At 74.4% G+C, this 54,310-nt stretch carries 55 protein-coding genes (1 of these 55 cut by a window edge); 26 read left to right on the top strand and 29 right to left on the bottom strand.

Annotated elements, in window-relative coordinates:
* The 3 genes from ACQZ2A_RS17255 to ACQZ2A_RS17245 form a co-directional block, all read left to right on the top strand.
* On the top strand, positions 1-492 hold the end of the coding sequence (locus ACQZ2A_RS17255) for an HpcH/HpaI aldolase/citrate lyase family protein (protein WP_430213593.1). Its footprint begins 582 nt before the window's first position; only the last 492 of its 1,074 coding nucleotides appear in the window; its start codon lies beyond the left edge, outside the window; its stop codon occupies positions 490-492.
* Complete coding sequence (locus tag ACQZ2A_RS17250) at positions 489-1,355, top strand: HpcH/HpaI aldolase/citrate lyase family protein (RefSeq protein WP_430213592.1); 867 nt, start codon at positions 489-491, stop codon at positions 1,353-1,355. The genes ACQZ2A_RS17255 and ACQZ2A_RS17250 overlap by 4 nt, the downstream gene beginning before the upstream one ends.
* A gap of 104 nt (positions 1,356-1,459) precedes the next feature.
* On the top strand, positions 1,460-2,341 hold the full coding sequence (locus ACQZ2A_RS17245) for a L,D-transpeptidase family protein (protein WP_430213590.1): 882 nt from the start codon (positions 1,460-1,462) through the stop codon (positions 2,339-2,341).
* Between the two features lie 50 nt (positions 2,342-2,391).
* On the opposite strand, the gene ACQZ2A_RS17240 is transcribed toward ACQZ2A_RS17245, so the two are convergent.
* From ACQZ2A_RS17240 to ACQZ2A_RS17210, 7 genes are all read right to left on the bottom strand, one after another.
* Positions 2,392-2,997 (bottom strand): hypothetical protein, encoded by a 606-nt coding sequence (locus tag ACQZ2A_RS17240; RefSeq protein ID WP_430213588.1) that lies wholly within the window; start codon positions 2,995-2,997, stop codon positions 2,392-2,394.
* Between the two features lie 113 nt (positions 2,998-3,110).
* Entirely contained in the window at positions 3,111-5,069 is a 1,959-nt protein-coding gene (locus tag ACQZ2A_RS17235) for a sensor histidine kinase (protein ID WP_430213586.1), read from the bottom strand.
* Positions 5,070-5,072: 3 nt separating this feature from the next.
* Positions 5,073-5,705 (bottom strand): hypothetical protein, encoded by a 633-nt coding sequence (locus ACQZ2A_RS17230; protein WP_430213584.1) that lies wholly within the window; start codon positions 5,703-5,705, stop codon positions 5,073-5,075.
* 93 nt (positions 5,706-5,798) lie between these two features.
* A complete protein-coding gene (locus ACQZ2A_RS17225; protein WP_430213582.1) occupies positions 5,799-6,458 on the bottom strand; it encodes a response regulator transcription factor in 660 nt (219 codons plus the stop codon).
* Positions 6,459-6,461: 3 nt separating this feature from the next.
* Positions 6,462-7,529 carry a saccharopine dehydrogenase gene (locus tag ACQZ2A_RS17220; protein ID WP_430213580.1) on the bottom strand — a complete coding sequence of 356 codons (1,068 nt, stop codon included), beginning with the start codon at positions 7,527-7,529 and terminating at the stop codon, positions 6,462-6,464.
* 4 nt (positions 7,530-7,533) lie between these two features.
* Complete coding sequence (locus tag ACQZ2A_RS17215; RefSeq protein ID WP_430213579.1) at positions 7,534-8,574, bottom strand: Gfo/Idh/MocA family protein; 1,041 nt, start codon at positions 8,572-8,574, stop codon at positions 7,534-7,536.
* 9 nt (positions 8,575-8,583) lie between these two features.
* Entirely contained in the window at positions 8,584-9,402 is an 819-nt protein-coding gene (locus ACQZ2A_RS17210; RefSeq protein WP_430213578.1) for an alpha/beta hydrolase, read from the bottom strand.
* A 158-nt stretch (positions 9,403-9,560) separates the two neighbouring features.
* On the opposite strand from ACQZ2A_RS17210, the gene ACQZ2A_RS17205 reads away from it, so the two are divergent.
* Positions 9,561-10,310, top strand: a complete 750-nt coding sequence (locus ACQZ2A_RS17205; protein ID WP_430213577.1) for a class I SAM-dependent methyltransferase — start codon at positions 9,561-9,563, stop codon at positions 10,308-10,310.
* A 12-nt stretch (positions 10,311-10,322) separates the two neighbouring features.
* Here ACQZ2A_RS17205 and ACQZ2A_RS17200 read toward each other — a convergent pair whose 3' ends face one another.
* The 3 genes from ACQZ2A_RS17200 to ACQZ2A_RS17190 all read right to left on the bottom strand — a co-directional run bounded on the left by ACQZ2A_RS17200 (position 10,323) and on the right by ACQZ2A_RS17190 (position 13,533).
* A complete protein-coding gene (locus ACQZ2A_RS17200) occupies positions 10,323-11,981 on the bottom strand; it encodes an HNH endonuclease signature motif containing protein (protein WP_430213575.1) in 1,659 nt (552 codons plus the stop codon).
* A gap of 113 nt (positions 11,982-12,094) precedes the next feature.
* Positions 12,095-12,940 (bottom strand): serine protein kinase RIO, encoded by an 846-nt coding sequence (locus ACQZ2A_RS17195; RefSeq protein WP_430213616.1) that lies wholly within the window; start codon positions 12,938-12,940, stop codon positions 12,095-12,097.
* Between the two features lie 170 nt (positions 12,941-13,110).
* Positions 13,111-13,533: a DUF6855 family protein gene (locus tag ACQZ2A_RS17190; RefSeq protein ID WP_430213573.1), complete on the bottom strand. Its 423-nt coding sequence runs from the start codon at positions 13,531-13,533 to the stop codon at positions 13,111-13,113.
* A 172-nt stretch (positions 13,534-13,705) separates the two neighbouring features.
* Here ACQZ2A_RS17190 and ACQZ2A_RS17185 point away from each other — a divergent pair, with 172 nt between their 5' ends.
* The 5 genes from ACQZ2A_RS17185 (at position 13,706) to ACQZ2A_RS17165 (ending at position 17,707) form a co-directional block, all read left to right on the top strand.
* Entirely contained in the window at positions 13,706-14,320 is a 615-nt protein-coding gene (locus ACQZ2A_RS17185; protein WP_430213572.1) for a helix-turn-helix transcriptional regulator, read from the top strand.
* A 90-nt stretch (positions 14,321-14,410) separates the two neighbouring features.
* Positions 14,411-15,610 (top strand): acyl-CoA dehydrogenase family protein, encoded by a 1,200-nt coding sequence (locus ACQZ2A_RS17180; RefSeq protein WP_430213571.1) that lies wholly within the window; start codon positions 14,411-14,413, stop codon positions 15,608-15,610.
* A gap of 63 nt (positions 15,611-15,673) precedes the next feature.
* Positions 15,674-16,264: a general stress protein gene (locus tag ACQZ2A_RS17175; RefSeq protein ID WP_430213569.1), complete on the top strand. Its 591-nt coding sequence runs from the start codon at positions 15,674-15,676 to the stop codon at positions 16,262-16,264.
* A 22-nt stretch (positions 16,265-16,286) separates the two neighbouring features.
* Positions 16,287-17,030 carry a PIG-L deacetylase family protein gene (locus tag ACQZ2A_RS17170; RefSeq protein WP_430213567.1) on the top strand — a complete coding sequence of 248 codons (744 nt, stop codon included), beginning with the start codon at positions 16,287-16,289 and terminating at the stop codon, positions 17,028-17,030.
* Positions 17,031-17,035: 5 nt separating this feature from the next.
* Positions 17,036-17,707 (top strand): hypothetical protein, encoded by a 672-nt coding sequence (locus ACQZ2A_RS17165; RefSeq protein WP_430213566.1) that lies wholly within the window; start codon positions 17,036-17,038, stop codon positions 17,705-17,707.
* On the opposite strand, the gene ACQZ2A_RS17160 is transcribed toward ACQZ2A_RS17165, so the two are convergent.
* On the bottom strand, positions 17,685-19,175 hold the full coding sequence (locus ACQZ2A_RS17160; RefSeq protein ID WP_430213564.1) for an aminopeptidase P family protein: 1,491 nt from the start codon (positions 19,173-19,175) through the stop codon (positions 17,685-17,687). The two genes, ACQZ2A_RS17165 and ACQZ2A_RS17160, sit on opposite strands and share 23 nt — an antisense overlap.
* 92 nt (positions 19,176-19,267) lie before the next feature.
* On the opposite strand from ACQZ2A_RS17160, the gene ACQZ2A_RS17155 reads away from it, so the two are divergent.
* Genes ACQZ2A_RS17155 through ACQZ2A_RS17145 form a run of 3 tightly spaced genes read left to right on the top strand, consistent with a single transcriptional unit; the run spans position 19,268 to position 21,735 of the window.
* Positions 19,268-19,783 (top strand): hypothetical protein, encoded by a 516-nt coding sequence (locus tag ACQZ2A_RS17155; RefSeq protein WP_430213563.1) that lies wholly within the window; start codon positions 19,268-19,270, stop codon positions 19,781-19,783.
* Entirely contained in the window at positions 19,780-20,829 is a 1,050-nt protein-coding gene (locus ACQZ2A_RS17150) for a DUF2332 domain-containing protein (RefSeq protein ID WP_430213561.1), read from the top strand. The genes ACQZ2A_RS17155 and ACQZ2A_RS17150 overlap by 4 nt, the downstream gene beginning before the upstream one ends.
* A gap of 60 nt (positions 20,830-20,889) precedes the next feature.
* The gene (locus ACQZ2A_RS17145) at positions 20,890-21,735 is read left to right on the top strand and encodes a serine hydrolase (RefSeq protein ID WP_430213559.1); all 846 of its coding nucleotides are present in this window, start codon (positions 20,890-20,892) and stop codon (positions 21,733-21,735) included.
* A gap of 9 nt (positions 21,736-21,744) precedes the next feature.
* On the opposite strand, the gene glpK is transcribed toward ACQZ2A_RS17145, so the two are convergent.
* Positions 21,745-23,259 (bottom strand): glycerol kinase GlpK, encoded by a 1,515-nt coding sequence (gene glpK, locus ACQZ2A_RS17140; RefSeq protein WP_430213558.1) that lies wholly within the window; start codon positions 23,257-23,259, stop codon positions 21,745-21,747.
* A gap of 153 nt (positions 23,260-23,412) precedes the next feature.
* Here glpK and ACQZ2A_RS17135 point away from each other — a divergent pair, with 153 nt between their 5' ends.
* Together ACQZ2A_RS17135 and ACQZ2A_RS17130 are read left to right on the top strand one after the other, a co-directional pair.
* Positions 23,413-24,357 (top strand): type IV toxin-antitoxin system AbiEi family antitoxin domain-containing protein, encoded by a 945-nt coding sequence (locus ACQZ2A_RS17135; protein WP_430213557.1) that lies wholly within the window; start codon positions 23,413-23,415, stop codon positions 24,355-24,357.
* A 117-nt stretch (positions 24,358-24,474) separates the two neighbouring features.
* On the top strand, positions 24,475-25,017 hold the full coding sequence (locus ACQZ2A_RS17130) for a MaoC family dehydratase (RefSeq protein WP_430213555.1): 543 nt from the start codon (positions 24,475-24,477) through the stop codon (positions 25,015-25,017).
* 10 nt (positions 25,018-25,027) lie between these two features.
* Here ACQZ2A_RS17130 and ACQZ2A_RS17125 read toward each other — a convergent pair whose 3' ends face one another.
* Both ACQZ2A_RS17125 and ACQZ2A_RS17120 read right to left on the bottom strand, forming a co-directional pair.
* Complete coding sequence (locus ACQZ2A_RS17125) at positions 25,028-26,071, bottom strand: hypothetical protein (protein WP_430213554.1); 1,044 nt, start codon at positions 26,069-26,071, stop codon at positions 25,028-25,030.
* Complete coding sequence (locus tag ACQZ2A_RS17120) at positions 26,068-26,574, bottom strand: SigE family RNA polymerase sigma factor (protein WP_430213552.1); 507 nt, start codon at positions 26,572-26,574, stop codon at positions 26,068-26,070. Before ACQZ2A_RS17120 ends, ACQZ2A_RS17125 begins: the two co-directional genes overlap by 4 nt.
* Positions 26,575-26,671: 97 nt before the next feature.
* Here ACQZ2A_RS17120 and ACQZ2A_RS17115 point away from each other — a divergent pair, with 97 nt between their 5' ends.
* Positions 26,672-27,517 carry a PHP domain-containing protein gene (locus ACQZ2A_RS17115; protein ID WP_430213551.1) on the top strand — a complete coding sequence of 282 codons (846 nt, stop codon included), beginning with the start codon at positions 26,672-26,674 and terminating at the stop codon, positions 27,515-27,517.
* Positions 27,514-28,137 (top strand): MarC family protein, encoded by a 624-nt coding sequence (locus tag ACQZ2A_RS17110; RefSeq protein WP_430213550.1) that lies wholly within the window; start codon positions 27,514-27,516, stop codon positions 28,135-28,137. The genes ACQZ2A_RS17115 and ACQZ2A_RS17110 overlap by 4 nt, the downstream gene beginning before the upstream one ends.
* Before the next feature lie 9 nt (positions 28,138-28,146).
* Here the strand turns inward: ACQZ2A_RS17110 and ACQZ2A_RS17105 are convergent, their stop codons facing one another.
* Both ACQZ2A_RS17105 and ACQZ2A_RS17100 read right to left on the bottom strand, forming a co-directional pair.
* Positions 28,147-29,550: a HAMP domain-containing sensor histidine kinase gene (locus tag ACQZ2A_RS17105; protein WP_430213548.1), complete on the bottom strand. Its 1,404-nt coding sequence runs from the start codon at positions 29,548-29,550 to the stop codon at positions 28,147-28,149.
* Complete coding sequence (locus ACQZ2A_RS17100; protein WP_430213546.1) at positions 29,547-30,212, bottom strand: response regulator transcription factor; 666 nt, start codon at positions 30,210-30,212, stop codon at positions 29,547-29,549. Before ACQZ2A_RS17100 ends, ACQZ2A_RS17105 begins: the two co-directional genes overlap by 4 nt.
* Positions 30,213-30,355: 143 nt before the next feature.
* Here ACQZ2A_RS17100 and ACQZ2A_RS17095 point away from each other — a divergent pair, with 143 nt between their 5' ends.
* Positions 30,356-31,012: a hypothetical protein gene (locus ACQZ2A_RS17095; protein ID WP_430213544.1), complete on the top strand. Its 657-nt coding sequence runs from the start codon at positions 30,356-30,358 to the stop codon at positions 31,010-31,012.
* A 22-nt stretch (positions 31,013-31,034) separates the two neighbouring features.
* On the opposite strand, the gene ACQZ2A_RS17090 is transcribed toward ACQZ2A_RS17095, so the two are convergent.
* A complete protein-coding gene (locus ACQZ2A_RS17090; protein WP_430213543.1) occupies positions 31,035-31,193 on the bottom strand; it encodes a hypothetical protein in 159 nt (52 codons plus the stop codon).
* A 42-nt stretch (positions 31,194-31,235) separates the two neighbouring features.
* The gene (locus tag ACQZ2A_RS17085; RefSeq protein ID WP_430213542.1) at positions 31,236-31,685 is read right to left on the bottom strand and encodes a hypothetical protein; all 450 of its coding nucleotides are present in this window, start codon (positions 31,683-31,685) and stop codon (positions 31,236-31,238) included.
* 73 nt (positions 31,686-31,758) lie between these two features.
* Here ACQZ2A_RS17085 and ACQZ2A_RS17080 point away from each other — a divergent pair, with 73 nt between their 5' ends.
* Entirely contained in the window at positions 31,759-32,193 is a 435-nt protein-coding gene (locus ACQZ2A_RS17080) for a hypothetical protein (protein WP_430213541.1), read from the top strand.
* Here the strand turns inward: ACQZ2A_RS17080 and ACQZ2A_RS17075 are convergent.
* Positions 32,165-32,746 (bottom strand): CGNR zinc finger domain-containing protein, encoded by a 582-nt coding sequence (locus ACQZ2A_RS17075; RefSeq protein ID WP_430213540.1) that lies wholly within the window; start codon positions 32,744-32,746, stop codon positions 32,165-32,167. The genes ACQZ2A_RS17080 and ACQZ2A_RS17075 overlap by 29 nt on opposite strands.
* A gap of 56 nt (positions 32,747-32,802) precedes the next feature.
* On the opposite strand from ACQZ2A_RS17075, the gene ACQZ2A_RS17070 reads away from it, so the two are divergent.
* A complete protein-coding gene (locus ACQZ2A_RS17070; protein ID WP_430213539.1) occupies positions 32,803-33,942 on the top strand; it encodes an MFS transporter in 1,140 nt (379 codons plus the stop codon).
* On the opposite strand, the gene betT is transcribed toward ACQZ2A_RS17070, so the two are convergent.
* From betT to ACQZ2A_RS17055, 3 genes are read right to left on the bottom strand one after another with little or no spacing between them, the layout of a single operon-like run.
* Positions 33,911-35,989, bottom strand: coding sequence for a choline BCCT transporter BetT (gene betT, locus ACQZ2A_RS17065; protein ID WP_430213537.1), 2,079 nt, complete (start codon positions 35,987-35,989; stop codon positions 33,911-33,913). The genes ACQZ2A_RS17070 and betT overlap by 32 nt on opposite strands.
* A gap of 30 nt (positions 35,990-36,019) precedes the next feature.
* Positions 36,020-37,699, bottom strand: coding sequence for a choline dehydrogenase (gene betA / locus ACQZ2A_RS17060; RefSeq protein WP_430213615.1), 1,680 nt, complete (start codon positions 37,697-37,699; stop codon positions 36,020-36,022).
* A 44-nt stretch (positions 37,700-37,743) separates the two neighbouring features.
* Entirely contained in the window at positions 37,744-39,213 is a 1,470-nt protein-coding gene (locus ACQZ2A_RS17055) for an aldehyde dehydrogenase family protein (protein WP_430213535.1), read from the bottom strand.
* Between the two features lie 112 nt (positions 39,214-39,325).
* On the opposite strand from ACQZ2A_RS17055, the gene ACQZ2A_RS17050 reads away from it, so the two are divergent.
* Positions 39,326-39,796 carry a methyltransferase family protein gene (locus ACQZ2A_RS17050; RefSeq protein ID WP_430213533.1) on the top strand — a complete coding sequence of 157 codons (471 nt, stop codon included), beginning with the start codon at positions 39,326-39,328 and terminating at the stop codon, positions 39,794-39,796.
* 12 nt (positions 39,797-39,808) lie between these two features.
* On the opposite strand, the gene ACQZ2A_RS17045 is transcribed toward ACQZ2A_RS17050, so the two are convergent.
* Positions 39,809-40,000: a hypothetical protein gene (locus ACQZ2A_RS17045; RefSeq protein ID WP_430213531.1), complete on the bottom strand. Its 192-nt coding sequence runs from the start codon at positions 39,998-40,000 to the stop codon at positions 39,809-39,811.
* 109 nt (positions 40,001-40,109) lie between these two features.
* On the opposite strand from ACQZ2A_RS17045, the gene ACQZ2A_RS17040 reads away from it, so the two are divergent.
* Positions 40,110-41,918, top strand: coding sequence for a sensor histidine kinase (locus ACQZ2A_RS17040; protein WP_430213529.1), 1,809 nt, complete (start codon positions 40,110-40,112; stop codon positions 41,916-41,918).
* 3 nt (positions 41,919-41,921) lie between these two features.
* Positions 41,922-42,578: a LuxR C-terminal-related transcriptional regulator gene (locus ACQZ2A_RS17035; protein WP_430213527.1), complete on the top strand. Its 657-nt coding sequence runs from the start codon at positions 41,922-41,924 to the stop codon at positions 42,576-42,578.
* Here the strand turns inward: ACQZ2A_RS17035 and ACQZ2A_RS17030 are convergent.
* A complete protein-coding gene (locus tag ACQZ2A_RS17030) occupies positions 42,551-43,045 on the bottom strand; it encodes an AAA family ATPase (RefSeq protein WP_430213614.1) in 495 nt (164 codons plus the stop codon). The two genes, ACQZ2A_RS17035 and ACQZ2A_RS17030, sit on opposite strands and share 28 nt — an antisense overlap.
* Positions 43,046-43,152: 107 nt before the next feature.
* On the opposite strand from ACQZ2A_RS17030, the gene ACQZ2A_RS17025 reads away from it, so the two are divergent.
* From ACQZ2A_RS17025 to ACQZ2A_RS17015, 3 genes are all read left to right on the top strand, one after another.
* Entirely contained in the window at positions 43,153-45,024 is a 1,872-nt protein-coding gene (locus ACQZ2A_RS17025) for a LuxR C-terminal-related transcriptional regulator (protein WP_430213525.1), read from the top strand.
* A 124-nt stretch (positions 45,025-45,148) separates the two neighbouring features.
* The gene (locus ACQZ2A_RS17020; protein ID WP_430213523.1) at positions 45,149-45,481 is read left to right on the top strand and encodes a YdhR family protein; all 333 of its coding nucleotides are present in this window, start codon (positions 45,149-45,151) and stop codon (positions 45,479-45,481) included.
* Positions 45,482-45,521: 40 nt separating this feature from the next.
* Positions 45,522-45,749 carry a tautomerase family protein gene (locus ACQZ2A_RS17015; RefSeq protein ID WP_430213521.1) on the top strand — a complete coding sequence of 76 codons (228 nt, stop codon included), beginning with the start codon at positions 45,522-45,524 and terminating at the stop codon, positions 45,747-45,749.
* A gap of 19 nt (positions 45,750-45,768) precedes the next feature.
* Here ACQZ2A_RS17015 and ACQZ2A_RS17010 read toward each other — a convergent pair whose 3' ends face one another.
* The gene (locus tag ACQZ2A_RS17010) at positions 45,769-47,157 is read right to left on the bottom strand and encodes an L-serine ammonia-lyase (protein WP_430213519.1); all 1,389 of its coding nucleotides are present in this window, start codon (positions 47,155-47,157) and stop codon (positions 45,769-45,771) included.
* Positions 47,158-47,239: 82 nt separating this feature from the next.
* On the opposite strand from ACQZ2A_RS17010, the gene ACQZ2A_RS17005 reads away from it, so the two are divergent.
* Positions 47,240-48,091 carry a RecB family exonuclease gene (locus ACQZ2A_RS17005; RefSeq protein WP_430213518.1) on the top strand — a complete coding sequence of 284 codons (852 nt, stop codon included), beginning with the start codon at positions 47,240-47,242 and terminating at the stop codon, positions 48,089-48,091.
* 14 nt (positions 48,092-48,105) lie between these two features.
* On the opposite strand, the gene ACQZ2A_RS17000 is transcribed toward ACQZ2A_RS17005, so the two are convergent.
* The 4 genes from ACQZ2A_RS17000 to ACQZ2A_RS16985 all read right to left on the bottom strand — a co-directional run bounded on the left by ACQZ2A_RS17000 (position 48,106) and on the right by ACQZ2A_RS16985 (position 54,151).
* Positions 48,106-49,062 carry an electron transfer flavoprotein subunit alpha/FixB family protein gene (locus ACQZ2A_RS17000; RefSeq protein WP_430213516.1) on the bottom strand — a complete coding sequence of 319 codons (957 nt, stop codon included), beginning with the start codon at positions 49,060-49,062 and terminating at the stop codon, positions 48,106-48,108.
* Positions 49,059-49,838: an electron transfer flavoprotein subunit beta/FixA family protein gene (locus ACQZ2A_RS16995; RefSeq protein WP_430213514.1), complete on the bottom strand. Its 780-nt coding sequence runs from the start codon at positions 49,836-49,838 to the stop codon at positions 49,059-49,061. Before ACQZ2A_RS16995 ends, ACQZ2A_RS17000 begins: the two co-directional genes overlap by 4 nt.
* Complete coding sequence (locus ACQZ2A_RS16990; protein ID WP_430213512.1) at positions 49,835-52,360, bottom strand: GcvT family protein; 2,526 nt, start codon at positions 52,358-52,360, stop codon at positions 49,835-49,837. The genes ACQZ2A_RS16995 and ACQZ2A_RS16990 overlap by 4 nt, the downstream gene beginning before the upstream one ends.
* A gap of 147 nt (positions 52,361-52,507) precedes the next feature.
* The gene (locus ACQZ2A_RS16985) at positions 52,508-54,151 is read right to left on the bottom strand and encodes a BCCT family transporter (RefSeq protein ID WP_430213511.1); all 1,644 of its coding nucleotides are present in this window, start codon (positions 54,149-54,151) and stop codon (positions 52,508-52,510) included.
* Positions 54,152-54,310 lie beyond the last annotated feature (159 nt).

Raw genomic sequence — 54,310 nt, 5'->3', positions numbered from 1 at the left:
CGTGTGGGCGGTGGCCACCCCGGCTACCTCGTGCGCCAGGACCCGCAGGGCGGCGACGTCGACGGCCCGCGCGCGGTCTTCCAGCAGGACCTGTGGCACTACACGATTGCCCGGATGGTCGACGCCTGCGCGATGCACGGGATCTTCCCGTACTACGGCCCCTTCGGGGACATCAAGGACGTCGTCGCCTGCGAGGACCAGTTCCGCAACGCCTTCCTCCTCGGCTGCGTCGGCACGTGGACGCTGCACCCGGTGCAGATCGCCATCGCGAAGAAGGTCTTCAGCCCGTCCGCCGAGGACGTCGCCCACGCGCGACGGGTCAAGGAGGCGATGGGCGACGGCACCGGTGCGGTGATGCTCGACGGGAAGATGGAGGACGACGCGAGCCTCAAGCAGTGCCTCGTCATCCTCGAGCTCGCGGACCGGTTGTCCGCCAACGACCCCGAGCTCGCCGAGCTCTACGCCCCGAGCGCGACGGAGGCCGGCGCGTGAGCGAGGACCTGCGCCCCCGCCGCTCGGTGCTCTACATGCCGAGCAGCAACGAGCGGGCCCTCGAGAAGGCCAAGTCGCTGCCGGTCGACGGGCTGATCCTCGACCTCGAGGACGCCGTCGCCCCGGATGCCAAGCCGGCTGCCCGCGAGAACGCCTGCGCCGCAGCGGCATCGGGGGAGTACGGGTACCGCGAGGTCACCATCCGGGTCAACGGGCTCGGCACCGAGTGGCACGACGCGGACCTCGAGGCCGCCTGTGCCGCAGGGCCGGACGGCATCGTCGTGCCCAAGGTGGGCTCGGCGGACGAGGTGCACCGGCTGGTCGACGCGATGGAGCGCTTCGGCGCCCCGGACCGGACGCGCCTGTGGGCGATGATCGAGACTCCGGGTGCCGTGCTCGACGCCCGGACCATCGCGTCCGCCTCCGACCGGCTGGCCGTGCTCGTCCTCGGCACCAACGACCTCGTCAAGGAGCTGCGCGCGCGGTTCGTCCCGGGGCGGGCGCCGCTGCTGACCTCGCTCGCGCTCGTCGTCCTCGGGGCGCGCGACGCCGGGGTGGCCGTCCTCGACGGGGTCTACAACGACGTCAAGGACCTCGACGGCTTCGCGGAGGAGTGCCGCCAGGGCCGCGAGCTCGGTTTCGACGGCAAGACGCTCATCCACCCGGGCCAGGTCGAGCCGTGCAACGCGGTGTTCTCGCCGTCCGCCGAGGAGGTCGAGGACGCCCACGGGCTCCTCGAGGCCTGGGAGGCCGGCGCCGGCAGCGGGGTCGTCACGTACAAGGGGCGGATGGTCGAGAACCTCCACGTGGAGGTGGCGCGCGGCGTGCTGGCCACCGACGAGGCGGTCCGCGCCCGCTCCTGAGCCGCGAGCGGACCCGTCGTCGCCGCGTCGCTGCACAACGATGCGGTCACGGTGCCGCGCGTCGGTTTGCGGCGAGGGCCCCGCGTGCCGTCTCGTGGGAGGCGATGAGCAGCAGCCCGACCCGCGTCACCGTCCTCGCCGCCGTCACCCTCGCGGTGGCGACGGCGCTCTCGGGCTGCGCGCAGGTCGAGCAGTGGACGGGTGCGGCGCCCGCGGCCCCGAGCAGCCCGACCGCGGCCTCGCCGGACCCGGAGCTGACCCCGGTCCCGACGACCCCGAGCGTCCCCACGCCCGCGCCCGCTCCCACGACGCCGTCGGCCACGCCCACCCCGTCGAGCAGCCCGTCGACGAGCCCGACGCTGACGCCCTCGCCGACGCCGACGAAGCCCCGGACGACGATGCGCTACGGGGACAGCGGCAAGGACGTGCTGGCGCTGCAGCGGCGGCTCACGGACCTCGGGTACTGGCTCGGGGAGCCCGACGGCAGCTTCGGCTCATTGACCCAGCAGGCGGTCTTCGCCCTCCAGAAGGCGGCCGGCATCTCGCGTGACGGCGTCGTCGGCCCGCGCTCGAAGAAGGCGCTGGCAGACGGCGTCCGGCCGCGGAACCAGCTGTCCGGCAACGGGGTCGAGATCGACCTCGACCGCCAGCTGCTCATGGTCGTGCGCGGCGGGAGCCCGGCCATCATCCTCAACACCTCGACCGGGAGCGGCGAGGAGTACACCTCGTCGGCGGGACGCCCCGCCATCGCCACGACGCCGCGCGGCTCGTTCACGGTGTTCCGGCAGGTCGACGGGCAGGACGACAGCAAGCTCGGCGTCCTGTGGCGGCCCAAGTACTTCCACCGCGGGTGGGCGGTGCACGGGTCGCCGAGCATCCCGCCGTACCCGGCGTCGCACGGGTGCGCGCGGGTCAGCAACTCCGCGATGGACATGCTGTGGTCCGGCGGCTGGCTGCCGATCGGCACCCGCGTCCTCGTCCGCTGACGAGGGCCGGCCGGGTCGCCCCGGCCGGCCCCGACGGTGCCACGAGGGCATCAGGTGATGGGCGGGACGTCGTGCAGCGTCAGTCGGCCCACGAGGGTGACGTGGTACGCGAGCCGGTGGATGATCGCGTCGGTGTCGCGGACGACGACGTCGGCGTGCACCCCGGCGAACAGCTGCTGGCGCTGCACCCCGAAGGCGTCGGTCTCCGTCCGGAACGGGGCGGGGCGCCACGCGTCGACGCCGTGGCCGGAGTTGTTCGCGACGTTGCGGTTGAAGTTCGTGGCCGTCGTGACGTGCGGCGCCCACTGCTCGAGCTCGAAGAGCCAGTTGCGGCCCCCGCTGCGAGCCCCCATCCACGAGGCGGCCCACTCCAGCGCCGGGGTGAAGTGCGGCGTGAAGGAGACGGTCTCGTAGCGCCACGCGCTCTGGCTCGTGCCCTGGACGTCGCAGAACACGACGCCGGTGAGGGTCAGCTGCCACAGCTGGTTGCTCGGGTAGGGGACGTCCAGCTCGGCCGCGGGTGTGAGGTCGACCTCGGCGACGTCGCCGGGGACGTGGTGCGGGCCGGCCGTGATGACCGGCGGGCGGAGCCGCGTGGGGCGGCTGACGGGGACGATGGTCCAGTTCTGGCCTGCGTAGGCGTCGAGGTCGATCATGACGGGTCCTTCGGGTCGGCCCGGTCACGGCCGGGCGGTCGGCGAGGGCGGAAGCGCCTCTCCCTCAGCGTCGGTCGCGCCGCGTCCCGCGCGCCACGGACACCGTCCCGCCCTCAGCGGGACCCTGTCCCGGACTCCCCGTGGGTCCGGTGGGCCTGCCGCCCGAGCGGGAGGACGGCCTCGAGCAGGGTGCCCCTGTCGTCGGTCACCACGTCGAACCGCCCGCCCAGCTCCTCGGCCCGGGCCCGCATCGAGGTCGTGCCCACACCGCCCGAGCCGACCGGCCCCGCCCACCCCCCGTCGTCGCGGACCCTCACGTGCAGGTCGTCGGCACGCTCGAGCGCGACCTGCACCCGGTGGGCGCCGCTGTGGCGGGCGACGTTGGTCAGGGCCTCGGCGACGATCCGGTAGGCCGCGACCTCCACGGCCGGGTGCAGGTCGTCCAGCCGTCCGCGGACGTCGACCTCGACGGTGCGTCCGGCGAGCAGCGCCTCGGCCGTTCGGTGCACGGCTCCGGCGAGGCCGAGGTCGAGGGCCGCCGGACGGAGGCCGTCGATGATCTCGCGCACCGAGCGCCCGAGCTCCCCGAGGTCGGCGAGGACCTCCTCGACGACCTGCCCCTCACGACCGTCGAGGTGCGGGCGCGCGGCGTGCAGCTGCATCCGGACCCCGGCGATGACCGGCCCCACGCCGTCGTGGAAGTCGCGCCGGAGCCGCAGCCGCTCCTCCTCCCGCGTCAGCACGAGGCGCTCGCGAGCCGATTCGAGGGCCAGGGTGAGGCGGTGTGCCTCGGCCGCCTCCGCGGCCTGCCGGGCCACCTCCGTGAGGAGGCCGCGCTCCCGGCTCCCGAGGTCGTCACCGCGGCGTCGGGTCCACACGGTCAGCTCGCCGACGCGACCGCCGTCCTTGACGAGCGCGAACGGGACGGGGTCGGTGTCGGCGTGCCCGACGTCGGCGACGACGACCTCCCCGCCGTCGACCTCGACCGCGACCCGGGCCCGCGGGACCCGCAGCGCCTCGACGATGGCCACGGCGCTGGTCCGGAGCATCTCCTCCGGGGTGGCGACGGCGGCCAGCCGACGGCCCAGGGCCGTGAGCACCTCGAAGGGGGCGTCGCGGTCCCCGAAGAGCAGCCGCTCGACCCGGCGCTGGAGCCACGCGCGGGCGGGGTCGAGCAGGACCGCGAGGACGGCGAGGGTGAGCACGGCTCCGGGCCCGACGGACCCGGTGAGGCGCTGCAGCAGGAGGAGCGCGCCGGCGTAGAGCCCGACCACGCCGAGCGTCAGCGCGATCCGCACCGCGCCCCGGGGGACGTCCTGGTCGAGGTCATCGAGGCGGTGCTCGAGGATGGCCGCCCCCAGGCCGACGGGGAGGGCGAGGACCGCAGGCGTCAGGGCGAACGGCACGTCGAGGGCGTCGAGGGCGATGCCGATCGGGAGCAGCGCCGCCGTGGGCGCGAGCCAGAGGACCTGCGCCCGCGTGGCCCCGCGCCGGGCCCGCGCCCGGCGGAGGAGCACGACGAGCGAGGCGAGCAGCCCGGCGACCGACACGGCCCCGAGGACGGCGAAGGTGAGCAGGAGGGGGCGGCAGGGGGCGGGGAGGGCCGCCGTGCTGTCGGTGAGGAGCGTGCGGGGCGCGAGGGCGGCCGCCGCGGCGAGCACGAGGGTCGAGGTCGCTCCGGCGGCGAGCATCCACCGTCCCAGCCGACGGGCCCGGGGCCCGGCGGCGCCGTCCGGGAAGCCGAGCAGGAGGGTGGGCGCCACGGCGAGCGGGGGCCACCACGTCCACTGGGTCGCCCACGCACCGGCCGTCGTCCCGGACCACGAGACGGCAGCGAGGCCGAGCACGGCGAGCAGCCCGGTGAGCGCCGTGAACCGGGCCGTCCGGCTGTGCGGGCGGTGGAGGAGGAGGAAGAGCCCGACCGGCACGAACCCCAGGGCGAAGGACACCCCGAGCCCGAGGGGTGGCGCCAGCCGGGACGGCGGTCCGAGCGCGACACCGAGTGCCGCGAGGACGAGCACGAGGCCCACCGACACGGCACCGACCACGGCCGACGGGTCCCGGTGCCGCACGGCTCAGCCCGTGAGGCGGTGCATGAGGTTGTGGAACCAGCTGCCGTTGTGGGGGACGCCGTCCGGGGAGAGCGGCGGGGGGACCCACGGCGTGAGGGGCGGTCCACCACCTCCCGTCACCGGGCCCGACCCGCCGGTCCCCGGCATCCGTCCGACGAGCAGGCGCACCCGCGTCGTCAGCTCGACGAGCCACCCGCGCAGGCCGGCGGCCGGGACGTGCCGGACGGTCCGCGACGTCCCGCCCGTGCCCTCGAGCAGGGCGAGCACCTCGGGCAGCGACCCGGACGCCCACGGGACGACGCTCGGGGGGACGCCGAGCTCGGGATGGTTCCCCAGGTGCTCGCGGGCCCGGTCGAGGACGCTCGCCACCCGGGCGACGAGGACGTCGGGGTCGGCGTCTCCGGCACCCACCGCGACGAGGGCGGTGCCGTCGTCGGTGACCCGCAGCGCGTGCCCGGCGTCGTCGTAGATCTCGAGCCCGGGGTCGTCCGCGGTGGGTGCCGCTCCGTGCAGGTCGCGCCGGCCGCTCCCGTCGGTGTCCGCGCCGAAGACGTGCTCGAGCAGCCAGGCTCGAGTCCCCGTGTGCACCATCCGGTCCTCGGACGTGATGGCGAGGACGAGGTCGTTGTCGGCCATCGCGGGCTCCTCTGCTCGGGGCGCGGCACCGGCCCCGCCGACCCCTCAGTCTCCTCCGCCGCCCCCGCCCCGACAACAGGCCCGGGCCGGCGGTCAGCCGCGACGGCCGTGCTCGCGGACCAGGAGGGCGAGGTGGACCCGGTCGCGGGCGCCCACCTTGGGCAGGATGCCGGTCAGCAGGTTGCGCACCGTCTTCTCGCTGACGCCGAGGAGGCGGGCGATGGCCGGGTTGGCGAGGCCGTCGGCGACGTGGTGGGCGACCCGGAGCTCGCGCGGGGTCAGACCGGCGAGGGGACCGTCGGCCGTCCCGCCGCCGGCGGCCTCGTCGCCGAGGTGGAGCCGGCCCGCGACGAGGTCCCAACCGAGGACGACGCCACCGGCCGCGATGGTCGCCAGCGCATCGACCACGAGGTCGGGGTCGGAGTCCTTGGCGAGGTAGCCCGCTGCCCCCGCGGCCATCGCCCGGCCGGCGGTCTCGACGGAGCGGTCCATCGTCAGGACGAGGCTGCGGCAACCGGGGGAGCGGCGGGCGAGCTCGGCGACGAGCTCCACCCCGTCGCCGTCGGGCAGCCCGACGTCGACGACCGCCAGGGTGGGCTGGTGCGTCGTGGCGAGCCGCCGCGCGTCGGCCACGGTGGCGGCCTCCACGGGGTCGGCGGCCCAGTCGGTGTCCGCGAGCAGGGCCAGCAGGCCCCGTCGGACGACGGCGTGGTCGTCGACGACGAGGACGCGGGTCCCGGGCGGCGGGCCCATCGCTCAGCCGGCTCCCGTGGCGGAGGTCGGTGCCGGTGCCGCCGTGGTGCCGCGGGCGGCCTGCGCCGCCTCGTAGCTGCGACGGGCCTCGGCCCACGGACCGCGGCGACCGGCGAGGGTGGGCACGAGCGGGACGAGGTCGGCCGAGAACGCCTGGCTGGCCTCGCGGGGGAGCAGCGAGGGCAGGTTGTCGACGGCGATGACGTCGAGCGGTGGGTCGTCGGCCACCCGGCGCACCGGCTCCTCCCACGACGTGATCGAGGTGTTGACCGGGACCAGGTTGTGCTCGGAGGTGACGTCGCACGTGACGTCGGCGACGACGCGCAGCTCGCGGTCGGCCGCGAGGTCGTCGGGACCGACGAAGGGCGGCTGCGGGGTGCTCGACAGCACGCAGTTGACGAGCAGCTCGTGGTCGAGGAGGGCCTCGCGGTCGAGGACGCGGGTGTCCTCGCGGTCCCAGCCGTCGAGGATCGCGCCGGCGGAGATCAGCGCGTCGAGGGCGCCGCGGCCGCTGCGGCCCTGCGCGCCGACGACCAGCGCGGACATCCCGTCGGCTCCGGCGGCCCGGACGAGGGCGTCGAGCTCGGCGCGCTCCATCGGGTGCAGCGGCTCGAGCGTCCCGCGGGTGGCCAGGACGCCGAGGGACGCGCCGACGTAGCCCGCCCAGTAGCCGAAGGCGATGACCCGCCGGCCGTCGACGGTGAGGTACTCGAGGTCCAGCACCTCGCCGCCGCCGGCCGCGAACCGGGCGAGCAGCGCATCGGCGCCGTCCTGGCCCTTGTAGGCGTGGGCGAAGAAGATGTGCGTGTGCCGCAACGCGTCCGGGCCGTCCGGGAGCTCCTTGATGCCGAGCACGTGCGCGTCGTCGGGGGCGTCGCCCCACGAGCCGGAGGGCACGATGCGGCACCCGCCGGACCGGTAGGCCTCGACGTCGAACACGCGCTGCGGCGACTCCTCGACCGTGACCTGCACGCCGTCGGCGACGAGCCGGGCGGCGTCGTGCGGCACGAGCGGTGCGCGGCGCTCGGTGGAACGGGTCTCGTGGCGCAGCCACAGGTGCACGGAGCTCATGGCCTCATTCTCCCGGGTAGACGACACCGACCTGACGGCGGACCTCGTCCATGACCGCCATGACCCTGCGCGTGGCCTCCCGCGGCACCGACCAGGGCTCCGCGCGACTTGCGTCGAGGGCGCGGGCGAACTCCGCGATCTCGAAGCGGAAGCCGTGCTCGGGGTCGTCCGGCTCCCAGGTGTCGACGACGGTGCCGTCGGGGGCGAGGAGCCGCACGGAGGTGGCGGCGCCGTAGAACGCCCCGGGCCCGGTGAGCTCGAGGCGGGTCGCGGTGCCGGCGACGAGCGCCTGGCACGGGGTCGCGGCGGCCATCGTGCTGGTCATCCGGGCCAGGGCCGCGCCGCGCCGGGCCGTGACGCCGACGGTGACGTCGACCCCCTCGGGGCTGAGGGTGCCGCGCGCCGCGACGTCGTCGAGGCCACCGAGGACGTGGTCGGCGAAGGCGATCGGGTAGACGCCGAGGTCCAGCAGCGACCCGCCGGCGAGGGCCGGGTCGGAGAGGCGCTGCGGGCCGTCGGGCCAGAGGAGCTGGCCGTGGTCGGCCTGGACGAGGACGACGTCGCCGAGCGTGCTTGCGGCCACGGTGCGCCGGACGACGTCGTACTGGGGGGAGTAGCGGCTCCACATCGCCTCGGCGACGAGCAGCCCTCGTTCCGCGGCGGCCGCGAGCACCTCGTCGGTCTCGGTCAGGCTGCGGGCGAACGCCTTCTCGACGAGCACCGGCTTGCCGGCGGTCAGCGCGAGGAGGGCGTGGGCGTGGTGCTCGCTGTGCGGCGAGGCGACGTACACGGCGTCGATGCCGGGGTCGGCGACGAGCTCCTCGTACGAGCCGTGCGCCCGGGCCACGCCGTGGCGGTCGGCGAAGGCGCGGGCGCGTTCGATGGAGCGGGAGCCGACGGCGACGACCTCGGAGCGGGTCCGCTGCTGCACCGCCTCGGTGAAGGTGGCGGCGATGCCGCCCGGGCCGAGGACGCCCCAGCGCACCGGCGGGGCGTCCATCGGGTCCGGGACCGTGGGCGCGGAGAGTGCGGGCTTGGTCGGCATGCCCGAACCCTAGAGGGCTCCGGCCTCGTCGACCCGTGCCCGGATCCACCGGAGCTGGGCTCCGCCGTGGCCGCGCCAGTACGCGCCGCTGTGGCCGCCGGCGTCGAGGGAGAGCGCGGCGCCCGGCAGGGCCCTCCCGAAGGCGCGGTTGGCGGCCGCGAAGGGGTCCTCGCGGCCGCAGTCGAGGCGGACGGGCAGGCTCGCCAGCGTCGCTAGCCGCTCGTCGGCGAACACGTCGTGGGCCACGAAGTCGTCGCGGTCGTCGAAGGCGCCGTGGGCCGAGGCGCCGGGGGAGGTCCACAGGGCAGCACTCGAGGTGACGACGGCGGCGACCCGGTCCGGCCCGAGCTCGCTCGCGAGGAGGAGGGAGCCGTAGCCGCCCATCGACCAGCCGAGGAACGCGACGCGCGAGGTCTCCGCGTAGGCGCGGGCCACGAGCGGCAGGAAGTCCTCGAGCACCATCCGGCCGGCGTCGGTGCCGTCGCGCCGGCCGTGCCAGTACCCGTCGCCGCCGTCGACCGCGGCCACCGCGAGTCCCGTGGCCGCGACGTGCTCGGCGAGCCCGAGCAGGGTGAGGGCCTGCTCGGCGTGCCCGCCCTTGCCGTGCAGCACGACGACGGGCGGCCTGGCGGTGTCATCGGCGCTCGGCACGGCGAGCACCCACGGAAGGTCGCGGCCCGGCAGATGGGGTGAACGCAGGGTGCCGCGCTCGACCTCGACGTCCCGGGGGACCTCGGTGCCCGGCAGGTCGCGCGAGCACCCCACCGCAGCGGTTGCGAACACGCCGAGGCCGGCCCCCAGGGCCGTGCGACGGGTGGGACGCGACACGGCGTCAGCGTAGGTGGCCCGTCGTGCGCTCACTGAGGGAACGACGTCTCGGCCAACCCTCACTGGGCCTGTCCCTCGCGAGGTGTCCGCGCGCTCGGTCGGCCGGACGGGCGATACGTGGCCACTGCTGCGGAGCGGCCGGCGGGCAGGATGAGGACGTGCGGACCTTCGATGAGCTGGTCGCCGAGGCCGAATCGGCGGACATCACGGGCTGGGGCTTCGCGTGGCTCGATGGCCGCGCCACGGAGCAACGCCCACCGTGGGGATACTCGCGTCTGCTCGCCGACCGGCTGGCACGGGCCACGTGCGCTCTGGACATCGACACCGGTGGCGGGGAGGTGGTCTCGGAGGCGTCCGTGCTGCCGGAGCGGATGTGCGTCACCGAGGCGTGGGCTCCGAACGTGCAGCGGGCGCGTGAGGTGCTGGGCCCGCGAGGCGTCGAGGTGCACGAGACGAGGCAGGGCCAGTCCCTGCCCTTCCCCGACGGGTCGTTCGACCTCGTGACGGCGCGGCACCCGGTGAGCCCCGACTGGTCAGAGATCCGGCGTGTGCTCGAGCCCGGCGGCCACTACTTCGCCCAGCACGTCGGGCCTGCCTCCGCGTTCGAGCTGATCGAGTTCCTCATCGGCCCTCTCCCCGAGCATCGGCAGGGCCGAGACCCCCGACGTGAGGCAGCACAGGCAGAGCGGGCGGGACTGACCGTCACAGACCTCCGGACGGCCCGCTGCCGCATGGAGTTCCTCGACGTCGGGGCGGTCGTCTGGGTGCTGCGCAAGTGCGTCTGGTGGGTCCCTGACTTCTCGGTCGACCGGTACCGGGCCAAGCTCTTGGTGCTGGACGACCTGATCCGGGACCGGGGGGCGTTCGTGGCCCACTCGACGCGCCATCTCATCGAAGCCCAGCGGTAGGCAGAACACCAGTCAGAAGGGTGGCGCCTCCGGGGCGCTCGACGGGCGTCGTCGTGGGCGGCGGGTGGGGAGGGTGTCGAGGGTCATCCGGACGCGGGGTCGGGTGAGGTGGACGCGGCAGGTCCACACGGTTTCCGGATGGTGTTCGAGGTGGTGCTCCAGGGCGGAGTGGGGTCCGTCGGGCAGGACGAGGGAGGGGTTGCCGGGTTCCGGCGGGGGTGGGTCGGTCCCGGCGTCGGGGAGGGCGATCGGGTGGAGCTGGTCGGGTGGATGGGTGGTGCGGGTGCGGCCGGTGGGGTCGGTCCAGGTCATCGTGGCGTCGGGGTGCAGGGTCACGCGCCAGCCGGGGCGTTGCTTGATGCGGTGGTGGCGCCGGCACAGGCAGACCAGGTTGAGGGATGACGTGGGTCCTGCCGGGTAGGGGCGGACGTGGTCGAGGTCGCAGTAGCGGGCGGCGACGGCGCAGCCGGGGAAGCGGCAGTGCCGGTCGCGGGCGCGCACGAACGTGGCGAGCCGTGGGCTGGGCCGGTAGGCGCTGGTGGTGAGGTCGCCGTCGGGGTCGACGGGTGCGCCGGTGCCGGTGTCGCAGGCCAGGATCCGCGGCCGGCCGACCCGGTCGCGCCCGGTGATAGCGGTCGCGGCCACAGCGCGCTCGAGCCAGCCGCGCTCGACCAGCAGCGGCTCCCCGGCGCGGCCCGTGTCGACCTGCACGAGGTCGGTGGCCGCCCGGCCGGCGACCCCGACAGCCGCGTTCTCGGACGGGTCCGCGGCAGTGACCGCGAACCCGTTGATCCCGGCGCCTGCGGCGGATGCGGGCACGCTTCCGCCCTCGACCGGGGTGGTGAGCACGACCTGGACGTCGATGGTCGCGTTGCTCGTCACCAGGTCGGTCAGCGCCTTGGCCCGCGCCCGGTCGATCCGCGAGCAGACCCCGTCGGCGACGTACTGCTGGGCCAGGGCGTCGATCGCGGCCCACGCGGTGCACGCCTCCTCCGACGGGAACGTCCCCAGCCACGTGTCGACACCCGGCTCGTCGACCCACCGCCGCAACCCGGAGGCCTCCCGCGCCCGGACCGCCCGCTGGCGCAGCAGGTCCGGGCTGATCCTCGCCAGCAGCCGGCGAGCACGCCGGCGCAGGTGGCTGCCGTCCTCGACCTCGAACCACTCCTGCAGCGAGGCCACCACCGTCTCGGCCACCGGGGCGGGGACCTCCTCCAGCTCGTACGCCACCACCTGCGCCGGGTACCCGTCCAACCGGCCCTCGCGCATCGCGGCGTGCAGCCCACCCAGCCCGGTGCACGACGCCGACCCCTCCGCACCGTCCGCAGCCCGACGCACCGCATCCCGCACCCGCCGCTCGGCGTGCACCGCGGACACGTTCAGCACCCCCGACACGATCGACGGGGCATCGAGCGCGACGTGCCCGAAGGGCTCACGGACCTCCACCAGCGTGCCGTCCTCGGCCCACTGCGGCTCCAGCGCCGCCACCGCCACGATCGCCTCGTCCTGCACCGCGGTCGCCACGTCCACCACCTGCTGCAGGACCGCCAGCGCAGCACACCACTCCTCGCGCGAGGCACCGGCCACCGCCCGCGAGGGAAGGCCCGACAGCACACCGAGCGCCTGGTCGGCAGCAGCCAGGACGTCCTGCGGACTCGTCGTGGTGGTCATCGGCTCCCCCTCCCCTCGTACCCCCGACCCTACCGGACAGGCGTTCGAGAGGGAAGGGCCAAGGTGATCGAATTCCCTGTCCGACAGCCTTTTCGGAGAGATCGAGCCGAGTCTCAGAACCGCGACGTGGCCTCCGCGACCAGGTCGGCCACGAGCTCGCCGGCGTCCACCTCGAGCCCCTTGCGCCGGAACCAGGTGACCATCGTCGTGGCGTCCCGTTCGAGGAACTCGAAGCCCTGCGGGTTGCCGATGACGTCGACCACCTGCGGCCAGTCGATGAGGACGAGCCGCTCCTCGTGGACGAGGACGTTGTAGGGGCTGAGGTCGCCGTGGGTCCACCCGTGGTGGGCGAGGGTGAGCATCGAGGTCCGGAGCTGCTCGTAGAGCTCGCGCAGCAGCGCGGGCTCCGGCCGGGTCTGGACGAGCCGGGGTGCCGCGACCGGGGTGTCGCCGTCGGTCGTGCCGACGAAGGACATGAGCATCTCGCTCTCGTCGAGCTGCACCGGGTAGGGGACCGGGAGGTCCAGCTCCCACAGGGCCCCGAGCGCGGCGAACTCGGCTGCGGCCCACTGCCCGGCGATGACCTGCTTGCCGAAGTCGGTGCGCCGGGCCATCGCCCGCATCTCGCGGCTCTTGCGGACCCGGCGCCCTTCGAGGTAGCCGGCGTCGCGGTGGAAGAGACGGTGGTCGCCGGAGCGGTAGCGCTTGGCGGCCATCGTCACGACCCCGGGCTCGCCGGGGACCCAGCGGCGGACGACGTGGACGTCGGCCTCCTTGCCGGTCTTGAGGACGCCGAGGTCGGCGTCGACGGCACCGAGGGCCGTGATGACCCAGTCGGGTCGCGGCTTCGGCCCGTGGGTCGCGCCGTCCCAGGAGGACCAGCGCTGCCCCTCGGGCGGGGCGTCAGGGGAGGTGTCGGTGGAGAAGGCTGCCTGCTTCTCCGGCAGGTGGAACGGCATGTGCGCCAACGGAGTACTCCTGTGCGAGGAAGGGGATCGGGGCCGGGGTACGGCCCGGGACAGTCGTGGACATGTCGGCCTCCTCCTTCGCTCGCGGGCGCGCGGACACGCGCCGTCCCCCTCAGGGTGGCGCAGGCCCGCCCGCCCGCGCCACCGGTTTACGCGTGGGCTCAGCCCGTGGTCGAGCGCACGCGGTTGTTGCGGGGCCCGTGCTCGAGCTCGGCCCACCCGAGCAGCTCGAGCACCGGCGTCACGTAGTTGGCGAACCGCCCGCGGTACCCCTTGCGGAGCCCGTAGTACCCGCCGACGGGGTTGCCGGCGTCCCGAGCCCACGCCTCGACGGTGCCGTCCTTGACCGGCTTGCCCTCGTCGGCGTTGCCGAGGGGCACCCAGTCGCCGCGCTCGGTGAGCATCTCGCGCAGGTCCTCGAGGGCGCGCAGGTGGTACGACAGCCGCGTCGAGCCGACCTGGACCACGAGTGCCGGCGGGTCCGCGGCCTCGTCGCGCCACGCGGAGAACGTGGAGGTGCGCGGCGGCGTCTCGAGCAGCCACGGGTCCTCGGGCGTGCCGTCCCCGTAGGTGACGCTGCTCATCGGGCCACCTCCCGGATGCTGCGCCGCTGGGTCTTCCGGAGCCGTCGGGGGTCGGTCGTCATCACGCGTCGTGCTGCACAGGTCCTCATCGGATCACCTCTTCCGCGGCGGACCGTAGCAGCCATAAGGTGACGTCTCCTGTCATGGTTTCTCCGCCGATCCGGAGGTCCCGGTGCGCGCCTCGCGGCTGCTGCTCATGCTCCTGCTCCTCCAGAACCGCGGGCGGATGACGGCCGACCGGCTCGCCGCCGAGCTCGAGGTGAGCAGGCGCACCGTGCTCCGTGACGTCGAGGCCCTCTCCGCGGCCGGCCTCCCGGTCCTCGTGCGCCCCGGTCGCGGCGGGGGCATCGAGCTGGGGTTCAGCTACCGCACCCGGCTCACCGGCCTGGCCGCCGACGAGGCCGAGGCCCTCGGCGTGCTCCTCGCCCGCCCCTCGCCGGAGCTCGCCGCCCTCGGCCTGGCGGCGCCGGCAGCCCGGGCGGGCGCCAAGCTCCTCGAGTCCCTGCCGGACCCCAGCCGCGCCATCGCCCAGCGGGCCGGCGCACAGTTCCGGGTCGTCCCGGCCGCGCCGCCCGAGGACGAGCGGGTGCCCGCCCTGGTCGATGCCGTGCGCCGGCGCCGGGTGGTGCGCCTGCGGGCCCGGGGCGATGCCGCCCGCACCGTCCATCCGGTGGGGCTGGTGCTGGAGGAGGGGCGCTGGGCCCTGGTCGACGCCCTCGACCCCGAGGTGCCGGTCCCGCTCGAGGAGTGGGGCACCGTCAACATCTCGGCCCGCGGCTTCGGCTGACGCGAACCCGCGTGGGCGCCGTCACACGGTGGGAGGGCTCACACGCCGAGCGCGTTCCGGTCCTCCGCCGCCGCAGGCATACTCGCCTCCATGTCGCGCCTCCAGACCACCGACGGCCTCTCCGAGGAGCAGCACGAGCTCATCAAGCTGGTGCGGGAGTTCGTCGACGAGCAGATCCTGCCCGTCGCCACCGAGCTCGAGCACAAGGACGAGTACCCGACGCAGATCGTCGAGGGCATGAAGGAGATGGGGATCTTCGGGCTGATGATCCCCGAGGAGTACGGCGGCCTCGGCGAGAGCCTGCTGACCTACGCGCTCGTCGTCGAGGAGATCGCCCGCGGCTGGATGAGCGTCAGCGGCATCATCAACACGCACTTCATCGTCGCGTACATGGTGCTCCAGCACGGGACCGAGGAGCAGAAGCAGAAGTACCTGCCGCGGATGGCCACCGGCGAGGTCCGCGGCGCGTTCTCGATGAGCGAGCCGGGGCTCGGGTCCGACGTCGCCGCCATCCGCACCAAGGCGGTCAAGGGCGAGGACGGCGGCTGGACGATCGACGGCCAGAAGATGTGGCTGACCAACGGCGGCTCGGCCAACCTCGTCGCGGTCCTCGTCAAGACCGACCTCGGCGAGTCCGACAGCCCGTACAAGAACATGACCACCTTCCTGGTCGAGAAGGAGTCCGGCTTCGGCGAGACCGCGCAGGGCGTCACCGTGCCCGGCAAGATCGAGAAGATGGGCTACAAGGGCGTCGACACGACCGAGCTCGTCTTCCAGGGCCACCGCACCACCGACGAGCAGATCCTCGGCGGCGTCCCGGGCAAGGGCTTCTACCAGATGATGGACGGCGTCGAGGTGGGCCGCGTCAACGTCGCCGCCCGCGCCTGCGGCCTCTCGCGCCGCGCCTTCGAGCTCGGCATCGCCTACAGCCAGCAGCGCGAGACCTTCGGCAAGAAGATCGCCGAGCACCAGGGCATCCTCTTCCGGCTGGCCGACATGGCCACCAAGGTCGAGGCCAGCCACCAGTTGATGGTCAAGGCCGCCCGGCTCAAGGACGCCGGCCAGCGCAACGACCTCGAGGCCGGGATGGCCAAGTACCTCGCGGCGGAGAACTGCGCCGACGTGGTCGAGCAGTCCTTCCGCATCCACGGCGGGTACGGGTACTCCAAGGAGTACGAGATCGAGCGCCTCTACCGCGAGGCCCCGATGCTGCTCATCGGCGAGGGCACGGCCGAGATCCAGAAGATGATCATCGGCCGCCGCCTCCTCGAGGACTACAAGGCCCGCTGACGCGCCGCCGCTCGCACAGGAGGCGTCCAGCCCACACCCAGCGAACGGTGCGACACTGGACCCATGAGCAGCCAGCCGATGCGCCCGGGCCTGCGCGCCGCCCTGTCGCTGGAGTACCCGATGAGCCTCGGGGTCCACGACACCTACGAGGAGGCGCAGAAGGCCGTCGACTACCTGTCCGACCACGAGTTCCCGGTGCAGGACGTCCTCATCGTCGGGACCGACCTCAAGCAGCTCGAGCGGGTCACCGGCCGGCTCACCCAGGGGCGGGTCATCGGCGCCGGGGCGCTGTCGGGCATGTGGCTCGGTCTCTTCGTCGGCGTGATCTTCGCGCTCTTCGACCCCAGCGGCTTCGCCATCGTCTCGATCATCTCCACGGTGCTGTTCGGTGCCGTGTTCGGCATGGTCTGGGCGTGGTTCGGCTACCGCCTGACCCGCGGCCAGCGCGACTTCACGTCGGTCAGCCAGGTCGTCGCCGCCAAGTACGAGGTGCTGTGCGAGCACAAGCACGTGACGCGCGGCCGTGAGCTGCTCACGCAGATGGACCCGATGAAGGCCGCCCAGGAGCAGGTGCGCCAGGCGCAGGAGGCCGAGCGGGCCCGGATGGCCTCGCAGCCCCCGGTCCAGTCGCCCCAGCAGCCTCCCCAGGCCTGACCCGCGCGCGTATCGTCGGCGCATGGCCGACGAGCGTCCCGACCTCGCGCCCCTCGAGGGCCCCTTCGAGTCCGTCCTCTGCGTCGTGGCGCACCCCGACGACATCGAGTACGGCACGGCCGCGGCCGTCCACCGCTGGGTGGGGGATGGCGCCCGGGTCGCGTACTTCCTGCTGACCCGTGGCGAGGCCGGCATCGACACGATGGACCCCGACGAGGCCGCCCGGGTGCGCGAGGCCGAGGAGCGCGAGAGCGCCCGCCGGGTGGGGGTGGACGTCGTCGAGTTCGCCGGCTGGGCCGACGGTGCCATCGAGTACGGCGTGCCGCTGCGGCGCGAGATCGCCGCCGCCGTCCGTCGGCACCGCCCCGACCTCGTCGTCGGGCAGAACTGGGCCGAGTTCTTCGGTCCGAACATGGTGAACCAGGCCGACCACCGTGCCGTGGGCCTGGCCACCCTCGACGCCGTCGCGGACGCCGGCAACCGCTGGCTGCACCGCGACCTGCTCGACGAGGGGCTCGAGCCCTGGGGCGGGGTGAAGGTCATGGCGGTCGCGGGCTCGCCGCAGCCGAGCCACTTCGTCGAGGTCACCGACGAGCAGTTCGAGGCGTCGGTGCACTCGCTCGAGGCCCACGAGGCCTACAACACGGCCCTGCCGGCGGACTTCCCGGTGCCTCGTGCGCTCATCTCGATGATCCTCGACGGCGGTGGCCAGGCCGCCGGCGTCCCGCGGGCGTGGACCGCCCAGGTCGTCATCGACCGCCGCTGACCGCCGTGGCCGTCGTGCGCCGGCTGACCGACGTGTCGGTCGGGACCTGGCTCGCGGACCGGCTCGACCGGGGCTCCGGCGCGTGGGGGACGGCGGGGTCGGTCGTGCCTGCCGGTTTCCCGCGGGTGGTGCGCGTCCTGCACCCGGTGGGGGAGAACGGGACCTGGGCCTCGGTCGCGGCCCGTACCGGTCGCACGATGCACCCGCTGGTGCAGTGGCGGCACATCGCCGACCACGTCGTCGACGGCCGGTCGGACGACATCGATCCCGAGGAGGGCAGCATCCCGGCGGGGACGCTCGAGGCGGTGCTGCGGCACTGTCCCGCGGACGGCGACGTGGTGCACGCGGTGTGGTCCGGCTTCGGGGGCGTCGAGCCGCCGGAGCCGCTGCTCGTCGGCAACCTGCGCGACTACGCGCTGTTCACCGGGCCGTGCGTCGCCGTCACCGACTGGCCAGGCATGGACACCCCGTGGGGGCAGAGCGCCAACTACCTGTGGCCTTCGGACCGGTCGTGGTGTGCCGCAACGGAGATCGACTGGGACTTCACCCTCGTGGCCTGCGCCGACGAGGTCGCCGGCGCGCTGCTGGCCGACCCGGCGCTCGAGACCTTCGAGGTCGAGCTCGGCGACGACCTCACGTGGGACGGGGACCGGGTCAACGGCCCTGGACGCGCCTGACCCAGGCCTCGACGTCGTCGGCGCTGCGCGGCATCGCGGCCGAGAGGTTCTCGCAGCCGTCCTCGGTGACGAGCACGTCGTCCTCGATGCGCACGCCGATGCCGCGGAAGCGCTCGGGGGCCTTGAGGTCGTCGGCCTTGAAGTAGAGGCCGGGCTCGACGGTGAGGACCATCCCGGGCCGGAGCTCGGCGTCCATGTACTCCTCGCGGGTCGCGAGGGCGCAGTCGTGGACGTCGAGGCCCAGGTGGTGCGACGTGCCGTGCACCATCCAGCGGCGGTGGTACTGGCCGTGCTCCTTGTCGAGGGTGTCCTCGACCGAGACGCCCTCGGGGAGAAGGCCCCACGCGTGCAGGTGCTCGGCGATGACCCGGATGGCGGCGGCGTGCACGTCCGAGAACTTGTTCCCCGGCTTCACCGCCGCGATGCCGGCCTCCTGCGCCGCGTGGACGGCGTCGTAGATCTCCCGCTGGGCCTCGGTGTACGTGCCGTCGACGGGCAGGGTGCGCGTGATGTCGGCGGTGTAGAGGCTGTCGACCTCGACGCCGGCGTCGATGAGCACGAGCTCGCCGGCGCTGACCTCGCCGGTGTTCTTGATCCAGTGCAGCGTGTTCGCGTGGTCGCCGGCCGCGCAGATGGAGTCGTAGCCGACGCCGTTGCCGCGGTGGCGGGCGGTGAGGCCGAAGGTGCCCTCGAGCCAGCGCTCACCGCGGGCGTCGCCGACGGCCTCGGGGAGCGCGGCGATCATCGCCTCGAAGCCCTCGTGGGTGGCCTCGACGGCGGCCCGCATCTGCTCGACCTCGTACTCGTCCTTGCACAGGCGCATCAGCGAGACCTCGTGGGCCAGGGCGTCGTCGGACTCCTGCAGGCCCTCCTCGGCGGCGCCGTTGGCGACCCGGGCGGCGTCGAGGCGGGCGGTGAGCTCGGTGTCGGCGTCGCGGACGACCCGCACCGTCACCTCGCCGGCGTCCTTCGCCACGGCATCGACGAGGCCGTCGACGTGGCGGGCGGTGAGGCCGAGCTCGAGCTCGACGTCCTCGATGCTCGGGCGGGCGCCGACCCAGAACTCGCCGTAGCGGGCGTCGGCGAAGAACTCGTCGCTGTCGCGGTCGGCGAGCGGGCGGAAGTACAGGACCGCCTCGTGCCCGCCGTCGTCGAGGGGCTCGAGCACGAGCACGGCGTCCGGCTCGCGGTCGGCGCCGAGACCGGTGAGGTAGGCGAAGGCCGTGTGCGGGCGGAACACGTAGTCGGTGTCGTTGCTGCGGATCTTCAGGCCGCCGGCCGACACGACGAGGCGCTGCTTCGGGTAGGCCGCGCTGAGGACGGCCCGGCGGGCCGCGGCGTACTGCGCGGACGGCGCCGCCGCCTCGGCGGTGGGGCGGCGCGGCGCCCAGTCCTCGCGGATGAAGGCCCGCAGCTCGTCGGTGGTCGCCCGGGCGCGGTTGTCGGCCTGCTTCTGCTCCTCGCTCACCCGGCCCATGCTGCCACGAGCCGACGTGAGGTCCGCCACGGCGCTGCCCTGCGGGTTTGCGGGCACCCCCGGGCCGTTGAGAGGGTGGATGGATGGGTAGGCACAGCGCACGGCGTCGTCGCGGACCCGCGGCCCTGGCCACGGGCGCCGCCGCGGTCCTGGCCACCGGGGTCTTCGCGACCACGCTGGCCGACGGCAGCCAGGAGCCGCCGCGCGTCGCGGCGGCCCCGCCCGCCACGTCCTCGACGCCCCTCGAGCCCGTCAGCTCACGCACGACCGAGCGCGGGGACGACCTCAACCGGGCCTCGCGGACCTTCCGCCGCACCCCGCCGCCGGACACGGCGTCGGCCCCCGAGGCGCCGGCGACCCCGGCAGGCGCCCCGTCGTCCGGCCCCACCGGCAGCCCGTCCGCCTCGCCGTCCCCCTCGGCCACCCGCAGCGCCGCGCGCACCGGGACCCCGTCCTCGACGCCCACCGCCACCCCCACCCCCACGCCCCGACCGAGCGCGTCGCCGACCCGCCCCGTCCCGACGCCGAGCGGCAGCCCCACGCCCTCCGGCTCCCTCCTCGAGGTCCTCCCCGGGGTCATCGGCGGCCTGGTCCGGTGACCTCCGCCGCGGGGCCGACGCTCGCCGACCGGTTGCGCGAGCACTTCGGCCACCGCGACCACCTGTACGGGGTGCTCCTCGCGGAGATGGCCGACGACTGGGACGAGGGAGGGCTCACCCGCGAGCTCTTCGACGGGTGGGAGGACGCCGAGGCGCGGCAGTTCCCGCAGCTGCGGCTGCTCGCTGGGCTGTTCCGGCTCGTGCTGCGCGGGGAGGCGCCACAGCTCGTGCCGTACTACGCCTGCCTCGGGGGTGACGAGGACCCGGCCGACGCGTGGGCGGCGGTACGGCCGGTGCTCGCGGCGCACACCGAGGAGCTGCGGTCCGCCCTCGACGAGGCGCCGCAGACCAACGAGCCCGCCCGCACTGTCGCGCTGCTGGTCGGTCTCTCGGAAGCGGTGCGGCGCACCGGCATCCGACGCGTCCGGCTGCTCGAGCCCGGCGCCTCGGCGGGTCTCGGACTCCTCCCGGACCGGTACCGGTACGTCGGCGACGGATGGTCCCACGGCCCTGCCGACGCACCGCTGGTCGTGGAGGACTGTGGCGCAGCCGGGTTCGCTCCCGAGGCGTTCGAGGTCGTCGACCGCCGCGGGTGCGACGTCGCCCCGGTCGATGCTTCCAGCACCGACGGCGCCACCTACCTCCGGTCGTTCGTCTGGCCGTGGATGCTCGAGCGGCACGTCCGGCTCGACGGCGCCCTGGCCGCCCTGCGCACGACACCCGTGGCGCTCGACCGGGCGCGCGCGGCCGACTGGGTCGCCGCCCGGCTGGCCGACCCCGTGCCGGACGACGTCCTGACCGTGGTGTGGCACTCCGTGACCCGGATGTACTGGCCGCTCGAGGAGTCGCTGGCACTGGAGGCCGCCGTCACCGAGGCTCGCTCGCGGATCCCGGTGTCGCACATCTCGATGGAGAACCCGTGGGCCTCCGACGCCCGGGTGCCCGACACCACGCCCGGCCGGCTGCCGGTGGTGGAGGTGGACGGCGAGGTGGTCGCGTCGTGCGGCCATCACGGCCCGCCGGTGACGCTGGCCGCCGCCGGCTGAGCACTGGTGCCCCGGCCGGGGCTGTGCGACGATCGCGGCCCACGGGTGAGGGGAGCGGCCATGCCAACGACCGGACCGGGACGACGCGAGCTCGTCGTCGGGGGAGCAGCAGGGACCGTCCTCGGGGTGGTCGGAGCCCTCGCACCGGCGGCACCGGCCGGCGCGGCCGGCATCGCGACGAGGTCGCAGCTGACGGCGGCCCTCGACCGGTACATGGCGACGCGCTCGGGGGTCGCCGGCCTCGGCTACCTGGACAACCGCAACCGCCAGTACTACTTCTGGCGCCCGCGCTCGATGCAGAGCCACAGCACCATCAAGGTCCTCGTCCTCGTGACGCTGCTCAGGCTCGCGGAGCAGAAGAACCGCAGCCTGACCACGACCGAGCGCTCGCTCGCCGCGCGGATGATCCGCTACTCCGACAACGACGCGACGGACGCGCTGGTGCGCCAGGTCGGTGTCACCGCGTGCCGGCGCGTCGCCGGCGAGCTGAGCATGGACCGGACGACGGTCCTCGGCGGCACGGTCTTCCGCTCGAGCACGTGGTGGGGGCACTCGGTCGTCACGACCCGCGACCTCCTGCGGCTCGAGAACTGCCTCGTGTACTCGGGGTACCTGACGCCGGCGAGCCGCGTCTTCGCCCGCCGGCTCATGGAGACCGTGACCTCGAGCCAGACGTGGGGGCTCGGCGACGGGCTGCCCTCGACCGCTCACGTCGAGCTGAAGAACGGCTGGGGTCCGCGGTCCGACGGCTACCGGCTCAACTGCGTCGGGCACGTCCGGGGGAGCGGGCGGAGCTACCAGATGTCGATCCTGTCGCGGTCCGGCGCCGGCTACTCCTACGGGCAGGCCACCGTGAACCGCCTGTCCCGGATCGTCTGGGACGCCCTCGACACCCCGCTCGCCTGAGCCGACCCGTCAGTCGTCCTCGGCCCAGTCGAGGGTGCGCTCCACGGCCTTCTTCCACCCCGCGTAGCCGTCCCGGCGCTGGTCCTCGGACCACGTCGGCTCCCACCGCTCGTCCTCGGCCCAGTTGGCGCGCAGCTCGTCGGTGCCGGACCAGAAGCCCACGGCCAGCCCGGCGGCGTAGGCGGCACCGAGCGCCGTGGTCTCGGCGACGACCGGCCGCGACACCGGGACCCCCAGGACATCGGCCTGCAGCTGCATGCACAGCCGGTTCGCGGTGACGCCGCCGTCGACCTTGAGGCAGGTCATCTCGACGCCGGAGTCGGCCTCCATCGCCTCGGCGACGTCCCGCGACTGGTAGCAGATGGCCTCGAGGGTGGCCCTGGCCAGGTGGGCGTTGGTGTTGAAGCGGGACAGCCCGACGATCGCGCCGCGGGCGTCGCTGCGCCAGTACGGGGCGAAGAGCCCGCTGAACGCCGGCACGAAGTAGACGCCACCGGTGTCCTCGACCTGGGCGGCCAGCCGTTCGACCTCGCTCGCGCCACTGATGATGCCGAGCTGGTCGCGCAGCCACTGGACCGCGCTGCCCGTCACCGCGATCGAGCCCTCGAGGGCGTAGACCGGCCTGGCGTCGCCGAGCTGGTAGGCGACGGTGGTCAGCAGCCCGTTCTTGCTGCGCACCAGCTCCTCGCCGGTGTTGAGGAGCAGGAAGTTGCCGGTGCCGTAGGTGTTCTTGGCCTCGCCGGGCTCGAAGCACACCTGGCCGACCGTGGCGGCCTGCTGGTCGCCGAGGACACCGGCGATGGGCACCCGCGCGCTCCCGCGACCCCCTGTGGTCGTGCCGTAGGCCTCGGCGTGGCTGCTCGGGCTGATCTCGGGGAGCATCGCGCGGGGGATGCCGAAGAAGCCGAGCAGCTCGTCGTCCCAGTCGAGGGTCGTGAGGTCCATGAGCATCGTGCGGCTGGCGTTGGTCACGTCCGTCACGTGCCGGCCGCCGTCGGGTCCGCCGGTGAGGTTCCAGACCACCCAGGTGTCCGGGGTGCCGAACAGGGCGTCCCCACGCTCGGCCGCCTCGCGCAGGCCGTCGACGTTCTCGAGCATCCACTGGACCTTGCCGGCGCTGAAGTACGTGGCGGGCGGCAGGCCGGCCTTCTGCCGGATGACGTCGCCGCGCCCGTCGCCGTCCAGGGCCCGGGCGATGGCGGCGGTCCGGGTGTCCTGCCAGACGATGGCGTTGTGAAACGGCCGGCCGGTGCGCTTGTCCCAGACCACCGCCGTCTCGCGCTGGTTCGTGACGCCGATGGCGGCGAGGTCGGTGCTCGAGAGGCCGGCACTCGTGAGGGCCGAGCCGATGACGGTCTGCGTGCGGTCCCAGATCTCGAGGGGGTTGTGCTCGACCCAGCCGGCGCGGGGGAGCAGCTGCTCGTGCTCGAGCTGGTGGCGGGCCACCTCCTGCCCGTCGTGGTCGAAGACCATGAACCGGGTGCTCGTCGTGCCCTGGTCGACCGCGCCGATGAAGTCCGCCATGCCCCGACCCTAGAGCCCCCGTGTCGCCCCGCGCACGACGCGCTTGTCCGCCCCGGACGCGCGTGTACCTGCGTCCCGCACGGACAACCGCGTCCGTCGGCGACCTGTGGATGACGCGCCGGTCGGCAGTCGCTCCTCGGCCACGATGGACCGATGAACGCCCGACTCATCGCCCTCGCCCGAGCGCGGCACGGAGTCTTCACGAGCGCGACGGCGACATCCGTGGGGGTCGAGGACTCTGCCCTCGTCCGGATGCGGCGGAGCGGCGAGGTGGTCCGGGTCCGCCGCGACGCCTACGTCCTCGGCGAGGTGTGGGCACCGGCCTCACCCGAGGCCCGGCTGGCTCTGCGGACCCGCGCCGTCCTCGCCGCGCGCACAGGAGACGTGGCGACGCACCAGTGCGCGCTCGCCCTGCACGGCCTGCCGCTCCACGGGGTGCCCATGACCGTGGTGGACGCCATGGCCGACGTGAGCCGCGTCCGGCTGCGGTCCGGGTTGCGGACCCACCCACGGCAGCCCACCCTTCCCGTGCTGGACGCCGACGGTGTCGACGTGGTGACGGTCGGTGCGGCCGCCGCCCAGGTGCTCGTGCGGCACGGCCTGCTCGCCGCGCTGGTCCCTCTCGACGCGGCGCTGCACCGGGGTGCGTGCGAGCTCGAGGTGGTGGGCGCCTACCTCGACCACCTCTGCACGACGCCGGGGCTCCGGCGGCTGGGCGAGGTCCTCCTGCAGCGGGCCGACGCGCGGTGCGAGTCGGTGGGGGAGACGCGGACGAGGTCGGCCCTGCTGGACCTGGGTCTCGAGGTGGCGTCGCAGGTCGACGTCCGCGACCGGTCGAGGAGTTTCGTCGGGCGGGTCGACCTGCTCGTCGAAGGACGCATCGTGGTCGAGTTCGACGGCCTCCTGAAGTACGGGGGCGCAGAGGGCCGAGAGGCGCTGGCCGCCGAGAAGTGGCGCGAGGACCGGCTGCGCGCGCTCGGGTACGTGGTGATCCGGGTGACCTGGGCCGACCTCGAGCGACCGGAGTGGCTCGCGACCCAGATCCGTCGGGCACCGACGCAGCTGTCCGCGGTCGTCGCAGGTGTACCTGCGTCCTGACTCGACAACCGCGTCCGGCCTGCACGTGGGGTGTGGGGAAGGGCACGTCGGTGCGGCCTGCCGTGCCCGGCGGCGCCGCGCGAGGATGTGCGGGACACCGGAGCGAAGGAGATCGACGTGCAGTTCGGGCGCAGCTACGAGGAGTTCGAGGTCGGGGCGACGTACAAGCACTGGCCGGGCAAGACGGTCACCGAGTACGACGACCACCTGTTCTGCCTGCTGACGATGAACCACCACCCGCTCCACCTCGACAGCCACTACGCCGAGGAGACCACGCAGTTCGGGAAGAACGTCGTGGTCGGCAACTACGTGTACTCGATCCTCCTCGGGATGTCGGTGGCCGACGTCAGCGGCAAGGCGATCGCCAACCTCGAGGTCGAGAGCCTGCGCCACGTCGCGCCGACCTTCCACGGCGACACCCTCTACGGCGAGACGACGGTCCTCGACAAGCGGGAGAGCACGAGCAAGGACGACCGCGGCGTCGTGCACGTCGAGACCATCGGCTACAACCAGGACGGGAAGGTCGTCTGCATCTTCCGCCGCAAGGTGATGGTGCCGAAGCAGTCCTACCTCGACGCGCGCGGCGGCGAGCAGCCTGGCCGTCCCACGCCGCAGCCGGACCGGAACTGGTCCGGTCCGGCCGCCCCGTCAGAGGGCTGAGGCGCAGCACTCAGTCCGGGTTGGTCCAGGACCCGGCCTGCCCGTCGACCGTCCACGTCACGCGGGTGACCCCCCGCATCGGCTTCTCCGGGCCCTCGGAGACCGCGATGACCGCCAGGCCGGAGCCCCCGAGCAGAGGGGCGGAAGTGGAGGACCGCAGGGTCGCTCCGGCGGCGACCTCGACGGCGACGTCCTGCGCGCCGATCGGGACGATGACGGCCGTGGTCGTGACGAGCGCGCTGCCCGTGGCCCCGCGCGACGTCGCGAGGTGCGGGCGACCACCGGAGGCGGAGAGCGAGAGTGGCCGGGTGGCGCTGCCGTCGGGCTCGACGAGACCGATCTCGTCGGCGTCCTCGTCGACGTAGACGGTGCGGCCGTCGACCGTCGCGCTCGGGACCTCGGTGCCGTCGGCGGCGAAGACGCGCCCGCCGACCGCGTAGTCCAGCCCGGAGAGCGTCGCGTCACCGGGTGCCTTCTCGGACGTGATGACGAAGGCCTTGAACCCGGTGCCGGGCAGGGGCACGTCGTCCGTGGTCGACGTGCCGCCGAGGTCACCGCCGTCGAAGCGGTACATCATCTGGCTGGTGTCGTTCGGCACCACGCCGAGGACGACGAACGGGGCGTCCGAGACCTTGCCCCACGCCGCGCCGACGCCCTCGCGCATCTGCCGCCCGACGAGGGCCGTCGCGGTCGTCCCGCCCTTGCGGTACACGGTGACGGCGCTGCCCGTGGCCTTGTCGAAGCGCACGGCGTAGGTGGCGTCGTCCGGGCCGGGCAGCGTCGCCTCGACGATCCGGCCGGGCGAGACCCGGGTGGCCGGGACCTCCTGGACGGCACGGTCCGTGGTGCCGTCGAGCACGGCCCACGACCCCACGCCGAGGACGGTCACGGCGGCCAGCGTGCCGCCGACGGCCGCCATCCGGCGCCGGCGCACGATGCGCCGGCCGGAGCCGAGGACCTCGGTGGTGTCGATGTCGTGGAAGGCGTGGGACTCGGACTCGGTGGCGCCGAGCAGGCGGGCACGCAGCTCGTCCTCGAAGACGTCGTGGCTCATCGGGTACTCCCGTCGGTCGTGGCGAGCTGGGTGCGCAGGGCGGCGAGGCCGCGCGAGGCGGCGGACTTCACGGAGCCGAGCGAGATGTCGAGCAGGTCGGCGACGGCCTGCTCGCTGAGGTCGGTGTAGTAGCGCAGGACGACGACGCGCCGCTGCTGGTCGGGGAGGCCGGCGAGGAGCCGGACGACGAGGTCACGGTCCTCGCTCGTGGAGGACGGCGCGACGGGTGCCTCGGGCACCTCGCCGAGCACCACCTCGCCCCGGCGGCGGCGCCAGGCGTCGGTCCGCTCGTTGACGAGGATCTTGCGCGAGTACGCGAGCGCCCCCTCCGGACGCACCCGCGGCCACGCGACGTAGGTCTTGACGAGGGCGGCCTGCACGAGCTCGTGGGCTGCGTGGTGGTCGCCGGTGAGCAGCCACGCCGTGCGCAGCAACGACGGTGACGCCTGCTCGACGAAGGCCGTGAACGCGGCGTCGCGATCGGCCCTCACCCGTGTGGTCATGGTCCCTCCTGGTGCTCGGTCACACCCTCTCTACGGGGGCACCCGGGGAAAGGTTGCCTCGGTCGGGCCACCTTCCGCACGCCGGTAGCATCTGCGGGTGATCGACCTGCACGCCCACTCGACCGCGAGCGACGGCACGGAGTCCCCTGCGGACCTCGTCGCCTCCGCCGCGGCGGCCGGTCTGGACGTCGTCGCGATCACCGACCACGACACCACCCTGGGCTGGGCCGAGGCGAGCGCGGCCGCGCGCGCGCACGGCCTGACCCTCGTCCCCGGCATCGAGGTCTCCTGCGCCCGCGGACGCCGCTCGGTGCACCTCCTCGCCTACCTCCCGGACCCCACGCACCCCGACCTCGTCGCCGAGCTCGAGCAGGCCCGCGAGAGCCGCGAGACGCGCCTGGACCGGATGGTCGAGAGCATGGCGGCCGACGGCATCCCGGTCACGGTCGGCTCGGTGCGGGCCGAGGTGGAGGAGGGTGCGACGCCCGGCCGGCCGCACATCGCCGACGCCCTGGTGCGTGCGGGCGTCGTGGGCCACCGCGACGAGGCCTTCGCGCGCTGGCTCGGCGACTCCAGCCCCTACTACGTCGGCCACTACGCCCCCGACCCGGTGCGCGCCGTCGAGGTGGTCCGGGCGGCCGGGGGAGTGCCGGTGGTCGCGCACCCGTCGTCGGCCACACGCACCGGCACCGTCGGCGACGCGCTCCTCGAGGAGATGGCCGCCGCCGGCCTCGCGGGGCTGGAGGCGCGCCACCGCGACCACGCCGAGGACGACGTCCGGCACCTCACGGCGCTCGCGGGCCGGCTCGGCCTGCTGGTCACCGGATCGAGCGACTACCACGGAGAAGGGAAGCGGAACAGGTTGGGCGAGAACACGACCGAGCCCGAGGCGCTCGAGCGCATCGAGCACGAGGCGACCGGGTCGGAGGTGGTGCGGCCGTGAGCTGGTTCGACGTCGCCGCCTTCACGACGACCTTCGTCACCCTCGTCGTCATCCTCGACCCGCCCGGCGCGATCCCCATCTTCCTCGCGCTGACCGGACCGCTGACCCAGAAGCAGAAGGTCGCCGCGGCCCGTCGCGCCAGCCTCGTGGCCCTCGGGGTCATCGCGTCGTTCGCGGTCTTCGGGCAGCGCATCCTGGACTACCTGCACATCTCGCTCCCGGCGCTGCAGGCCTCCGGGGGGCTGCTGCTGCTCATCGTCGCGCTCCAGCTGCTCACCGGCGCCGAGTCCGAGCAGCACGCCGACGCCGGCGTCAACGTGGCCCTGGTCCCGCTCGGCACGCCGCTGCTCGCGGGGCCCGGCGCCATCGTCGCGACGATGCTCGCCGTGCAGGACGCCGACGGGACCGGCGGTGTCGTCGCGGTGGGCACGGCCCTGGTCGCGGCGCTGCTGCTCGTCTTCCTCGTCTTCCGCTTCGCGCTGCCCCTCGCGCGGGTGCTCAAGGACAGCGGCATCGTCCTGCTCAGCCGCATCGCCGGCCTCCTGCTCTCGGCCATCGCCGTGCAGATGGTCGCCGACGCCGTCACCGCCTTCGTCCGGGGAGCCGGCGCGACGGGCTGACAGCCCTCGTCAGGCCCGCTGCGGCAGGGTCAGCTCGAAGACCGCGCCCGGCCCCTCGTCGAGGAGACGCAGGTCGCCGCCGTGCGCGCGCGCCAACCCCCGCGCGATCGGCAGGCCGAGGCCGGACCCGCCGAGGTCGCGCGAGCGGGCGTCGTCGAGGCGCACCATCCGCTCGAAGACGCGCTCGCGGTCGGCGGCCGGGATGCCGGGTCCGTCGTCGCGCACGACCACGCGGGGCCCCGGCCCGACCTCCACGCGCACTGCTCCCTCGGGGCCGGCCGCCCGCCGAGCGTTGTCGACGAGGTTGGCGAGCACCTGGGTGACGCGGTCGGGGTCGGCCTCGACGACGGGCGCGGGGCCGTCGAAGGCCAGCTCGACCCGCGCTCCGGGCACGCGCTGGGCGTCCTCGGCGACGGTCGCGGCGAGGCGGGCGAGGTCTGTAGGGCGTCGGCGCAGCTCCAGCCCGCGGTCGATGCCGGCCATCAGCAGGAGGTCCTCGGCGAGGCGGGAGGCCCGCCGCGCCTCGCGGACCACGCCGGCGGCGAGGCGCTCGCGCTGGTCGCGGTCGTGGTCGCCGACGAGCAGCGCCTCCGCGGCGGCCTGCACGCCGGTCAGCGGGGTCCGCAGCTCGTGGGCCGCCTCGAGGACGAAGTCGCGCACCCGGGCCTCGGCGGCGCGGGCCCGGTCCTCGGCCCCCTCGACGGCGTCGAGCATCTCGTCGAAGGCGCCGGCCGCCCGGCCCAGCTCGCTGTCGGGGCGGTCGGGGCGCAGCCGGCGGCCACGGTCGCCCGCGGTGATGTCGCGCGCCGTGGCGGTCATCGTGTCGAGGGGGCGCAGCAGGCGGCTGGTGAGGAGGGTGACGACGAGCGCGGCCACGGCGAGTACCGCCAGGCTGCTCACCGCGAGGACGACGCGGACCTGGGCCAGGGTCTGGCGCAGGCCGCCCGCGTCGGTCGCGAGGACCAGCCGGGAGGAGCCGAGCTGCCGGTCGATGGAGAAGACGTCGCCGCTCTGGATGACCGTGTCCTGCTCGCGCGGCGGGGCCGGGCGGCCCGGGCCGCGGCCCCCCGGGGTGGGGGCCGGGGTGGCGGTGGAGGTGGCGTCGGGGGCGCCCTCGACCGTCGGGCCCGCGGTGAGCCGGGTGCCGTCGGAGGTCACGAGGACGACCGAGACTCCCTCTCCGCCCAGCCGGTCGACGAGGTCCTGCGCCGGCACCTGGTCCTCGAGGGCCCTCGCCACGGCCAGCCGGTCGAGGAGCCGCTGTTCCAGCTGTCCCTCGGTGCGCGAGCGCAGCACGGTGTCGACGGTCACCGACAGCACGGCGAGGAGCACCACGAGCAGGCCCATCACGGCCACCACGAGCCGGCGGCGCAACGAGCCCGTGCGCAGCCGGGTGGTGGGGTCGGCGCTCACGCCCGGACCACGTAGCCGATGCCGCGCACCGTGTGCAGGAGCCGGTCGCCGTGGGCCTCGAGCTTCTTGCGCAGCGCGCTGACGTGGACCTGCACGAGGTTCTCGGCGACGTCCTCGTACCCCCACACCTGGGTGAGGATCTGGGTCGTCGACATCGTCCGGCCCCGGTTCTCGACGAGGAAGCCGAGCAGGCGCAGCTCGGTGGCCGTCAGCTCGACGCGGTGGCCGCCCCGGGTCACGACCCCGGCCGTGGCGTCGACGACGAGGTCGCCCACCTGGACGGTCGTCGGCACCCGGCCCAGCCGGCGCAGCAGCGCCCGCAGCCGGGCCAGCAGCTCGGCCATCTCGAACGGCTTGGTGACGTAGTCGTCGACGCCGGCCTCGAAGCCGCGCAGCCGGGCCCCGACCTCGGAGCGCGCCGTCAGCAGCACGACCCCGACGTCGCCGAAGGAGTGCACGACCCGCGCCAGCGTGGGACCGTCGCGGCCGGGGAGCATCCAGTCCAGGACCACGACGTCGGGGCGGAAGGCCTCCAGCCGGGCCTCGAGCCCGGAACCGTCGGGGGCCGCCTCGACGGCCCAGCCCTCGCCCCGCAGCGCCACGGTGAGCGCCTCGCGGATGGACTCCTCGTCCTCGACGACGAGGATGCGCGCGGCGGCCATGCGTCCAGTCTGCGGCTCCCACCTCAAGGTTTCCTCAATACCGCTGCGCGGGTGGCCGGCTTGAGGCCCGCTTGAGGATGGGTCCGCAGGCTCGACGTCGACGGCCCACCACCGGGGTGGGCCCCGCACCGAGGAGTCCTCCCGTGGACGAGAACCTGTACCGCAACCAGCCCCACCCCGACGACGCGCAGCGGTGGGACACGCACGAGATGGCCGCCATCGCCGCGGCCCACGCAGCGCCCGCGGCTCCGGTGGCGGAGGCGCCCCGGCGCGCCCGCTCCCGGCTGACCGTCGCGGCCGGGGTGGCCGCGCTCGCCCTGCTCGGCGGCGGGATGTGGATGGGCGCCGCCTACGCCGACGGCCCGTCGACCCCCGGCTCCACGTCCGCCCCCTCGGTCACGGCGCCGTCCGACGCCGGCTCGGGCTCGGGCTCGGGCTCGACGGACGGGACGACGACCTCGCCCTCCGACGGCGGCGCGAGCGCGACCGGGACCGGCTGCGGGTGCGCCGCACCGGCCCCGCCCGCCCCGAAGGACGGCCAGGGCCCGAAGGCCGGCGACGCACCCCGGCCGCCGAAGGCCGGCGAGGCCCCGGCGGCCCCGAAGGACGGGCAGGCCCCGACGCCCCCGAAGGCCGGCGACGCCCCGAAGGCGCCCGAGGCCCCGAAGGCCGGAGCGGCCCCTGCGCCGCCGGCGGCGGGCGCCGACTGCGCACCGGCTCCCGCGCCGTCGGGTGCGCCCTCGGAGACCCCGTCGGACGCGCCCTCGGACGCCCCGTCGGACGTGCCCTCGGGTAGCTGACCGGGTCCCGGTCCGGCGGGCCTCAGGGCACCGCCGGACCGGTCCCGACGCGGGGGAGGAGGCGGCGGCGTGCCACCCGCGGCTGCGGGTCCCGGCCGCCGCGCTCGCGGCGCTCGAGCTGCCGGGCGGTCCAGTCCCGGGGGGTCAGGGAGCCGGCCAGGCCGGGCGTCATCATCGTCATGCCCGGGAGGAGCGGCGGGCGGGCCCGCCTGATACACCCGGGTCAGCCGCGGGCGGAGTCCTCGGGGGTCGCGGCGTGGCCGGGCCGGCCCGCGGTGCGCCGGTCCTCCTTCATCTCGGCCTCGAAGACGTGGCGGCGCCCGCCCATCAGCTCCTCGCGCGCCGCGCGCTCGTGCTCGCGGAAGCGGTCGTAGTAGTCGTCGTCGTACTCCTCGACGACCTGGAAGGACCAGCGCCCGGCGAGCACGTTGCGCCCCACGAGGTCGGTCTCGACCCGGTCCGCGAGCTCGTCGTGACCGGCGTCGCGCAGGGCGTCCACGGCCTCGCCGAGGGTGAGGTCCGCGGTCCCGCAGCGGCGGTGGAAGGCGTAGAGGTGGCCGCGTGCCTCCTCGACGACCTCGAGCGCCTCGGACAGCTTGCCGAGGGCCGCGACGGTCGCGTCGCTCGTGCCGGCGGGGCGGGAGTGGGCGTCGTCGACGGAGTCCGTGGCCATGGCGCCGACGCTACGGGCGCGGGCCTGTGGAAAAGCCCGCGGCGGTCCGGCCGGTTTCGGCCACGCTCACGGCATGAGCTTCGAGGACCTGCCCCCGCACTGGCCCGACCTGCCCCTCGACGACCCGCTCCTCGCGGCCGACGTCGTCGACCTGTTCGTGTCGTACGCCGACCGGGTGCAGGGGTGTGCCGCCTTCCTGTTCCTCGACGACCGGTCGTGCCTGGGGCAGCCGGCCGTGATGGGTGAGATCCCCGAGGATGCCGACCCCTGGGCGCTGCGGGACACCTTCGTGGCGGTCTTCGGCGGCCTCGGGTTCGGCGGCCTGGTGTTCGCGCGCGGGCGGGACGGCTCGGTCCTGCTCACCGACGACGACCGCCGGTGGCACGAGATGGTCCTCGATGTCTGCCGGCGGGCCGGGCTGCCCCTCGTCGGGGCCTTCGTCGCGACCCCGGCCGCCGTGCGCCCCTACCCGGCGCCGCTCAGCGCGGCCGACCACCTCGCGTCCTGAGGCGGTGGGCGGCGGCCTTGACCCGGTTCTGGCAGCGCAGGCCGCAGAAGCGGCGGTGGGTGTTGCGCGAGCGGTCCACCCACACCCGGTCGCAGCCCGGTGCCTCGCAGACCCCGAGCCGCGACCCGAGGTCGCCGCCGATCGCCATCGCCAGGCCGGCCGCGATGCCGGCCGCCCAGCCCCGCGCGAAGGTCGTGTCCGGCCCGTGGAAGTGGATGGCCCACCGCCCGTCCTCGTCGCGGTCGAGCTCGGGGTGGGCGTCCGTACGGCGGAGCATCGCGTTGACGAGGCCCGCGGCGGTGTCCTCGTCACCCGCCCCCAGCGCCTCGACCACCCGACGGGCGGCGTGCACCTCCTCGGCGAGCGCCTCGACCTCGGCTCGCGTCGGGCGGGGCTCGTAGCCGTCGTACCGCACGGCCGCGACGACCGCCTCCGTCAGTGCCCTCCCGGTCGGCACGACCACCTCGTGGCCACCGTCGTGGCCCGGGGTGGTGACGTTGACCAGACGGACGGTGGCGTCGAGCACCGAGTCGACGTGACTGTTGAAACGCATATGGGAGGTTACCTAGTCTCGGGGGCGTGTCACTGCTCACCAAGCCTACGCCAGTCATGTCCACGACGACCGTGCTCGTCCTCGCCCGGGTCGTCAACCGCCTGGGCGGGGCCGGGATGGCCTTCCTCGGGGTCCGGCTCACCCGCGACCTCGGCGCCCCCCTCGCCACCACGGCCACGCTGCTGGCGGTCTTCGGGGCCGCGACCATCCCGTCGAGGGTCCTCGGCGGGATGGTCACGACCCGGTGGGGCCCGCGGGCCGCGCTCGTCGGCGGCCTCGCCGCCGCGGGGCTGGCCCAGGCGGTCGTGGGCCTCGGTGGCTCGCTGGCGGTGGTCGGCGTCGGTGTCGTGCTGCTCGGTCTCGCCTACGAGGTCGTCGAGCCCGCCACCCAGACGGCCGTCGTCGTCGGGGTCGACCCCGCGCGCCGGGCCTCGCGCTTCTCCCTGCTCTGGGCGTGCGTGTCCGTGGCCGGTGTGGTCGCCGGGGGCGTCGCCGCGCTCGTGACGCAGTGGGGCGTGGGCGCCCTCTTCGTGGTCGATGCCGCGACGAGCCTGCTGGCGGCCCTGCTCGTCCTCGTGCTCCTGCCCGCGCTCCCGGTGCGCCGGGTGCCCCGGGTCTGGCGGGCGGCGCTCGGCGGACGGGTGCTCGGCTGGGCCGCCCTGTGCACCGTGCCGTGCACCGTCGTCATGGCCGTCGTCCTCCTCCTCCCGGTCGCCCTCGAGCAGCAGGGCCACCATCCGTCACTGACCGCGCTGCTGCTCGCCGCCGGGGCGGCCTCGGCCCTGGCCACGCAGCGCGCGCTGGCCCGCTGGGAGCTGCACCTGCCGGCCGGGGCGGTGCTCGCCGTCGGCTACGGGCTGCTGGCCGCGGCGCTCGGGGTCTGGGCGCTCGGCACGCTGCCGGCGCTCGTCGTCGGGGCCGCCCTCGAGGGTGCGGCCGGCAGCCTGTTCGTCGGCACCCAGCAGGCCGTCGCCTCCCGGCTGGCCCCGCCGGGGGCCGAGGCCGCGGTGATGACCGTCCAGGGGCTGGCCTGGGGCGTCGCCACCGTGATCGCGCCGCTGGCCGGCGGCGCGCTGCTCGCGCACGGGCCGCACGTCCTCTGGCTGGCCGGGGCGGCCGTCGCGGTGGCCCTGGCCGCCGGCCATGCCCGGCCGCCGGCGCCGGTCAGGCGGTGGGCGACCCCTCGGCGAGCCTGAGGAACTCGAGGTGGCGCTCGTAGTGGTCAAGGCAGTCGTGGATGACCTGGGCGGCCGACCAGCCCATGACGTCGTACCCCTGCCCGCCGTCGGAGAGGTGCACCTCGAGCCGGGCGTAGGAGTCGCGGCTCTGCACCATCCGGCCGCCGTACGTGGGCACCGGCGCCATCTCGACCTCCACCCGGTAGACGAACGGCGGATCGGCCGTGGGCGTCCGCAGGGTCACCGCGGCTGTCGACGGGTCGGGGTCGGCTTCGCACGTGGCCTCGACGTCGTGGCGGCACAGCTCGTCGGCGACCTCGGCCAGGGCGGGGGCCACGACCTCGCGCAGGTGCTCCACGGCGTCGTCACGGTCGACGAAGTTCGTCGCCCGGGCCAGCCGGGCACGCCACGAGGTCGCCCGGTCCTCGCGCCGGGCGGTGGCCGCCCGCGCCGAGAGCAGGCCGTACATGCTCTGCGCCCGGCTGTCCTCGCGCCGTCCCTCGACGCGCAGCGCGCGCACGAGCCCGACCATGACGAGGACCAGCACGACGGCGAAGGGGAGCCCGAAGATGATCGTGGCGTACTGCAGGGCCGTGATCCCCCCGACGAGGAGCATGGCGATGGTCAGCAGCCCCGTGGCCGCGGCCCAGGTGATGCGCAGCCAGCCCGCGGCGTCCTCGGTGAGGTCACCGAGCCGGCTCGTGAGGTTGGCCATGACGAGCGCGCCGGAGTCGGCGGAGGTGACGTAGAACAGCAGCCCGACGAAGAACGCGAGCCCGATGACGACCTTCCCCGCCGGGTACTGCGAGAGCAGCTCGTAGAAGCCGACACCGGTGAAGTCCTGGGCGCTCTGCGCGAAGGCCGTGTCGCCGCCCCGGATCCGCTCGATGGCCGCGTTGCCGAAGACCGAGATCCACATGACGATGTAGGCGAACGGGATGACGAGCGTGCCGAGCACGAACTGCCGGATCGTCCGCCCTCGCGAGATGCGGGCGAGGAACAGCCCGACGAACGAGGCCCAGGCGACCCACCACGCCCAGAAGAAGAGCGTCCACGTGCTCATCCACGTCGCGTTGTCGACGAACGGGAAGGTCTCCATCGTCTTCGCGGGGAAGGTGCGCAGGAGGTCCCCGACGTTGGCCACGGCACCGTTGAGGAGCAGCGCGGTGTTGCCGGTGACGAGCACCCAGGCCGCGAGCCCGAGGGCGAGCAGCACGTTGAGCTGGGACAGGAACCGGATGCCGCGGTCGACGCCGCTCGTCGCCGACACCGCGGCCATGAGCACCGCGAGGGCGGCGAGGGCGATCTGTGCGCCCGTGCCCACCCCGACGCCGAAGAGCACGTTGAGCCCGACGTTGAGGAAGACGACGCCGATGCCGAGCGAGGTCGCGACGCCGAAGATCGTGCCGAGCACGGCCGCGGTGTCGACGGCGTGCCCGAGCGGTCCGTCGATCCGCCGGCCGAGCACCGGTGCCAGCGCCGAGCGGACCGCCAGCGGCAGGCCCTTGCGGTAGCAGAAGTAGCCGAGCGCCAGACCCATGAGCGCGTACATGCCCCAACCCGTGACGCCGTAGTGGAAGAGCGTCCACACGGTCGCGTCCCGAGCGGCGTCGATGCTCTCGGGTGCCGGGCCGCCCTCCGGCGGCGCCATGTACTGCGTCGCCGGCTCGACGACGGAGTAGAACATCACGTCCGTGCCGATGCCGGCGGCGAAGAGCATCGAGGCCCAGGCGAAGGTCGAGAACTCCGGGCGCGAGTGGTCGGGGCCGAGGCGGACGCTGCCGTAGCGCGAGAGGCCGAGCCAGACGACGAAGCCGAGCACCGCCGTCGCGAGGAGCACGTAGAACCAGCCGAACCACTCGGTGGCCCATGTGGTCACGGCGCCGAGGGCGCTCTCGGCCGACGCCGGGGCGAGCAGCGCCCAGAGCGCGACGGCGAGGACACCGACGAGAGAGGCGACGAAGACCGGCACCCGCAGCGGGGGGCCGCCGAGCAGCCCCGGTGTCCCGGCTCCCTGCGGCTCGGCGTCGGGCGGGCTGGTGGGGCGGTCCGTCGCGGTGCTCATGGGTCCTCCGGGGGGTCGGGGCTCGGGGCCTCAGGGGGTCGGCGGGTCCAGCGGGCTCCCGGCGCGCACGTCGTACCAGGGGGCGTCGGAGGGCGGCAGCGGCGTCGCCCCCCGGATGAGGTCGGCGGCCTTCTCGGCCAGCATGACCACCGGCGCGTAGATGTTGCCGTTCGTCACGTACGGCATCGCGCTGGCGTCGACGACCCGCAGCCCCTCCGTGCCGTGCACCCGCATCGAGGTGGGGTCGAGCACCGAGAGGTCGTCGGTGCCCATCCGGGCCGTGCAGCTGGGGTGGAGGGCGGTCTCGGCGTCGGCGCGCACCCAGTCGAGGATCTGCTCGTCCGTCTCCACCTGCGCGCCGGGCGAGATCTCGCCGCCGTCGTACGGGGCGAACGCGGGCTGGGAGAGGATGTCGCGCGAGACGCGGATCGCCTCCACCCACTCGCGCCGGTCCTGGTCGGTCGAGAGGTAGTTGAACTGCATCGCGGGCTTCATCCGCGGGTCGGCGCTGCGGATGCGCAGCCAGCCCCGGGCGTCGGAGTACATCGGGCCGATGTGCACCTGGTAGCCGTGGCCCTCGACCGGGCTCGAGCCGTCGTACCGGATGGCGATGGGCAGGAAGTGGAACATCAGGTTCGGGTAGTCGACGTCGTCGTTGCTGCGGACGAAACCGCCGCCCTCGAAGTGGTTCGTCGCCCCGAGGCCCTTGCGCAGGAAGAGCCACTCGGCGGCCAGCTTCGGCCGGTTGCGGTACGCGAGTCCCGGTGCGATGGAGACCGGCTGGGTCGAGCTGTGCTGGATGTAGACCTCGAGGTGGTCCTGGAGGTGCTCGCCGACCCCGCGCAGCCCGGAGATGACGTCGATGCCGAGCGGCCGGAGCAGCTCGGGGTCGCCGACGCCGGAGAGCTGGAGCAGCTGCGGGGTGTTGATCGCCCCGCCGCAGAGGACGACCTCGCCCGCGCGCACCGTGTGCCGGCGCCCGGCCACGGAGTACTCGACCCCGACGGCCCGGGTGCCCTCGAAGAGCACCTTCGTCGTCAGCGCGAGCGTGCGCACGTGCAGGTTCGGGCGGTGCAGCACGGGGTGGAGGTAGGCGCGGGCCGCCGAGAGGCGCCGGCCGCGGTGGACGTTGCGGTCGAAGGGGGCGAAGCCCTCCTGCCGGTAGCCGTTGACGTCGGTGGTGCGCGGGTACCCGGCCTGGACGGTGGCCTCGAAGAAGGCGGTGAAGAGCGGGTTCGTGGCCGGCCCGCGCTCGAGGACGAGCGGCCCGTCGCCGCCGCGCCACTGGTCGGCGCCGGCGAGGCAGCTCTCCATCTTCTTGAAGTAGGGGAGGACGTGGGCGTAGTCCCACTCGGACATCCCCGGGTCGGCGCCCCAGCGCTCGTAGTCCTTGGGGTTGCCGCGCTGGAAGATCATCCCGTTGATCGAGCTCGAGCCGCCGAGCACCTTGCCGCGGGCGTGGTAGACCCGCCGGCCGTTCATGTGCGGCTCGGGCTCGGACTCGTACTTCCAGTCGTAGAAGCGGCTGCCGATGGGGAAGGGGAGCGCGGCCGGCATGTGGATGAACGGGTCGATGCGCAGGTCGGAGCGGCCGGCCTCGAGGACGAGCACGGAGGTGCCGGGGTCCTCGGAGAGCCGGTTGGCGAGCACGCAGCCCGCGCTGCCGCCGCCGACGACGACGTAGTCGACGCGGTCGGGGACCTCGGCCAGGGTGGTGCGGTCGCGCAGGGCGGCGAGGCGGTCGGTGACGGCGCTCACGAGAACCACCCCGTGGGGGCGGGTGCGGTGTTCTCCCACACGTGCTTGGTCTCCTGGTACTCCTCGAGGCCGAGCTCACCGAGCTCGCGGCCGATGCCGGACTGCTTGTGCCCGCCCCACTCGGCGGGGGCGACGTAGGGGTGGTAGTCGTTGACCCACACCGTGCCGAGGCGCAGCGCGCGGGCCACCCGCTGCGCCCGCTCGGGATCGGAGGTCCAGACCGCCCCGGCGAGGCCGTAGATCGTCCCGTTGGCCAGGGCGACCGCCTCCTCCTCGGTGCGGAACGTCTCGACGGTGAGGACCGGCCCGAAGGACTCCTCCTGGACGACGTGCATGTCGATGCTGCAGCGGTCGAGCACCGTCGGCAGGTAGTAGTAGCCGCTCGCGAGCCGTTCGTCGTCGGGTCGCGCTCCGCCGCACCGCAACCGGGCTCCTTCGGCGAGTCCCTTCGCGACGTAGTCCTCGACCTTGGCCAGGTGCTGGGCACTGGTGAGCGACCCCGTCTGCGCCTTCTCGTCGAACGGCGGACCCATCCGGATGTCCCGCGCGCGCTCCACGATGGCGTCGACGACCTCCTCGGCGACGGACTCCTCGACGAGGAGGCGGGCCCCGGCCGAGCAGACCTGCCCGGAGTGGAGGAAGACCGCCGTCATCGCGTTGTCGACGGCGGCTTCGCGGTCCGCGTCGGCGAAGACGATGTTGGGGTTCTTGCCCCCGAGCTCGAGGGCGACCCGCTTGACCGTGCCGGCGGCCTCGCGCATCAGGTGCTTGCCGACGGCGAGGCTGCCGGTGAACGAGACGAGGTCGACGCGCGGGTCGGTGGACAGCGGTGCGGCACAGCCTGGCCCGGTGCCGAGGACGAGGTTGCCCACCCCCGCCGGTAGGCCGGCCTCCTCGAGCGCGCGCACCATCAGGATGGTCGAGTGCGGGGTGATCTCGCTCGGCTTGAGGACGAAGGTGCTGCCGGCGAGGAGGCAGGGCGCGACTTTCCAGCTGGCCTGCAGCAGAGGGTAGTTCCACGGCGTGATGAGCGAGCAGACGCCGACCGGCTCGCGGACGACGCGGCTGCGGACGTGCGGCTGGCCGGCGTCGACCTCGCGCGGCCGCTCGACGTCCTCGCCCTTCCCGCCGTAGAAGCGGAAGACGCTGACGACGTCCGCGACGTCGAGCTTCGCCTCCTCGAACCGCTTGCCGGTGTCGAGGGCCTCGGCCCGCGCGATCTCGTCGGTGTCGCGCTCGAGGAGGTCGGCGACCCGGCCCAGGAGGGCGGCGCGCTCGGTGGGCGGGGTGTCGCGCCATCGTCCGTCGTCGGCCGCCGCGCGCGCGGCGGCGATGGCGGCCAGGGTGTCGGTCTCGTCGGCCTCGTCGACCTCGCCGACGGTCGTGCCGTCGGCCGGGCAGACGATGGTCCGGCGACCGCCGGCCGCGGCGGCGACCCAGGCGCCGTCGAGGTACAGGTCGGCCATGGTCGTCCTGACTGTCGGGGTGGGGACGGATGGACCAGCCTGTCGGAGAGCCGCTCCGGACGTCAAGGAGCGCAGGTCAGCCCCGTCGCAGGCGGCGGAGCACACTGGGGCGGTGGACCGCGGGTCGGGAGACGTCGTCGCGTTCCGGCTGTGGCCGCCGGTGGCCATCGGCGGACCGTGGCTCCTCGGGGCGCTCGCGACGGCCCGCTGGGGCGACCCCCTCACCCTCGGGGGGTGGCGGGTGGGGACCGGGTGGGCCCTCCTCGCGGCCTTCGCCGTGTGGAACGGCTGGTCCCTCCTGCTGTTCGCCCGGCACGGGACGGGGCTGCTGCCTGGCCAGGCCTCGCAGGCCGTCATCGCGCAGGGGCCCTACCGACTCTCGCGCAACCCCCTCTACGTCGGCCTGCTGGCCCTGCACCTCGGGGCGGCGCTGCTCACGCCGTCGGTCTGGGCGCTCGTGTCCTTCCCGGCGGCCGTCGCCCTCGTGCGGTGGGGTGCGGTCCTCCCGGAGGAGCGCTACCTGCACGCCCGGTTCGGTGCCGAGTACGACGCCTACGCCGCGCGCGTGCGCCGCTGGCTCTGAGCGCGCGGCCGGTCACCAGCCGGCGGGAACCGGGGAGGGCACCGGGTGCGGGCCGAGACCGCTCGGCTGGCCGCCCCACACGCCGGCGACCACGGCGAGGACCGTGAGGGCCAGCAGGAGCGTGAGGAGGGCTCGACGGACGGCGGGCGGAGCCGGGTGCGACACGGGGCGGGGGTGGGACACGAGGGAGCGGTGGCAGGACATGCCGACCACGGTCGCCGCCCACCGGGGCCCGGCGCCTCGGGGCGGACCCGGCGACGCCTCGGGGTTTTCCCTCGTGACGTCGCGGTGGCCCCGCGCCACACTGGTGCCCATGCGGGAGCTCCCCGGTCGGGTCGAGCAGCGGCTCCCGGCCCGGGTCACCGCCGGGGTCGGCGCCGTCCTCGTGGCGTGCACCGTCCTCGTCGCGCTCCGGCTCCACCTGGTCGGCACGGACGGGTGGGCCAACGGCCTGGCCTTCACGGCGATGCTCGTCAGCGCCCTCGTCGTGGCGCGCGAGCCGACCCAGCGCTCGAGCGCGGCCCTGCTCGCGGCGGCCGCCGCCTCCCTCGCCGTGAGCGGGCTGAACGGCGTGAGCGAGGCCGGCTGGGGCGGCTGGTGGACGATGGCCGGCTGGTGCACCACCTGGTGGCCGGTCGCCGCCCTCGTGCCGCTCTTCCTCGTGTACCCGTCGCCCGGGTTCGAGACGGCGGCGGCCCGGCGCCTGTCGCTCGGCCTCGCCGGCGTGGTCGGCGCGCGGGTGCTCTGGTCCACCCTCTGGGACCCCGCCTTCGGCGGCCCCGGCGCGGTCCCCATCCAGTGGGTCAGCGGGCCCTGGGCCTCCGCCGAGCGCCTCTACGCGGTGATGCGGGTCGAGTCCGTCCTGATCGCCGCCGCGATGGTGCTCGTGACCGTGCTCCTCGTGGGTCGGTGGCGGCGCGCCTCCGGGCCCCGGCGCCGGCCGACGCGGGCCGTCGCCGCGGCGGGTGTCGTCCTGGCCTCGGCCGTCCTGGTGCTGCAGCTGGCCGGCCTCGGGTGGCTGGGTCCGGCCGCACCCTACGACGCGCTCCTCGACCTGTCCCTGGTCCTGCTCACAGTGGCGCCCCTCGTCATCCTCGCGGTCGCCGTGTGGTCGGCGCAGCGGCGGGGCCGCCTCGTCGAGGCGCTGCTGCGGGCCGAGGGTGACCCGGCGGGCATCGAGGCGACCCTGCGGGCCGCGCTCGAGGACGAGCACCTGCGGCTGCACCTGCGCGTGCCCGGCGGGTGGGCCGACGGTGCCGGGCGGCACACGTCGACCGGGTCGCAGGCCCCGCTGCCGGACGACCTCGACGGCGAGCGCTACGTCCTCCTCGCGGACGACGAGGGGCCGGCCGTGCTCGTCGACGTGCGGGTGGGTTCGGCCGCCGAGCGGGCGACCGTGGACCGGGTCCTCTCCGAGGCCTCGGTCGCCCTCGACCGCAGCCGCCTGGCGCTGGAGCGCACGGCTCACCTCACCGAGCTGCGGGCCTCACGGGGTCGGGTGGTCGAGGCCGCGCTCGCCGAGCGCCGCCGGCTGGAGCGCGACCTGCACGACGGGGTCCAGCAGCACCTGCTGACCGTCTCGGCGACGCTGGCCCGGGCCCGGCTCACCGAGGACCCGCAGGAACGCGACGCCGTGCTCGCCGACGCCCGGGGGCAGGTGGCGGAGACGATGTCCGAGGTCCGCGGCATCGCCCGCGGCCTCCACCCGACGGTGCTCAGTCAGGGCGGTCTGCCGTACGCCCTCCCGCGGCTCGAAGCCGCCGACCACCGGGTCTCCGTCGAGGTCGGCCCCGTCCTCGCCGCCGCGCCCCGCCCCGACCCCGACGTCGAGGCGGCCCTCTACTACGCCGCCGCCGAGCTCGTCACCAACGCCCTGCGCCACGGCGACCCGCGGCGGGTCGGGGTGGCGGCCGAGGCGACGGCACCCGGCGCCGACACCGGCGCGGGCGTGCGACTGCTCGTCGAGCAGATGCCTCCGGCGCCCGGCGTCGCGGGCGGCGTCGTGCACGTGCGTGACCGCGTCGAGGCGCTGGGCGGCCGGGTCTCGTTCGCGCACAGCCGGACCGGGACGGTCGTCGAGGTGTGGGTACCGCTGGGGCCGCCGGCCCGGACGTGGGGGTGAGGGGTGCGCGTCGTGGTGGCCGACGACTCCGGCATCTTCCGCGAGGGCCTGCGCCTACTCCTCGAGGCGGTCGGGGTCGAGGTGCTCGCGGCCGTCGGCACGGTGCCCGCCCTCGCGGCCGCGGTCGCCACCACCGGGCCGGACGCGGCGGTCGTCGACGTCCGGCTCCCGCCGTCGTTCACCGACGAGGGCATCCGCGCGGCGCTGGAGCTGCGCGAGCGGCACCCCTCCCTGGGGGTCCTCGTGCTCTCGACGAGCGTCGACGAGGTGTCGGCCGCCCGGCTGCTCGCGGGGGTGCCGTCGGGGGTCGGCTACCTCCTCAAGGACCGGGTCGACGACGTGGCGACCGTGACCGACGCGCTCGACCGGGTGGCCGCCGGTGGGGTGGCCCTGGACACGCAGGTCGTCGGGGCGGTCCTCGCGGGCCGGCGGGCCGCGGCACCGCTCGAGCGGCTCACCGCGCGCGAGCGGGAGGTCCTGGCGCTGCTCGCCGAGGGCCGCTCGAACGCCGGGATCGCCGAGCGCCTGTACCTGTCGACCAAGACCGTCGAGACGCACGTCGCGGCGGTCTTCCGGGCCTTCGACCTCGCGGCCGACGAGAGTGAGAACCGCCGGGTGCGTGCGGCCCTGGCCTACCTGCGGCTCTCGCGCGACACGTGACCGAGGATCGTGTCGACGACCTCGTCGAGCGGCGCCGTCGCATCGATGCGCACGCCGGTCGGGACGTCCTCGCCGGTGCGGTGCAGGTGCTCGACGAGCGCGCGCTCCTCCGGCTGCGCGCCGAACTCGTCGGCCGGCCGGGCGTCGAGGCGCTCGTGGAGGGTCGCGGCGTCGACCTCGAGCACGAAGACGCCGTCGAGGAGGCCGACGAACCGCGCGTGGTTGCGCGAGCCCCCGCAGAGGAAGGTCACCGGCTCGGTGTCGTCCGCGACGAGCCGGCGCACCGCGTCGAGGTCCCACACGTGAGTCCGGTGCGAAGGCTCGCCCGCCCAGGGCTCCCCGGTCACCGGGTCGCCCTGGTAGGCGAGGTCGGTGTCGCCGTTGACGGCGTGGAACCCGCGTCGTCGCAGCTCGTGGCACACCGAGGTCTTGCCACTGGTCGAGACCCCCTCGACGAGGTAGTTCATCCGGCCCACGGCCGCGACGCTACCCCCCGCAGGCCTTCCTCGGGCCCGTCGGGCGGCGGTACCGTCGGTGCCCTCAGGCGTCCTGAGGTGTTGGGAGGTGGCCGGCCGTGTCCACGATCGCCGACCGGGTCCGTGAGTCCGCCGCGCGCGAGTTCGTCGGCCGGCGCCGCGAGCTCGACGTCCTCGTCGGGGCGGTGCGCGCCACCGACCCGCCGTTCCTCGTCGCCGTCGTCCACGGTCCGGGCGGCATCGGCAAGAGCAGCCTCGTCCGCCGCGCGCTGGCCGCGATGCCGGCCGACGTCCGGTGCGTCCACCTCGACGGCCGTGACGTCGAGCCCACCCCGGAGGGCTTCTGCCGGGCGGTCGGAGGGGCCCTGGGCATCGCCGACCCCGCGCCGACACCGGCCACCCTCGCCCGCGCGCTCGACGGCCGGCGCACGGTCCTCGTCGTCGACACCTACGAGGTGCTCGGCCTGCTCGACGCCTGGTTGCGCACCCGCTTCCTCCCGGCCATGCCGGCGAGCACCCTGACCGTCCTCGCCGGCCGCGACCGGCCGGCCGCGGCCTGGTACTCCGCCCCGGGATGGGGCGGGCTCGTCACTGAGCTGCCGCTCGGTGCGCTCGAGCCCGACGATGCGGACGCGCTGCTGCGCTCACGAGGGCTCGACGCCGAGCAGGCCTCCCGCGCAGCGGACTTCGCTCGTGGGCACCCCCTCGCCCTCGAGCTGGCGGCTGCGTCGGTGCGCGCCGACCCCGCGGGCGACCGTGACGGGCCGAGCGCGCCGGCGGGGCTCCTCGAGGCCTTCCTCGGCGACCTGTCGGGACCTGTTGTCGAGGCCGTCGAGGCCGCCTCCACCGTCCGACGGGTGACCCAGCCGCTGCTCGCGGCGGTGCTCGGCGGCGCCGACGACCGCTTCGACCTCCTGCGCGACCTGCCCTTCGTGGAGGCCGCCGGCGACGGCCTGCTCCTCCACGACGTCGTGCGCGACACGGTCGGGCAGGACCTCGCCGTCCGCGACCCCGAGCGCCGGCGCACCTACCGCCGACGGGCCCTGGAGCACCTCACGGCGCGGGGTGCCGGGAGCGACTCGTGGCAGCACACCGCCGACCTGATGTTCCTCGTCGAGAACCCCGTGCTGCGCGACGCCTGCTTCCCGAGCGCGCGGCCGGAGCACTGGGTCGAGGCGGCGGGCCCGCAGGACCGCACGGCCGTCCTCGACATCACGGCCCGGCACGAGCCGGAGGCCGCGCGGCGGCTGCTCGAGCAGTGGTGGGACAGGCATCCCGGGTCGTTCTCGGTCGCCCGCGGGGCCGGCGGCGAGGTCGAGGCCTTCGTCCAGATCATCCCGCTCGACGAGGCGGACCCCGTTCTCCTGCAGACCGACCCGGTGGCAGCGGAGTGGGCGGCCCACCTGCGCGAGGACCCGGTGCCGCCGGACGGAACGGTCCTGCTGATGCGGCGCTGGCTCGGCCGCGACTCCGGCGAGCTGCGCTCCCCGGCCGTCTCCGCCTGCTGGCTCGACGTCAAGCGGGTCTACATGCAGCAGCGCCCCCGGCTGCGGCGCATCTACTCCGTCGTCGGCGACCTCGGGCGCCTCGGACCCGTCTTCGTCCCGCTCGGGTTCGGGCCGGTCGGCGACGCCGTCGACCTCGGCGGGGGGCCCGTGCAGCCGGTCCGGCTCGACTTCGGCCCGGGCAGCGTCGACGGCTGGCTCGCCCGGCTCGTGGGGTCCGAGGCGGCTGCCCCGGCACCCGGTGACGCGGCGCCGGCCGGCACGGTCGCCGGCCTGTCCAGCCGCGAGCTCGAGGTGCTCCGGCTCGTCGCCACCGGCCGCACCAACCGCGAGATCGGCGGCCTGCTGTTCATCAGCGAGAAGACGGCCAGCCGCCACCTGTCGAACATCTTCGACAAGCTCGGCATCCGCAGCCGGGCCGAGGCCTCGCGCATCGCGGCCGAGAACGGGTTGACCGCGGGCTGAGCGGGGCCGACCCGAGCCGATGGGGCATCCGGGTCACCGGGACGACGTGATCGCCCGATGAGGGGCCCGGGCCGGCGTCCCTAGCGTCGTGGGGGTCAGCCCGTCCCACCCCCAGGAGGTTCCCGTGCACGCCGTCGTCATCACCTTCGACCTGCTCGACATGTCCGCCGAGGAGTACGCCGGCGTCGCCGCCGAGCTCGCTCCCTCGTTCGAGGCCCTGCCGGGCCTGCTCACCAAGGTCTGGCTCCAGGACGAGGAGGGCCCCCACCGGGGCGGGTTCTACCTCTTCGCCGACGCCGCCTCCGCCGACGGCTTCCTCGGCTCCGCGCTCGCCCGTGGGGTGGCCGAGAACCCGCACTTCGCCGGGCTGCAGGCCCGCCGGTTCGCCGTCGACGAGACGACGACGGCCCGGACCCAGCCGCGGGTCACCGTCGTGCCCGCCCCCGTCCGCGCCTGAGCGCGGCCACCGAACACAGCAACCAGCACAGGAGGTCGTCATGCCGTTCATCGACGTCAAGGTCATCGCCGGGGTCTTCACCCCGGAGCAGAAGCAGGAGGTCGTGCGCCGGGTCACCGACGCGATGGTCTCGGTCGCGGGGGAGAACCTGCGCCCGGTCACGTGGTGCGTCGTGGAGGAGGTGCCCAGCGGCGAGTGGGGCATCGGCGGTCAGCCGATGACCACCGCCGACGTGCGGGCCCTGGCCGCCGGCGCCCCCACGGGCTGAGGGACGGGGCGGCCCGGCCTCAGCACTCGATGACGTTGACGGCCAGGCCGCCCCGCGCGGTCTCCTTGTACTTGACCTTCATGTCGCGGCCGGTGTCGCGCATCGTCTTGATCGCCTTGTCGAGCGAGACGACGGCGCTGCGGCCGTCGCCGCGCAGCGAGAGCCGGGCGGCGGTGATGGCCTTGACCGAGGCGACCGCGTTGCGCTCGATGCAGGGGATCTGCACCAGCCCGCCGACGGGGTCGCAGGTGAGGCCGAGGTTGTGCTCGATCCCGATCTCCGCGGCGTTCTCGACCTGGCGGGGCGTGCCGCCGAGCACCTCGGCGAGCGCGCCGGCGGCCATCGAGCAGGCCGAGCCGACCTCGCCCTGGCAGCCGACCTCGGCACCCGAGATCGAGGCGTTCTCCTTGTAGAGCGTCCCGATGGCGGCGGCGGTGAGCAGGAAGCGGACGACGCCGTCGTCGTCGGCACCCGGGACGAAGCGCGTGTAGTAGTGCAGGACGGCCGGGATGATGCCCGCCGCGCCGTTCGTGGGGGCCGTGACGATGCGCCCGCCCGAGGCGTTCTCCTCGTTGACGGCCAGCGCGTAGAGGGTGACCCAGTCCATCGCGGCGAGCGGGTCGCCGGCGTGCTCGCGGCGCAGCTGGCGCACCAGCCGGGGCGCGCGGCGCTGCACCCGCAGGCCGCCGGGCAGGACGCCGTCGGTGCGGCAGCCGTTGTCGACGCACTCCTGCATCACCTCCCAGAGGTGCAGCAGCCCGGAGCGGACCTCGGCCTCGGTGCGCCAGGAGAGCTCGTTGGCGAGCATGACGCCGCTGACCGGGAGGCCGCTCTCGTCGCACTGGGCGAGCAGCTGGGCGCCGGTGGTGAAGGGGTACTTGACCGGGGTGTGGTCGGGGACGATCTCGTTCTGCCCGATCTCGTCCTGGTCGAGGACGAACCCACCGCCGACGGAGTAGTACTCACGGGTGCGCAGCGGCTGCTCGCCCTCGGCCGGCTCGGCCGAGGCCCACGCCGTGAAACGCATCCCGTTCGAGTGGAACGGCAGCGTGGCGCGCCGGTGCAGGACGACGTCGGTGTCGGGGTCGCAGAGGACGTCGCGGACGCCCCCGAGGTGCAGCACGCGGGCGGCGCGCACCTCGTCGACGCGGTCCTCGGCGGCGCGGGGGTCGGTGCTCTCGGGCGCCTCGCCCTCGAGGCCGAGGAGGACGGCCTTGACCGAGCCGTGCCCGTGGCCGGTGGCGCCGAGGGAGCCGAAGAGCTCGGCGCGCACCCGCCCCACCTGGTCGAGCAGCCCCGCCTCGCGCAGGCCGGTGACGAACGTGTGGGCGGCCCTCATGGGTCCGACGGTGTGCGAGCTCGAGGGCCCGATGCCGACGGAGAAGAGGTCGAAGGAGGAGATGGCCATGGCGGGCTCAGTGTGTCACCCGTCGGCGCGTCCTGGGGACGGCCACCCGGGGGCGTCGGGGGGAGCGGCTACGGTCGGGGGCGTGAGCACGACGGGGGAGCAGGCGCAGCCGCAGCAGGCGGCCTTCCCCGGCATGCCCGAGCCGCTCTGGGGCGGCAGCCCCAGCAAGCTGCTCGCCTTCCTCGACTGCCCGCGGCGCTACCGGATGCAGTACCTCGACCGGCCGCGCCCGCCGGCCCGCCCGCAGCGCGCACACACCTCGCTCGGTATCGCCGTGCACAACGCGCTGCGCGACTTCTGGGACCTTCCGGCGCCCACCCCGGAGGCCGGCGGACGGCTGGTCGAGAAGGCCTGGATCGACGTCGGCTTCCGCGACGGAGAGCAGTCCCGCCGCTTCCGGCAGCGGATGCGCGAGGCCGTCACCGGCTACCTCGAGGCGGCCGGGCCCACGCCGCGCCCCGTCGGCATCGAGCGCACGGTGTCCTTCGTCAGCGACGACCTGCGCATCCAGGGCCGCATCGACCGCCTCGACGACCGCGGCGGCGAGCTCGTGGTCGTCGACTACAAGACCTCGCGGCAGGTGCCCACCGACGACGACGCCCGCACCTCGCTGCCGCTGGCCCTCTACGCCGCCGCCGTCTGGAAGATGTTCCGCCGGCCGGTGCGCCGCGTCGAGCTGCACCACGTGCCGTCGGGCACCCTCGCGGCGCACGAGCACACGGGCGAGTCCATCGGCCGGCACGTCGAGCGGGCGCGCTCGATCATGCGCGACGCCCGCCGGGCGGACGCCGACTTCGCGCGGCACGGGGCGGAGTCCTCGATGTTCCCCGCCGTCACCGGCCCGCTCTGCGGCTGGTGCGACCTGCGGGCGCACTGCCCCGAGGGGCAGGCGGCGGGCCCCGAGAAGGCCGACTGGGCCGCGCTCGAGGACTGAGGGGCAGGGCCCGGTCAGCCGAGCTCCTCGAGCACCGCGGGCAGCACCTCGTGCATGTCGCCGATCACGGCGTAGTCGGCCTTGGTGACCATCGGCGCGTCCGGGTCGGTGTTGACGGCGATGATCGTCCGGCTCGACGCGCAGCCCGCCCAGTGCTGGATCGAGCCCGAGATGCCGCACGCGAGGTAGAGGTCGGGGGCGATGCGCGAGCCGGTCTGCCCGACCTGCTCGTGGTGCGGCCGCCAGCCGAGCGAGGTGACCACGCGCGAGACGCCGACCGCCCCGCCGAGCCGGGCGGCCAGGGCGTCGACGGCCGCGAAGCCGTCCGGTCCTCCGGCCCCCCGGCCGGCACCGACCACGACCCGCGCGCCGGTGAGTCCGGAGGTGTCGGCCTGCTCGCGCTTCTCGACGCGCGCCACCTGCGCGCGCAGGTCCTTCGGGTCGACCGTGACCGCGAGGCGCTGCACGGTGGCGGCCCCCGCGGCGTCGGCCGGCTTCGGGTCGACCGCGTGGCCGGCCATCGTCATCAGGCGCACCCGGCTGTCGACGGTGGCCCGCTCGAGCGCCGCGCCGCCGACGACCTGGCGCTGGACGACGAGAGGGTCCAGCGACTCGACGGCGACGACGTTGGCGGCCATCCGCAGGCCCCGGCGGGCGGCCACGTGGGCCAGCACCTCCATGCCGCGACCGGTGCCGGGGGCGAGCACGACGTTCGCGCGGGCGGCGCGCCCGGCGGCCTCCACGACCGCCGCCCAGGCCGCCGCGGCGTACCGCTCGAGGGATGGATCGACGGCCTCGTGGACGACGGCGACGCCGGCCTCGCGGCAGTCCTCGACGAGCGCGGCACCGGCCTCGCCGACGACGACGGCGTGCAGGTCGCCCGCACCCAGCGAGCGGGCGAAGGTGAGGGTCTCGCGCGAGACGAGGGACGCACGCCCCTCCTCGAGCTCGACCAGGACGACGACGCTCATCCCACCACGACCTTCAGCTCGCGCAGCACCGCGACGAGACCCGGTGCGGCAGAGGGTCCTTCGCCGATGACGGTCACCTCGCTCGGCGGGGGCTCGGGCACCGTCAGGGACGCCCGACCGGACCCGGCGGCCGACGCCGCGCCGGCCCAGGCCATCGTCTCGACGGCGGCCTTCTTGGCCCGCATCCGCCCCATGACGCTGGGGTACTTCGGCGCGACGCCGCCCTCGAGCACGGTGGCCACGGCGGGCAGCGCCACCTCGTAGACCTCGGTGCCCTCCGGGCCCTCGGCACGCAGCGTGGCCTGCTCGCCCTCGACCTCCACGGTCTGGACGCCCGCGACGACGGGCCGGTCGAGGTTGTAGGCCAGCCGGACCCCGACCTGGAAGTCGCCGGTGTCGGCGGCGTCGTTGCCCAGCAGGACGAGGCCGTACTCCGTGCCCGCCTCGGACCGGGAACGCACCGCGTCGGCGATCGCCGACGCCACGTCGGCCGGGCCGAGCAGGTCGGCGTCGGCCTCGACGAGGATGCCGTCGGTCGCGCCGACCGCGATGCCGGAGCGGATCTGCTCGATGCTGTCCTCGGAACCCACCGACAGCACCGTGACGGTGCCGCCCGACGGCTCCGCGAGCTGGACGGCCAGCGCCACGGCGGCCTCCTCGTGGGCGCTGGTCGTGTAGCCGGCGAACCGGCCGTCGACGCGCAGGCCGTCGGCCGTGAGCACCACCTCGCCGGTGGGGTCGGGGACGCGCTTGACGCAGACGAGGACGTTGGTCACGCGAGCCCCCGGATGCGGGCGTTCTCGGGGTCGAAGAGCGGCGTCGCGTCGACGGCGGCGACGGTGACCGGGTACAGCTCCTCCATGTACGACACGGCGAGCCCGTTCCCGAGCGTGGCCTCCTCCGGCGGCAGGAAGGCCATGAGCACGTGCTTGCCGAGGCTCGGGGCCGAGCCGGCCGTGGTGACGTACGGGTGGTGGCCGTGGCCGTCGGTCAGCGTGCCGCCCTCACGGGTGAGGATGGGCTCGCCGCCGAGCATGTAGCGCTTCACGCCGCTGGCGGAGGTGTGGTCGTCGACGGTCAGCGAGCAGAGCACGGCCTTGGGTGCCTCGCCGGCCTGGGCGACGACGGCGTCCTTCCCGATGAAGTCCTGCTCCTTCCACTTCGGCCGCGACATGCCGGTCTCCATCAGCGTGCGCTCGGTGTCGAGCTCGTAGCCGTAGGCGCGGTAGCCCTTCTCGATGCGGCCGGTGGTGCCGTAGACGCCGATGCCGACGGGGACCATCCCGAGCGGGCGCCCGGCCTCGAGGAGCTTGTCCCAGAGGGCTGCTCCGGACTCGATGGGGACGTAGAGCTCCCAGCCGTACTCGCCGACGTAGGAGATGCGCGACGCGAGCACCGACAGCACGCCGACCTCGATCTCGCGGCAGGTGCCGAACGGGAACCCGGCGTGCGTCATGTCGGCGCTCGTGACCGACTCGACGATCTCGCGGGCCTTGGGGCCCCAGACGCCGATGGTCGTCCACGCCGAGGTGAGGTCGACGACGACGGCGCCACCGTCCTCGGGCATCCGGTCGGAGAACCACTTCTTGTCGGCCATGCCGTGGGCGCCGCCGGTGACGACGCGGAAGCGGTCGTGGGCCAGCCGCATGACGGTGAGGTCGGAGCGGAAGCCACCGGTCTCGTCGAGCACGGGGGTGTAGACGACCCGGCCGATCCGGACGTCGGCCTGCGCGACGATGATCCGCTGCACGGCCTCGAGCGCCCTCGGCCCGACGACGTCGAAGATCGCGAACGCGGAGAGGTCGACCATCCCGGCGGTCTCGCGCATCTGCAGGTGCTCGGCGTTGATGATCGGGCTCCACCAGCGGGCGTCCCACTCGTGCTCGCGCGGCATGGTCTGCTCGGGGCCGAACTTCTCGACCAGACCGGCGTTCGAGGTGTACCAGTGCGGGCGCTCCCAGCCGGCGGTCTCGTAGAAGACCGCCCCGAGCTCCTTCTGGGACTCGTGCATCGGGGCCAGCCGCACGTTGCGGTTGCTCGCGTACTGCTCGGACGGGTGGACGATGCCGTAGGTCTTGATGAACGACTCACCGGTGCGGGCCTTCACGTGCGCCCGCGTCTTCTGGTGCGGGTGGAAGCGCGCGATGTCGCTGTGCCCCAGGTCGATCTCGGGGTTGCCGTGCGTCATCCACTCGGCGACGGCCCGCGCAGTGCCGGGGCCCTCCTTGATCCAGACCGCGGCCGCGGACCACAGGCCCTTGACCTCGGGGGTCTCGCCGAGGATCGGGTAGCCGTCGGGGGTCAGCGACAGCAGGCCGTTGATGGCGTAGCGGATCTCGGCGCGCTCGTCGCCGAGCAGCTCGGGCATCAGCTCGAGGGCCTGCTCGAGCTGGGGGTCGAAGTCGTCCTCGGTGAAGGGCAGCTCGGTGGGGGAGAGCTTGCTCTGCTCGATGGAGGGGATGTCCTCGGGGTCCCAGAGGATGGCGCGGTGGGCGTAGGAGCCGACCTCCATGTCCGAGCCGTGCTGGCGCTCGTAGCAGAAGGTGTCCATGTCGCGCACGATCGGGTAGCTGATCTCGCCCGGGCGCTCGGCGAGCACCTCGCAGGGGCCGACCGAGATCATCTGGTGCACGGCGGGCGTCAGCGGGATGTGGGCGCCGGCCATCCGGGCGATCTTCGGGCTCCAGACACCGCAGGCGATGACGACGGTCTCGGCCTCGATGGTGCCCTGGTTGGTCTCGACGGCGCGGATCCGGCCGCCCTCGACGACCATGCCGGTGACCTCGACGTTCGGCACCGTGGTGAGCGCGCCCTTCTCGACGGCGCGCTCGCGCATGATCGTGCCGGCCCGGAGGCTGTCGACGACGCCGACGGTCGGGAACCACGCGGCGCCGATGATGACGTCCTTGTCGAGGAAGGGGACCTTCTCGGCGACCTGCTCGGGGGTGACCAGCTCGGCGGGGATGCCCCACGCCTTGGCGCTGCTCATCCGGCGGCGCAGCTCCTCCATCCGCTCCTCGGTGCGCGCGACCTCGTAGCCACCGGACTCGGTGAAGACGTCGAGCTCCTTGTACTGGCGCACGGAGTCGAGGGTGATGTCGGCGAACTCGCGGGAGTGGTCGACGGGGAAGATGAAGTTGCTCGCGTGCCCCGTGGAGCCGCCGGGGTTGGGCAGCGGCCCCTTGTCGAGCTGGACGATGTCGGTCCATCCCAGCTCGGCGAGGTGGTACGCGAGCGAGTTCCCGACGATCCCCGCGCCGATGACGACGCAGCGGGCGGAGGAGGGGAGAGCGGCCATCGGTCGGTCCTTCCGGGCGGTGCCTTCTGGTGCGTCATACGCAACGCGATGCTCATCGTGCAACGCGAGGTCCCAGCATGGCAGACCCGCCCGCCGCTGCCAACCACCCGTCCGGCACCGGGACGGGTGGTCGGCAGCGGCGTGGGGTCAGCCGTCGGTGCGGGCCGGCTCGACGACCGGACGCTCGCCGACGGGCTGCCCCGGGTGCTCGCGCAGGTGCCGGCGCATCGGACCCCGCAGGGTGGACTCGAAGGTCTCCTGGCGCAGCGACTTCCACAGCGAGAAGCAGAGCCCGATGAGCACGACGAGGAACGGGAAGCCGATGATGATCACGCCCGTCTGCAGCGCGCTCAGGCCGCCGGCGAAGAGCAGGACGACGGCGATCGCGCCGGTCGCGACGCCCCAGAAGACGACGAGGCCGCGCCGGGGCTCCTCGTCGCCGTTCTGGCTGAGCATCCCCATGACGATCGACGCGGAGTCGGCCCCGGTGACGAAGAAGATCGCGATGAGGAACACCGCGAGCACGACCGTCACCGTCGAGAGGGGGAAGGAGCGCAGCGTGTCGAAGAGCGTCGTCTCCAGCCCCGCGTCGACGAGCGCCTTCATGTCCTTGCCCTGGGTCAGCTGCAGGTCGAAGGCCGAGCCGCCGAGGATCGAGAACCAGACGAAGGACACGAGCGAGGGGATGGCGATGACGAAGACGACGAACTGGCGGATGGTGCGGCCCTTGGAGATGCGGGCGATGAACATCCCGACGAAGGGGGTCCACGAGACCCACCAGGCCCAGTAGAAGATCGTCCAGCCGTTGAGCCACTCGCTGCCGCCGAAGACGCCGGTGCGGAAGCTCATCGTCGGCAGATGGGTCAGGTACCCGCCGATCGACTCGGTGAAGGTGGAGAGGATGAAGACCGTCGGGCCGACGACGAAGAGGAAGAGGACCAGCAGGGCCGCGGCGATCGCGTTGGCGTTGGAGAGCCACTTGATGCCCTTGTCGATGCCGCTCACCGCGGAGATGACGAAGCAGAGGGTCAGGACGCCGATGACCAGGGCGGCAGCGGTGGTCCCGTAGCCGCTCTGCCCGAAGACGTTGGCCAGCCCGCCGGTGATCTGGAGGGCGCCGAGGCCGAGCGAGGTGGCCGAGCCGAACAGCGTCGCGAGGATGGCGAGGGTGTCGATGCCCTTGCCCGCGGGGCCGTCGGCGTGCCGACCGATGAGCGGGCGGAAGGCGGCGCTGATGAGGTTGCCGCTGCCCTTGCGGTAGGCGAAGTACGCGATGGTCAGGCCGATGACGGCGTACATGGCCCACGGGTGGAAGCCCCAGTGGAAGAACGTGTACTCCATCGCGAGGTGGGCCGCCTCGTCGCTGCCCGGCTCGGCGAGGCCCAGCGGCGGGGTGTTGAGGTGGGTCAGCGGCTCGGCGACGCCGTAGAACATCAGGCCGATGCCCATGCCGGTCGCGAACATCATCGAGACCCACGAGAAGGTGCTGAACTCCGGCACGGAGTCGTCCGGCCCGAGCTTGATGTTGCCGTAGCGGGTCACCGCGAGGAAGACGCTGAAGACGAGGAAGGCGCCGCTGGTCAGGACGAAGAACCACCCGAAGTTGTCGGTGATCCAGCCGAGAGTGGCGGTCGTGGTGTCGCCGAACCCCTCGTTGTCGACCGCCCCGTACACGAGGAAGACCAGGGCGAGGGCCGCGGCGACGCCGAAGACCACGCGGTCGACGGGCCGGTGCGGGGGATGGTGCTCGGACGGGTCCTGCTCGACGCGTTGCGGTGTGGTCGTCGCCATGGTCTGTCCCCTTCGTCGTTGCGCTGGGCGAGACGTCGTGCGCATGGCACAACACAGGCAGTGTGATCCAGGTCACCCACCGCGGTCAACGGCCGAGGGGGGGGGGGGGGGGGGGGGGGGGGGGGGGGGGGGGGGGGGGGGGGGGGGGGGGGGGGGGGG

It is taken from the genome of Phycicoccus avicenniae (assembly GCF_050496545.1).
Lineage (GTDB): Bacteria > Actinomycetota > Actinomycetes > Actinomycetales > Dermatophilaceae > Phycicoccus > Phycicoccus avicenniae_A.
Note: the sequence above shows the minus strand (reverse complement) of the source record. Positions and strands in the feature narration are given on the sequence as shown.

What these genes read in the sequence shown, in the direction of transcription:
- ACQZ2A_RS17070 (WP_430213539.1), top strand. Translation starts at nt 32,803, where the DNA reads ATGTCCACGACGACCGTGCTCGTCCTCGCCCGGGTCGTCAACCGCCTG.
- ACQZ2A_RS17015 (WP_430213521.1), top strand. Translation starts at nt 45,522, where the DNA reads ATGCCGTTCATCGACGTCAAGGTCATCGCCGGGGTCTTCACCCCGGAG.
- ACQZ2A_RS16985 (WP_430213511.1), bottom strand. Translation starts at nt 54,151, where the DNA reads ATGGCGACGACCACACCGCAACGCGTCGAGCAGGACCCGTCCGAGCAC.
- ACQZ2A_RS17125 (WP_430213554.1), bottom strand. Translation starts at nt 26,071, where the DNA reads ATGAGCCACGACGTCTTCGAGGACGAGCTGCGTGCCCGCCTGCTCGGC.
- ACQZ2A_RS17225 (WP_430213582.1), bottom strand. Translation starts at nt 6,458, where the DNA reads ATGGGCCCGCCGCCCGGGACCCGCGTCCTCGTCGTCGACGACCACGCC.
- ACQZ2A_RS17245 (WP_430213590.1), top strand. Translation starts at nt 1,460, where the DNA reads ATGAGCAGCAGCCCGACCCGCGTCACCGTCCTCGCCGCCGTCACCCTC.
- ACQZ2A_RS17180 (WP_430213571.1), top strand. Translation starts at nt 14,411, where the DNA reads ATGTCGCGCCTCCAGACCACCGACGGCCTCTCCGAGGAGCAGCACGAG.
- ACQZ2A_RS17040 (WP_430213529.1), top strand. Translation starts at nt 40,110, where the DNA reads ATGCGGGAGCTCCCCGGTCGGGTCGAGCAGCGGCTCCCGGCCCGGGTC.
- ACQZ2A_RS17190 (WP_430213573.1), bottom strand. Translation starts at nt 13,533, where the DNA reads ATGAGCAGCGTCACCTACGGGGACGGCACGCCCGAGGACCCGTGGCTG.
- ACQZ2A_RS17080 (WP_430213541.1), top strand. Translation starts at nt 31,759, where the DNA reads ATGAGCTTCGAGGACCTGCCCCCGCACTGGCCCGACCTGCCCCTCGAC.
- ACQZ2A_RS17155 (WP_430213563.1), top strand. Translation starts at nt 19,268, where the DNA reads ATGGGTAGGCACAGCGCACGGCGTCGTCGCGGACCCGCGGCCCTGGCC.
- ACQZ2A_RS17090 (WP_430213543.1), bottom strand. Translation starts at nt 31,193, where the DNA reads ATGACGATGATGACGCCCGGCCTGGCCGGCTCCCTGACCCCCCGGGAC.
- ACQZ2A_RS17100 (WP_430213546.1), bottom strand. Translation starts at nt 30,212, where the DNA reads ATGGCCGCCGCGCGCATCCTCGTCGTCGAGGACGAGGAGTCCATCCGC.
- ACQZ2A_RS17220 (WP_430213580.1), bottom strand. Translation starts at nt 7,529, where the DNA reads ATGAGCTCCGTGCACCTGTGGCTGCGCCACGAGACCCGTTCCACCGAG.
- ACQZ2A_RS17240 (WP_430213588.1), bottom strand. Translation starts at nt 2,997, where the DNA reads ATGATCGACCTCGACGCCTACGCAGGCCAGAACTGGACCATCGTCCCC.
- ACQZ2A_RS17030 (WP_430213614.1), bottom strand. Translation starts at nt 43,045, where the DNA reads ATGAACTACCTCGTCGAGGGGGTCTCGACCAGTGGCAAGACCTCGGTG.
- ACQZ2A_RS17230 (WP_430213584.1), bottom strand. Translation starts at nt 5,705, where the DNA reads ATGGCCGACAACGACCTCGTCCTCGCCATCACGTCCGAGGACCGGATG.
- ACQZ2A_RS17055 (WP_430213535.1), bottom strand. Translation starts at nt 39,213, where the DNA reads ATGGCCGACCTGTACCTCGACGGCGCCTGGGTCGCCGCCGCGGCCGGC.
- ACQZ2A_RS17170 (WP_430213567.1), top strand. Translation starts at nt 16,287, where the DNA reads ATGGCCGACGAGCGTCCCGACCTCGCGCCCCTCGAGGGCCCCTTCGAG.
- ACQZ2A_RS17145 (WP_430213559.1), top strand. Translation starts at nt 20,890, where the DNA reads ATGCCAACGACCGGACCGGGACGACGCGAGCTCGTCGTCGGGGGAGCA.
- ACQZ2A_RS17085 (WP_430213542.1), bottom strand. Translation starts at nt 31,685, where the DNA reads ATGGCCACGGACTCCGTCGACGACGCCCACTCCCGCCCCGCCGGCACG.
- betT (WP_430213537.1), bottom strand. Translation starts at nt 35,989, where the DNA reads ATGAGCACCGCGACGGACCGCCCCACCAGCCCGCCCGACGCCGAGCCG.
- ACQZ2A_RS17000 (WP_430213516.1), bottom strand. Translation starts at nt 49,062, where the DNA reads ATGAGCGTCGTCGTCCTGGTCGAGCTCGAGGAGGGGCGTGCGTCCCTC.
- ACQZ2A_RS17010 (WP_430213519.1), bottom strand. Translation starts at nt 47,157, where the DNA reads ATGGCCATCTCCTCCTTCGACCTCTTCTCCGTCGGCATCGGGCCCTCG.
- ACQZ2A_RS17215 (WP_430213579.1), bottom strand. Translation starts at nt 8,574, where the DNA reads ATGCCGACCAAGCCCGCACTCTCCGCGCCCACGGTCCCGGACCCGATG.
- ACQZ2A_RS17175 (WP_430213569.1), top strand. Translation starts at nt 15,674, where the DNA reads ATGAGCAGCCAGCCGATGCGCCCGGGCCTGCGCGCCGCCCTGTCGCTG.
- ACQZ2A_RS17045 (WP_430213531.1), bottom strand. Translation starts at nt 40,000, where the DNA reads ATGTCCTGCCACCGCTCCCTCGTGTCCCACCCCCGCCCCGTGTCGCAC.
- ACQZ2A_RS17200 (WP_430213575.1), bottom strand. Translation starts at nt 11,981, where the DNA reads ATGACCACCACGACGAGTCCGCAGGACGTCCTGGCTGCTGCCGACCAG.
- ACQZ2A_RS17135 (WP_430213557.1), top strand. Translation starts at nt 23,413, where the DNA reads ATGAACGCCCGACTCATCGCCCTCGCCCGAGCGCGGCACGGAGTCTTC.
- ACQZ2A_RS17195 (WP_430213616.1), bottom strand. Translation starts at nt 12,940, where the DNA reads ATGCCGTTCCACCTGCCGGAGAAGCAGGCAGCCTTCTCCACCGACACC.
- ACQZ2A_RS17120 (WP_430213552.1), bottom strand. Translation starts at nt 26,574, where the DNA reads ATGACCACACGGGTGAGGGCCGATCGCGACGCCGCGTTCACGGCCTTC.
- ACQZ2A_RS16990 (WP_430213512.1), bottom strand. Translation starts at nt 52,360, where the DNA reads ATGGCCGCTCTCCCCTCCTCCGCCCGCTGCGTCGTCATCGGCGCGGGG.
- ACQZ2A_RS17075 (WP_430213540.1), bottom strand. Translation starts at nt 32,746, where the DNA reads ATGCGTTTCAACAGTCACGTCGACTCGGTGCTCGACGCCACCGTCCGT.
- glpK (WP_430213558.1), bottom strand. Translation starts at nt 23,259, where the DNA reads ATGGCGGACTTCATCGGCGCGGTCGACCAGGGCACGACGAGCACCCGG.